Genomic DNA, 57671 nt, shown 5'->3' on the forward strand with positions numbered 1-57671 from the left:
TCAATTAAAAGCGCCTGCCGCTCAATGGGCGCCTCGTGCCACCACCAGCTGCGGTTGTGTTTCCAGTACATGCCCATTTCCTCATTGTTGATGGAAGTCTCGCGAAGTGATTTCAGGATTGCCCTAGCCGTGACTTGGTCCCGGTTCCGGTTTAATGCCAATGCAATAAGCCCCTGCGAATATTTCGATTGGTTAATCCAGGTAGCCTTGGCGCGCTCCATGAAATATTGGTAAGCTTTCCGGGCATTCGCTTCGACCGGCTTATCGAGGAAAAAGCTTCGTAGGTAGATATATTGAATCTGGATCGGTCCGGGTGTATACTTGTTCAGGTCAGCTTTTTGCTTGATAAGATCTTCATAATCTGCCTTGATCTGTTGGTCCAGGTAACTAAGAGCCTTATTTAGCAGCGGTTCAATACTCCGGTTTTCAGCTGCAAAGAAATGGCCGGTTTTTGCCAGGTGCCCGATTCCTGATACAATATACTGGGTAATATACCGATCATCTCGCCCGCCCTTGAACCACGGAAACCCGCCGCTTTCATTCTGCATTTCGTTCAGCTTTGCAATGTTACTTTCCTGCTCACTACTCATTTTCATCAAATCAAAAAGCAAAGCAATGTTCCTTTTCTGCTCCGCTTCGGACTTGGCTGCGAGAACCCAGGGCGTTTCTTCCAGCAACAGCGATTTCAATTCGTGGTTTTTTTCAAAATTACTTGCCAAAGCGGCTGGGTCTTCTGTCTTCCAGGCATTGAACACGTGGGCGATCGCGGGTGTATTTTTCACAATGTTGCTCGCGAGTGCATTCGCGTAATACCGGTTCCACGTCTGCTCCGAGCATTCGTACGGGTATTCCATCAAATAAGGTAGCGACTGCACCGCATACCAGGCAGGGTTGCTGGTATATTCAACAGTGACAGATTCATGCGCCAACGTTTTTGACTTATCTGAATGAAGCAGCTTTTCAAACTTAAACTCCTTCTTGCCAGAGCCGCGCAAAGCAAGCGGCAGACTTTCAGTTACCAGTATGCGATTTGGTAAAACAGGCAATGTATTTTCCTCACCGTCAGACAAGTTTCCAGCTTTCGCCACCACACGCCAGGTCAATGCATTGATGTAATCTTTCGGGATTTTTAAAGAAAAGTCAACGGTTATACTTTGTCCGGTGGTAATCTTAAATGCTTTTTTCTCAGCATTCAGATCAAATATTTTCGAAACGTTTTCATTTGTTTCAGGATCAAATAGCTGCATTGTTGCATTTCCCGTAAGTTCGTGGTCGGAGAGGTTGACGATTTTGACAGGGAACAGAATCCGGTCACCTTCCCGCAAAAACCGGGGTGCATTGGGCTGCACCATTAGTTCTTTTTGCGTGACAATCTCCTTTGTACTGTATCCAAAAGCCAATGCAGGAGTGTGCGCCAAAGCCTGGAATTTCCAGCGGGTAAGTGCTTCGGGTAAAGTAAATGAAAACGTAATCGCACCGTTTTTATCTGTTTTTAGGTCGGGGAGAAAGAATGCCATTTCGTTGAAGTTCTGCCGGATTTTAGCAGGTTCCGGCGTAGGTTCTGGTTTAGTTTGAACACCATAACCAACAATAACTACTTTTTCCATTTCCGCTTTATCCTCCAAAATCATCGGCGGAGCGGGAGCTGCTTTAAGCGACTCTTCCTGTGGAGCTGCGACTTTCTTAGCGTTTGCAACAGTCCCAGATAACTTTATAGCTAGTGGATTACCTCTCCGGTATCGTGCGTTGCCTCCTCTTGGCATTCCAGTTGCAAGGTGATCGTCGAGCAACCTATCGTATGTTTTCTCAAAAGTCTTTCCAATTTCAAATTGAAAGCTGAAAATCGAAGCGTCTTTTGCCCTGAAACTGGCTCCATTACTCCACCTGTTCAGCATCGGTCCGACCGGCCAGTGATCAGGCTTCCTCCATTGGTGCGGATAAAACTGATCGAGCGAGGCGTCGTACATACTTGCCAGCATTCCCGTCGCTACCTGCTCCTTTTTGTAGCCCGAAATCCTGACTTTCCATTGCTCCTCACTTCCCGGCAACGATTTGTCGCGGAACGTTTCATACTCAATTTCCAGCTCCTTATTAGTCCAGGGCACATTCACGAAATTTTGCGCCTGGTGCACACGGTTGTGTTTTACAAAAACATAATCAATCGCATAGCCTCCGCGATCAGCCTCGGTGGGCGTGATTGTAAACTTGCGTTGTTCGTTATTTAAGTCGAAAAATGAAAAGTTGTCGGGATTTTGCTTTTTGCCGGAAGTACTAATCACAAAAACTTTTTCGGCCGAAGTAGCGACTGCAACCTTGGTTTTTTCGCCAGGTTCAATTGCGTCGCTGTTCTCCGCTTCCACGTATGCAGGTTTTACAAGTTTTCCATTTTCAGGATCAGCTATTTCAATGTACTTGATATCGCTGCTTTCTTCTCCATTTTCATCTTTCGAGCCGATTTCTATTTTGTAAAATCCGGTCGTCAGCTTGTGACCGGTTAATGCAAAATCTTTGTTTTCTAGCAGCTTTTCAGTCTTTTCAAATGCAACTCCCTGTTCCGGCCAGTTTGCCATTTCGGTTTCACTATCATATTCGTCGTGCGGGAAATCGGCTACGAATTCAGCTTTTGTCATCACAAACATATCCGGCCTTTCCCAATAGCGGGGCCGGATCAGTCTTTCTTCCGGCAGGAGGCGGATCAGCTTTACGGTTACGGCCGAGTTCACAAACTCTCCATTCAGATTTTCGCTGCGGATTTTCAAACCTCGCAGACTGTCCAGCGCTACTTTTTCAGGAATATCCGCTTTAATAACTGTCGATTTATACCCAACAGAAATAACAGTTTGCGCGCTTCTTGTCTCTCCGTTTGAATCCGTCACATCTGCGTAAACCGTGTACAGGAACACCGGATCCAGGTTTTTGTCAGTCTTTGCATTAGCCGTCGCTTCAAAATTGATATGGAATTGACCGGCTGCATTCGTCTCAGTTTCGCCATGCGCAATTTCTGTTGGCGGCGACGACGGATAATACCGTTTCCAGCGGGTCCAGGAATACATAAATCTCTCGTTGCGGACAACCCTGTACACCACCTTCGCGCCATCGATCTGGTTACCCGCATAGGCAGTTCCAATTCCGGTTACTTTAATGGTATCGCCGAGTTTGTACGCATTCCGCAAAGTGTCGAAACGCACTGCAAACCGCGGTCTTTTGTATTCTTCTACGTGAAATGAAACTGTGTGTTCTGAGTCGGCTACAATGGAAAACCATCCATTCAATCCGGTGCGAGGCAATGTAAAAGTGCCTGAAAAGCTACCAAAGTCGTTAACTGTCTTCGTAATCGTTTCAACAGTCTCGCTGTTTGCATTCCGAAGTTCAATCTTGATTTTTTGAGTCTGGTCTTTCAGTACCGTTTTCCCGGAAGCTGCGATTCCTTTGAAGTAAACGGTCTGACCGGGCCGGTACAGGCTGCGGTCTGTGAAGAGGTAAATGCTCGTTTTGAGATCATTTTTTTCAAACTCATCATAATAATAGGTATTGCTCCCATCCTGAATGTAGAGCTTATCATTGCCTGATGTGATCTCAAAACAATCGCGGTCTGCCTGCTTTTGGCGAACTAAGTGCTCTTTGAAATAGCCGTTTTTATCTGTCACATAGCTGGCGCCAAGCGTTTTCCTATAAGTTCGGGACTGATAATCAAAACTGGAATCCCACCTTTTCACTGTCGCTCCGTCGAGCGGCTGACCAGTATCTCTGTTCAATACAAAATAATCCCTGTTTCGCTGGATATAGCTGATATTACTTACATACATAAGCCGCACGCCGCCGATGGATTCGGTATCCGAGAAGTCAGGACTGGAACTGGCGAGCAGCATATATTCTCCAACAGGCAATGCGTCGGCTTTGATTTGCACGCTATGTTCCTGATAATCTTTGGTATCGGGCAAAACCTGCTCCCAGCTCCGAATCGCCGGTGTTTTTGAAATATTCCGCCAGAATTTATCTCCACTGCGTTCTTCGAAATTGACTTTCAGCGTTTCAGTCGCTTTTACAAGTCTGAGATACAGCTTTTTAATGTTCCGGTATTCAACGAAAAGCAGAAATGGTTTTTTTGGAACAACCACGTGTTCTGCATTGAATTGCAGCGTTTTCTGTCGGATACTATTCAGCAAATTATAGGCATTGATCCCGCCCTCCGTTTTCGGATTTTCCTGGATAATCTTCTTGCAAATCTCCACCGCTTTTACTTTCGCAAACCGGTTCGTGGAGTCTTCGTCCTTTTTGTAAGTATTGCCGCGGCCCACATAATAATCGGCCAATAAATACCAAGCCTGGGCGGCAGCGGGAGTTTGCTGGTATTGCTCGGCAAGGTGGTTGATTGCCATATAATATAGCTCATCCGCATTTTCATGCACAGATTTCTGCTTTACAAACTGAATGCGAAGCAAGTCCGCGTCGATCAATGCGTCGGGCTGCGGATCATTGATATGAAAAGCAACCAGTCGCTGATAGAGCTGCAATGCATAAAATTCAAGGGAAGCGGAATCTTTGGTTTCAAACTTGCGATGGATAAAATTGGCAGCGGGATCAAATGCGGAAGCAGAATTGATTTGGAATACATTCGCTGGTTTCTTCAATTCTCTTTCGTCTGACGAAAAGTACTGTAATGCATTGTGCGCCAATAAGTCAAACAGGGTAGGGCGAAGCTGGCGGGTGTTGCCTTTTATAATAATGGGATCAAATTGTTCCAGATCCGTTTGCTGCAACTCCCTTTCATTTTGCAGGGATGCAAGGTACAGTTCGGTGATCCTTTTGTGGAAATCCTCAGTACCCCAGGTACTTACATCCGTTTTCGCGTAACCCGAAGTAGCAGTTCGCTGGTAAATTTGCCACCTTATATTTTGATAATAACCATAATACTGATCGGCGACCAGACTGCTCAAAATAGACTTCACAACCCCGCTGCTCGCCTCCATTTCGGCTTCCAGCTCCTTAATGGAAGCAATTTCATTGTCTTCCCGCGTTTCCGCTTGCAGGGTTACCATATAAATTGCAGCCTTGATCACCTGCGCCTCCTGCTTTTCGGCTTTGGCGGTTTTGTAGATCTGCTTCACCTCGGTTAATGCAGATTTTGAAAGTCCTTTTGCTTGAAGATCAGCTACTTTTTTCCATTGCGCTTCATATTTTTTTGCCGGTACCTGACCATTTGTGTGCATAGTTGTCAACAAGATTAATAGTGTGAAAAATAAATTGATCAGACATTTGGTCGCTTTCATTTTCGATCGAGGGTAAAATTTTTTGCCGAAATAAATATACTGTAATAAGCAAGCTACTGACCAACGGATTATCCAATGGACATATTTGAACACAAATTGGCAACATAACTTTCGCTTTCCCGGAAAGTATAAAAATTACCAATTGCCGCTTTCTTCATTATGAAGTATCTTTAATTAATGCACTTCAAGGAATATTAACTATCCATAGTCTTTTTGAACGAAATTTATTTTAAGTAAGCTTATGCGTACAATCATGCTGGTCGGGGTGATCATTATCGGCCTGGTTATTGGTAAACTGTTTGTTTTCTCAAAGCCGGGGTCGGATAAAAATCCGGAAGTGAAAAAAGGGTCGGAGGGAAAGAGTGCGAAGTCTTCCGGTGGAGGCGCCGTGCCGGTGAATGTATTCGTGGTGGGTAGGGAATCGATTGAAAATCAGATTTTTGCCTCAGGTACTGTTTTGCCGAATGAGGAAGTAAACCTGATGGCGGAAACTTCGGGAAGGTTGGTGAAACTCAATATTCAGGAAGGTGCGGCGATCACAAAAGGCCAGCTGATCGCAAAGATCAACGATCGAGAGTTACAGGCGCAATTGCAAAAAGTGGCCTACAATCAGGATTTGAGCAAAAAAATAGAGGCGCGGCAGAAGAAGTTGCTGAATGTAGAAGCGATCAATCTGGAAGAATATGATGTTACTTCCAACAATATCAAGCTTTTGGAAGCGGAAAAAGAAGTTATTGAAGCACAGCTGGAAAAAACCGAAATACGCGCTCCATTCAGCGGTCGTATTGGTTTGAAATACATTAGTGAAGGTGCATATCTGGCTCCGGGTACGCCCATCGTAACCATTGTTCAGAGTAATCCCATTAAAATCGACTTTACTGTTCCCGAAAAATATTCACCCAATATCCGCGTGGGAAATATCGTGAAATTCAGTCTCGACGGTGATCCTGCTACTTACTCTGCCAAAATTCTCGCAGTAGATCCGAAAGTGGACGAAAGCCTGCGCACGTTGCGGGTGAGGGCGGTCGCTCAGAACCCACGAAACCGGTTTGTGCCAGGTATGTTTGTAAAAATCCTGGCGAATCTGGATGCCAACAAAGCTGCGATGATGATCCCGACGGAGGCGATTGTGCCTGTTTTAAAGGGTAAGAAGGTTTTTGTGGTAAAAAATGGCAAGGCGCAGGAAGTAATGGTAACTACCGGTTTGCGGACAGACAAAAAGATCCAGATCACTGATGGTTTGCAGGTCGGCGACTCGCTGATCACTTCCGGAATTATTGCGATCAAACCCAACACAGCCGTCAAGGTGAACTGATATCCAACCCATTATGAGTATTTCAACACTCTCCATCAAGCGGCCGGTACTCGCAATTGTGATGAACCTGCTGATTATCCTTTTCGGTTTTTTAGGATACAAATTTTTGGGAATGCGCGAATTCCCTTCTATTGACCCACCCGTAGTATCCATTCGGACAAGCTACACCGGGGCGAATGCAGATATCATTGAATCCCAGATTACTGAGCCGCTCGAAAAGCAGCTGAACAGTATCGAGGGGATCAAGTCGATCAACTCCACGAGTAGCCAGGGTACCAGCCAGATCACCGTCGAGTTTGACATTGGTGTGGATATGGAACGCGCTGCAAACGATGTACGCGACAAAGTAGGCTCCGCTTCCCGGACTTTGCCCCTCGATATCGACGGTCCGCCGGTGGTAAGTAAAGCCGACGCGAACTCCGAACCAATCATTGTACTGACCTTCAAAAGCGACACAAGATCTCACCTGGAAGTGAGTGACTATGCCGAAAACGTGATCGCGCAGCGGCTTCAAACGATCGAAGGAGTGAGCGAGATCCGCATTTTTGGACAGAAGAAATATGCAATGCGTATCTGGATGGACCCGATCAAAATGGCTTCGCTGGGTATCACTACGCAGGATGTGAAGGTTGCATTGGATCAGGAAAACGTGGAGCTGCCGAGTGGAAAGCTGGCGGGAGACAATACTGAGCTTACTGTGAAAACCATCGGCAGGTTCAGGACGGAGGAGGATTTTAATGAAATGATCGTTAAAAATTCGGCTACACAAACCATTCACCTGAAAGATATCGGTTATGCAACATTAGGTCCGGAAAATGAAGAAACGATCCTGCGGCTCGACAATGTACCGATGATTGGACTAGCGATTTCGCCGATGCCGGGAGCCAATTACCTCAATATCGCCGAGGAGGTCAACAAGAGAATGGCTGATATCAAGAAGGAACTTCCCAAGGATTATGAGCTTGATACACTGATAGATAACACGATTTTTGTAGAAAGATCGATTGAGGAAGTAGGTGAAACTTTGCTGATCGCGATCATTCTGGTAGTGATTATCATCTACCTGTTTTTCCGCGACTGGCTGATCGCATTCCGCCCGCTGATCGACATTCCTGTCTCCCTGATCGGCACGTTTTTCATCATGTACATCATGGGTTTCTCGATCAATGTACTTACGCTGCTGGCGATCGTGCTGGCGACCGGGCTTGTAGTTGATGATGGGATTGTGGTCACGGAGAATATTTTCAAGAAGATCGAACAGGGAATGGGGCCGATTGAAGCGGCTATTAAGGGCGCAAACGAGATTATTTTCGCGGTTTTATCTACTTCGGTTACGCTCGCTTCCGTGTTTTTACCTGTGATTTTCATGGAAGGTTTTGTGGGTAAATTGTTTCGTGAATTCGGTATTGTGATATCTGCTGCTGTCTTGATATCTGCATTTGTGTCGCTTACATTAACACCGATGCTGAATGCATATCTTGTTCGCAAAACGCACAAAAAGAGCTGGTTCTACGAAAAGACGGAGCCGTTTTTTGAAAAAATCACGGAGAATTACGGAAGTGCATTGGGTAAGTTTTTGAAAATGCGCTGGGTAGCCGCGCCGCTGGTTTTGGTGACGGTAGGTATGATCTGGTTTTTCGGAAAAGACCTGCAATCGGAGCTCGCGCCGCTGGACGACCGCAACTGGTTCAGGATCACGATGACAGCGCCGGAAGGTTCGTCTTTTGAATTTACGGACCGGTATGTGAAGAGTGTTAGTGACATGTTAATGGATTCAATGCCTGGCAAAAAAGGCTTAATGCTCATCACTTCCCCGGGTAACTCAGGTTTGGGCGCGGCTAATACAGGAAGCGGCCGCATTGCTTTGGTTGACAAGAAATTCAGGGCAGAATCGCAGCAGGAAATTGCGGATTATATCAATCAAAAATTGAAGCAAATGCCTGATGCTAAATCTTTTGTGGTGCAGCAGCAGACTATTTCAGTAGATTCCCGAGGCGGCTTGCCGATCCAATATGTAATCCAGGCACCTGATTTTGAAAAATTGAGAGAGTACTTGCCGAAGTTTATGGAAGAAGCTTCAAACGATCCTACGTTCGCGATTACGGATGTGAACCTTAAATTTAGTAAGCCCGAAATTCAGATCTCCATTGACCGGGAAAAAGCCAAATCACTGGGTGTATCTGTTCAGGATGTGGCCCAAACCATGCAGCTGGCTTTTGCAGGGCAGCGTTTTGGCTATTTTACAATGAATGGAAGGCAGTATCAGGTAATTGGTCAGTATGATCGCGCAAACCGCGACGAGCCGCTGGATTTGAAAAGTATGTTTGTGAAAACGAGCAATGGAACTTTGGTTCAGCTTGATAATATCGTGAAGGCCGAAGAAGAAAGCAGTCCGCCGCAACTTTTCCATTACAACAGGTATATGAGCGCGACTGTACAAGCCGCACTTGCGCCGGGGAAAACCATTGGTGACGGTATCGCAGCAATGGACAGGATCCGCGACAAGTTGAAAGATGAAGCTATTCAAACTTCGCTGAGCGGCTCTTCCCGAGATTATGCCGAAAGTTCGTCCAATACCATGTTCTCGTTTTTCCTTGCATTGATCCTGATCTACTTCATTCTGGCAGCGCAATTCGAAAGTTTTATCGATCCGTTTATCATTATGTTCACAGTTCCGCTGGCAATCGGCGGCGCGGTGTTCTCGCTCTGGTTCTTTGATCAGACTTTGAATATTTTCAGTCAGATCGGAATGATTATGTTGATCGGTCTGGTTACGAAAAATGGTATCCTGATTGTGGAGTTTGCAAATCAGCTGCGCGAGCAGGGGAGAAGTATTCAGGAAGCTGCATTGGAAGCAGCCACACTGCGTTTCAGACCGATTTTGATGACTAGCCTGGCTACAATCCTGGGTGCATTACCAATCGCAATGGCGCTGGGTTCTGCGGGGAAAAGCAGAATGTCAATGGGAATTGTAATCATGGGCGGCCTGCTGTTTTCGCTGGTGCTTACATTATATGTAATCCCAGCCATTTATACCTTTTTCTCGCGACCAAAGAATTACGAAAAAATGCGGATGATCGACAGGGTTGCGCGCGATAGCGAAGTGGAAGAGGAGCCGCATTTGGGGTGATATTTTTGATTTTCGTTAACTTTGTTTTGAAACAATGCGAGTTATGGAATCAACACTAAAAATGCCGTTTACCAATTTGCAGCAGGAATTGTTGCAATTGTATGCGCATCAGGTCAGCGAAGACGATCTGGTAAATATTAAAGAATTGATAGGAAAGTATTTTGCACTGCGACTTTCGTCCATGGCCGACTCAGCCTGGGATCAAAATAACTGGAATCAGCAGAGTATGGAGGATCTTTTAAATGATCCGAATCAATAATGAATGTTGTAATCGACACCAACGTTCTGCTTGTTTCACTTCCTGGTCATTCTAACTATCATCCCATATTCCAAGCATTGCTGAATAAGGATTTCGACATGTTTATATCAAACGAGATACTTGCAGAATATGAGGAACAAATAGGTATGAGACTTGGTGTTTATCGAACAGATCTCCATTTGATTGAGTTGGTAAACCTCAGTAACGTCCATAAAATAGAATCTTACTTTTTATGGCAGTTAATAGAGGTTGACAAAGACGATAACAAGTTTGTGGACTGTGCGATCAGTTGCAACGCAGATTATCTTGTTACCAATGACGGCCATTTCAACATTCTGGCAGAAATCGAATTCCCCAAGGTTAATGTTGTCACCGCACAAAAGTTTTTGCAAATAATAAAAGACACAGCAAAGTCAAATCAGATATAAAGCAAAGAAGGCCAACGAAAATCGCTGGCCTTCTTTGCTTTATAATATTCTATCAATTAGATCGAAAACTTCTCTTTAATTGCATCAACGAAATCCAGTTTCTCCCAGGTGAAAAGCTCTACTTCTACTTCTTTCTCTTCACCATTTGCTCCTTTGAAGTATTTGGTAACGGTTTCATTCTTGCGTCCCATGTGGCCGTAAGCTGCTGTCTCTGAGTACATCGGGTTGCGCAGTTTCAAGCGCTGCTCAATTGCGTATGGACGTAAGTCGAAGATCTCAGCGATTTTTTCTGCAATTACACCATCGTGATCAGCTACTTTGGAAGTACCGTAAGTGTTGATATACAAACCGCAAGGTTTTGCAACTCCGATCGCGTAAGATACCTGAACAAGTACTTCGTCGCAAAGACCGGAAGCTACCATGTTTTTGGCAATGTGACGGGTCGCGTAAGCCGCAGAACGGTCTACTTTGGAAGGATCTTTTCCTGAGAATGCACCACCACCGTGAGCACCTTTTCCACCGTAAGTATCTACGATGATTTTTCTTCCTGTCAATCCGGTATCTCCGTGAGGACCACCGATTACAAATTTCCCTGTCGGGTTGATGTGGTAAGTAATTTCTCCTGTAAACAGTTTTTGCAATTCAGGAGTCAATTTCGACTTCACACGTGGGATTACGATGCTGATTATGTCGTGCTTAATTTTCGCAAGCATTGCTTCTTCTGAATCGAAATCGTCGTGCTGCGTAGAAACTACAATTGTATCAATGCGCTGAGGTGCATTATCGTCGCTGTATTCAATAGTAACCTGCGATTTCGCATCCGGACGCAGGTAAGGGATCAGGCTCGATTCGTTGTTACGAATAGCCGACATTTCCTGAAGTATTTTATGAGCCAGGTCAAGTGCAAGCGGCATGTAGTTTTCAGTTTCACGCGTCGCGTAACCGAACATCATACCCTGGTCACCAGCACCCTGTGCATTGGCCTTATCTTCAAAGCTTGATGATGATACCGCGCGATCTACACCCTGGTTGATATCAGCGCTCTGATCATGGATTGCAGACAAAATCCCGCAGGAATTCGCTTCAAACATGTACTCGCTTTTGGTATAACCTATTTTTCTGATTACTTCTCTCGTAATTTTCTGAACATCGAGATAAGTATTGGTCTTAACTTCTCCTGCCAGTACCACCTGACCAGTTGTTACCAGCGTTTCGCAAGCTACCTTACTGTCAGTATCCCAGGCTAAAAAATTATCAATGAGCGCATCTGATATTTGATCTGCTACCTTATCGGGGTGTCCTTCAGATACGGACTCCGAGGTGAATAAGTACGGCATAAACTAAATAAGTTGAAAAGTTAATCAGTCGATATTGCGACGTAGTGTATAGACTAAAAAACAAAATTGACTTTTTTTAAGACATTAACCAAATAAAAAACCTGGAAAAAAGACCTGTCCGTCATCGCGGACTGAAACCCGTTTTTGTAGTTACAAAATAAAAAAGCCCGCTCCGGTTAATCCAGAACAGGCTTTTTCAAGAATTTACTATTCAAATAGGAACATTCACGTGTCTCTCAGCATGATAGCTCGACCTTACAAGCGGCCCAGACTCAACATATTTCAATCCGCGTCTCAAACCCTCTTCTTTGTAGTTTTCGAACATTTCCGGCGTAATCCACTCGATTACTTCATGGTGCATTTTAGTAGGTTGCAGGTATTGTCCTAAAGTCAGGATATCCAGTCCGTGCTCAACAAGATCATCTATTGCTTTGTACACTTCATCCTGCGTCTCGCCCAGCCCCAGCATAATACCCGATTTAGTTCTCTGGCCAAAATCCTTCGTTCTCCTGATCTGCTCCAAACTGCGGGCATACTTAGCCTGCGGCCTTACCGAACGGTATAAACGTTCAACCGTTTCCATATTGTGAGAAACCACTTCCTGACCAGCTTCGATCATGTGGATCAGAGCATCCCAGTTATTTTTCACATCGGGGATCAGCGTTTCTATAGTCGTTTCAGGGGTATTTTCTTTCACCTGGCGTACTGTCTGGTACCATATTTCGGCGCCTTTATCTTTCAGCTCGTCCCGGTTTACGGAAGTAATTACCGCGTGTTTTACCTGCATTAGTTTGATCGCCTCCGCCACGCGCCTCGGCTCGTCGGTATCATATTCATTCGGGCGGCCGGTAGCTACTGCGCAGAAGCTGCAACTCCGGGTACAAACATTGCCCAAAATCATAAATGTGGCTGTACCTGCACCCCAGCATTCGCCCATATTCGGGCAGCTGCCGCTTTCGCAGATCGTGTGAAGTTTGTAATTGTCAACGAGTTGCCGCACTTTGCGAAATTCGGGGCCGGCGGGAAGCTTCACTCTCAACCAGTCGGGGCGTCGTTTGCGTTCCGATGGAATAACTGGTAATTCAATCATATAAATCGTAATCTCTGACAGCAAACCTTTCGGCTACCTGTCAATTTTGTAATAGGAACTAGCGTTTTTTGCTGCCGAAATACAAGGTCAGATAGCCGGATGTGAAGAAGCTTCTGTTTTCGGCAAATGCCATAATGCGGGTTTTCCGGCTGAATGCTTCTGCTATAAAACCAATTTCAAGGCCAGTTACGTTCTCTCTGAATGCACTTAATTCAAAACTCAATGCGGTTTTAACATGCACACCCGGTACAATTTTCATTTGACCAAAACCCTGAAAGAAACTTCCTGCACCTACAATGCCCTGAGTTTGAGTACTGCCGGCATGTTTTACAGGATCAAAAGGCTCGGTCACCACTCTTCCGTCGGATTCGAATTGTACCATATACGGTTTTTCCAGACCAAGTGACGGACCGGCAGCAAGAATCCCGCTGATGGAAATACCTTCGTCTTCGTGCCGGTTGAACAATGTCAGCTCCCGGCCGTATTCCGGACGAACCACAAAAAAATAGTTTTCTTTCCCGTAAACCAGCCTGGCGCCAGTGACGAAATCCTGTGTAGAAAGCTCTTTCGGGTGTTTTACATTCACCACCTCAACTGCCAGGTAGCGGTATTGATTTTTACCGAAAAGCTTGGATGAAAGTGCGGAAGACTGGCGAAACACAGCACCGCCGAGGATCCCGGAATTGGTGTTGGTGGTAATACCTACGGAGGTGAACGTTTTATAGCTCTCTTCACTATCCTCAATCTTTGCAGCACGGCGCTGGGCGTATATATCTGTTGATTGTGCAAACAGGATAGATACTAAAAGTAAAAGTTTTACACGCATCATTTTGTCAAATAAGTTCTCCGTGAACAGGTATCTCTCGTCTAAAAAGTGAAAATACGAAATAATAGTATAAGCACTTATATGCCGGTTCCACTTTAACGGAATTTCGTACTTTTATGTTCTTTAAACGAAAAAAGAAAGAAAAAAGCCTGCCACAGGCAATTGGTTAAAGCAAATTTTAACACTTTCTTTCTCTCTAATATCCTTCAAATCAGCGCCATTGGGTCCGGGAATATATCAGCTAGCAATCAATCTCTTCGCGTCAGTAGTCAAGGTTGCTGCGCCTTTTAATAAAAAAATACAATTAGGCGTCGATGGTCGCCGGGACGTTTTTGACGATCTAACAAAAACACTTTCCGCCAATGCAGAGCGTCGCCCGGTAGCCTGGTTTCATGCAGCTTCACTAGGTGAATTTGAGCAGGGCAGACCGGTTATGGAAGCGTATAGAGCGGTTTATCCCGATCACTTCCTGCTGCTGACTTTCTTCTCGCCTTCTGGCTATGAAGTTCGAAAAAATTACGCCGGGGCCGATTTTGTGTGCTATCTTCCAATTGATACACAGGCTAATTCAACTCGGTTCGTTGAGCTGGTCAGACCTGAAATCGCTTTCTTCATCAAATACGAATTTTGGTTCAACTACTTGCGGGCGCTGAGGAAAAACGGTACTTACATCGTTTCTTTCTCATCAATTTTCCGCCCGAGCCAGATTTATTTCAAACCGCATGGATTCCTTCACCGGCAAATGCTGGCTTGCGTCGATCACCTTTTTGTCCAAAATCAGGAGTCAATATCCATGCTGCATCAAATCGGCATAACAGCTTGCAGTATTGCGGGTGATACACGATTTGACAGGGTCAGAGAAATTGCGACTAAGGCGCGGGACTTGCCAGAAATGACGGCATTCAAGAGCGGGAAAACCTGTTTGATTGCGGGGTCGGTGTGGGAAGCGGATATGGAGGTTTTGATCCCGGTTTTAAATCATTTTGAAAAGCAGCTGAAAGCGATCATAGCGCCGCACGAAATCAAAAAAGAAGAAATAGAAATCTGGCGAAAACAGCTGAAAGGAAAGTCTGTTCTGTATTCTGAACTACATTCTAAAACTGACACGAATGCTTACGATTTCCTCATCATCGACAATGTAGGAATGCTTTCGTCCCTCTATAAATATGGTGAAATGGCGTGGATAGGAGGCTCTTTCGGCGTCGGGCTGCACAATATTCTGGAAGCTGCGACTTTCGGGTTACCGGTGATTTTTGGGGATAAGAGCTATCACCGTTTTCAGGAAGCGGTGGATCTTGTTAAGTTGGGCGGTGCATTTCCTGTGTCCGATTCGGCGGGTGCTGAACAATTAGTAGGACAGTTTTTAGGAGATCATCAGGACAGGGAAAAAGCGGGCCGGATTTCTGAAAACTACGTCGCCTCCGGGACCGGCGCCACGGACATTATCATGAGCAAGGTGAAACAGATTATTGGCTGAATCACCTTGCCGAAAGATTTTAAGGGAATTCCTTTACAATAAGATGCTCGAATAAATGCGCCTGAGTGCCCAGAAGCCGCGCTTTCGGGCCAAGCTTAGATATATGTGTCGTCAGTGAATTCTTGAAATCAGACAGGCAGTATTTATTGATCGCCTGCTCGATAGGGTTTGAAATAAATGGTCCAGCCTCGGCAAGTAACCCCCCTACTATAATTACTTCGGGGTTAAAAAGGTGCACCGCCGTCGCCAGTCCCTTACCCAGTTCCGTACCAACTGTGCTCAGCAGGTCGATCGAAAATTCATCACCTGCATGTACTGCTTCAATAATATGAGAAGTTTCCAGCAGGTCAAGATCATTGTTCACGATCTGGGTCAGAATAGTGGCTCTACCAGCGGCAATCCCCTCTTTCGCCTGGCGGATCAGCGCCATGGCAGAGGTGATCGTATCGAGGCAGCCGATCTTGCCGCAGTGGCAAAGCATACCGTCCGGTTTCACCTGAATATGCCCCAATTCGCCTGCAAAGCCGGAAGCGCCATTGAAAACTTCTCCATTAATAATAATCCCAAGACCAACGCCCCAGTCAATATTAATGGTCAGCACCTGTGATTTCTGGACAGCCAGACCAAACCGGTGCTCGCCGATCGTGGTGGCTTTGGTATCATTAAAAAGGCAGATCGGCAGGCGGAAATGATTTCTTAGGTGTGTAACCAGCGGTACGCCGGGAGGTGTCAGGTTCAGGTAAGTCAGGTTAATGCCCTGTGAAGAATTGATAAGTCCCGGCATCGAAACGCCTATTCCCCAAAGTTTGCTGGTATTAATATCGTTGGAAGCCAGAAAATCATCGGCGAATTCAAAAAGGCTTTGCAAAAAAGTAGCCGAATCGTCGAGGCGGATATCTATTTTTTTTCTGACTATTAGCTGGTTATGCAGATCGAAAACCACCAGTTGCGTATCATGCCTGTTGATGTCCATGATCAGCGTGAGATACTTTTTCGCATTCAGTCCATAAAGCACCGGCGGGCGGCCTGCTCTGGCGGGACCCGTGCCAGTTTCGGTAATCCATCCTTCGCGGATCAGGTCGTTGACTATGCCGGTGGCAGAAGGGATACTGGCGTGAAAAAGCCGCGCCATTTTGTTGATAGAAGTGTCACCGTTTTGATACAAATGGAGCAACAGGTTGCTCTTAACACGGTTTTTTCGAATATCAATAACCGAATTCGGTTCTTCGGCAACTAGGTCCATTGGGATCAAAACTCTTTTTGAGGTGTATTTTTAAGATTCTTTACAAGAAAGGCCAACTAATGTATGAAAAAAGACACGAACACTTCATTTTTTTAAAAAATATTATTTAATGAAATGAACATTCTGACAATACTATAAGCATCGTTTTTGAGTTACATAAGGTTGGCGTATTTGTACTGGCTGTGCGGGCTTGGCAAATTTGATGAGTAAAGCACTTATCCCGTCAAAAACTACTGGACTTGAAGTGACTCAAATGTCTTCACCGGGAACAATTTTGATGGAATTTTGAAAATCTCCTTTTAATTTTCTGTACTTAGACAAAAAATATTTACGAATGGGTTTGAACAAAGGCTTGGTGCTGCGCTCGACCGGTTCATGGTACGAGGTACGTGACGATACGGACGGCCATATCTGGCAATGCAGACTAAAAGGAAAATTTAAGACGCTGGGGTTAAAAGTTACCAATCCTATTGCAGTTGGCGATTTTGTTAAATTTGAAATAGAAGATGAGGGCGAGAATTTCGGCATTATACACGAAATTCTGCCGAGGGAAAATTACGTAATCCGCCGATCGGTACATAAAACTGCCCACGCCCATTTGCTCGCGGCCAATGTTGATCAGGCTATATTGATCGCAACGCTGGTGTTTCCACGAACTTCACTCGGTTTCATCGACCGTTTTCTGGTCGCGATTGAATCTTTCCGCATTCCGGGCGTACTCGTTTTTAATAAGCAAGACCTGCTCAATGACGAGATGAAGGAGTTTCAGTCGGAGTTAATGGAGCTGTATGAAAGTCTGGGATACCGGTGTCTGGCTGTTACTGCGCTCGCCGAGATCGGGCTGGAAAATTTTGCTGAATTATTAAATGGCAAGGTTTCGCTGCTTTCCGGTCACTCGGGTGTGGGTAAGTCGACGCTGGTCAATGCGATTGCGCCGGGACTTTCCATTAAAACGCAGGAAGTTTCCACATTTGCTAACAAGGGTGTGCATACTACTACCTTTGCTGAAATGTTCGAACTAAGTGAAGGAACCTATATTATTGACTCTCCCGGAATTAAAGAACTCGGTCTTGCAGATACCAAGCCCGAGGAAATCAGCCACTACTTTCCCGAAATGCGCGACTTATTAAACCAATGCCGCTTTAATAATTGTCAGCATATTAATGAGCCGGGTTGCGCGGTGAAAACTGCTGTGACCGAGGGTACCATTGCATTCAGCCGGTATGAGAGCTATCTGAGTATGGTTGGGGGAGGAGATAACAGGAAGTAGTTTTATAAGTTCATGAGTTTGGAGTTTGGAGTTTAGAGTTTAGAGTTTTGGTTTTTATGAAAAACGTAGAGCATATTGGGATTGCGGTGAAGGAGCTGGCGGCGGCTGAAAAGTTGTTTTCCACCCTGTTCAATGCGGTACCTTACAAGCGCGAAACAGTTGAATCGGAACACGTTTCTACCTCATTTTTTCAAATTAATCAAACCAAAATAGAACTCCTCGAAGCGACCAGCGAGGAAAGTGCTATTGCTAAATTCATTGAAAAAAAGGGAGAGGGATTTCATCATATTGCATTTGAGGTAGGAAATATCCACGTCGAAATGCAGCGGCTTCAAAATGAAGGTTTTACACTTTTAAATGCCGAACCCAAAATCGGCGCAGACAACAAGCTTGTCTGTTTTCTCCACCCCAAAAGTACGAACGGAATACTGGTAGAGTTGTGCCAGGAGATTAGATAGCCGTTTGATCCGGTTTGCAGGTAGCTCCACAGGAGCTCTTAAAGAAAAAGGGAAATCGATTTCTAGAAACAGGCTGCCCCTCTGGGGCATTTTTTGTGCGAACGGCTCCGGCAGGAGCTACCTGTTTCTAGCAGACCGATTGTTATGACTATCGCGGCTCCGGCAGGAGCCTCCTGTTTCTAGAAATCATTTGTTATGACCACCACAACTCTGGCAGGAGCCTCCTGTTTCTAGAAACCATTCAGGATTTTGGTAGAGCTGTGTCAGGAAATTGCCCGGTCTTCTTTAGACTGCCTTTAATCCACAAAAATGCAGCCTAAGAGCATATTCAAAACGGCAAACCAACCGCGATATTCAATATCAAATTCTCCCGCCGCCAGGCTTTGCTTCTAAAATTAATTTCATTGAAGACCCACGGGCTTTTACTTAGGTAGGGGCCGTCTGGATTTTCGGGATTTTTATATTGGGTATACCAGGGTTTCCTGAATGGCGTCGCCACGTCAAGTCTGAAAACCAGGAAGGAGAAATCAAGTCGCAAGCCAATCCCACCTCCGACAGCAACTTGTTTCATGAAATTATTGCTGATTATTGCTCTTGTGTCATCAAGGATCCGTGTGGTGTCACCAAATGACCAGATATTTCCTGCATCCATAAACACAGCACCATTAATGATATTGGTAAACTTGACCCTGAATTCGGTATTGAATTCTAATCGGATATCACCAAATTGCTGATAACCTAAAAGAGCGAAGCTTGCTGTGTCTGGCTCGACTGCGCCGGGTCCTAGTGATCGTGCACGGAAAGCTCGAATACCAGTGCTACCTCCACCGAAATATTGTTTAAATTGAGGGGTAGGCATTGTTCTTGCATTTCCATAAGGCTTAATAAACCCAACCAATAAGCGGTTAGCCCATTTGATCGAAGGCGTTAAAGTGCGATAATATCGGATATCACCATCTACTTTAACATATTGAAAAACGGGCACTTTCAGAAATTCTTTTGGCAAGGTATCCTCAGGTGACAATGGTCTCTTCGCAAATAAACTGAGCAGGTTACCACCATAGTCAAGACCGCCAGTCAGCGCAAACTGGTTTTTGCTGAAAGGTCGTGGAGTAGGGCGATAGGAAATAGTATAATTAGATCCGGCGATGAAATACTTCGAATCAATTATTCGAAGTATACGAAACAAGTCAAGCGGATTGGTGTTCGGGCTCTCGGCAATTTTACCAATATTTTCAGTATTAACGCCTCCGGTTTGTACGTAGTTAATCGAAAACGGTGTAAGCGTATGCACTACTTCGGATTTTTTGCTCCAAACATAAGACCAGTCGGCCCTGATGGAAGTTGTAGTGTAAAGTCCGCGTTGAACCCGGTTTTCATAGTTAAGTGACAAGATAGTCTTTGGCAGCGCCTGGCTTTTTTCTGGTCGGATTCTTGAAAAAGGAATGATAAACCGGGGGAAAGACAAATCTGCCCTCGCACCATACCGAATATATTCATTGCCGATTCTTCTAAAAGTGCTGGTAGCTTCAGCTCGATTGCCTCCTAACTGCACGTCAAATCCAAAATAAGCATTGATCGACAACATCTCGGCTCCCTTAAATGTATTCCGGTTCCGCCAGGTTACGTCCAGCTGCGAACCACCCAGGTTATTGGATTTGGTACTTGCGCTGAGGGTCGTTTGCAGTGACTTTTTCTTCATCGGCGCCAGATCGTAATACACATCCAGCAATGCAGAGTCCGAGCGGGGAACCAGATCAAAACGATTTTTTACAAAACGGAAATTTTGAAGGTTAACGAGCCGCGAAAGCGACACTTCGTGCATGGTGTTCGTGTACATATTCCCACGGCGAAAACCAATTGCGTCGTAGAAAATCCGTCTCTTATAGAGCTTTCCGGGGTCGGTTACCTGAATCCCTCGGCGCAACCGGCCGCGGGAAGTGACCACCGTATCGGCACTCTGGTTTTCCTCTGTTCCGGTATTGACAAAAATGTTGTTGATAAAATACTGTTTCAGCGAAGTTTGCGCGGTTTCTTTTTTTACTTCCAAAAATACATTAACCTGCTGCGGGCCCAACGTAGAATCCGCTCTTCCAATCGTCGAGTCAATTTTTACGATCAGATAGTCGGGATTAAAAAAGTAATATCCTTTGCCTTTCAATTCCTGATCGATACGCGTTCTCTCCGCAGTAACTACATCCAGGCGGATCGGGTCTCCTTTGCGGAAAACGGTTTTTTCTTTCGCTTTCACCAGATCTCTGTTGAACAAAGAGCTGTCCGGCACCGTATAACTGATTTCATTGATCACATAGCGCGGCATTACGTACGCATCAAATTCCATGGTCGCAGTGCGGCGCTTTTGTTTTTTGCTATTTACAATTTTACCCTGCACAGAAGAGCGATAATAGCCTTCATTGTCCAAAAACGAAACCATATTTGCCGCATTGATATCCGCCACGCGCTCTGTTGCAAAGCGCGGTTCTTCCCCCAGTTTATCACGAAACCAGCTACGTAACCCGCCTTCATCCTTGGGTTCGCCGATCCAGTAATAAAACCAAACTTTCCATGCAAATCCAAAAAGCGTAGCGTTCGGTGGCGGCTTCACTAATCCTTCGAGCTGATCTGCTACTCCCGATACATTGGGTTTGGAAATAGTGTCCGGCTGCACATTTACCTTGCTTCCTACATACAAACTTTGTCCGGCAGGGACATACTTATTCACCGAGCATCCGCCTAGAAATAAACACGTTACCAGTATGACAAATAAACTATTCTTCATTTCGCTTGTTAAAAAATTCACGGAACAGATCGTAATCGGCGGTTATGATGAAACTCACGCCGGTTTCTATAATAAAACCTTCCAGGATTGACTGATATTGATTTTTACGATAGCCCCTGAAAAGATACCTGCCATCCTTAGTGATTGAATAGTCAAGTGCGATGTTGTCAAAAACTTCAGACGAACTAGCGGAGTTGTTTTGGCTTTCCAGCTCGAAGTTTTTACCTACTGAAACTTTCAAACGGTCGTTCAGAAACGCTTTGCTTAATCCAAGGTTCAAATCTGTACGCGCACCAGTAGTCTGGTCTGCGGTAGAATTTACGCCTATGTCCAGGTCCACTCCCTTAATCAGATCGGAAGCCAGGTTATTCAACTGGTCACTCAGCAACTGGCTCACGCTTTGGCGGGCTACCGCTTCTGCGCTGGAACCAAGGTTGAAGCCGGGCGAAGATTGATCTGTAATGAATTTGTTGGTGATCAACAAGGCAAATGCCTGTTTGTTCATTTCCGACGGGTTATTCTGCATATCATTCCAGAAGGTCTGGTTGGAAATGTCACTCCTGATCTGTTCGTCGATCTGTGTTTTGGGAAGAACGATATTGAAGGTAATATTCGGAGTAGTCAGATTTCCGGTAATGACGATTTGAACTTCAATAGGGATTTTGCCCGCTCCCTGGAATTTGGAAGAAATTGATCCCGGGTCGACCATTACCGGATATGCTGCTGTGATATTTAAATCAGCTTTCATCGGGTCGCCTGTCCAGAGCAGTGTACTTCCTTCCTTAATCTCAAACTGCCTTTTCAGGATTTGCAGGGTCAGGTCGTAAGAACCTTCTGTCAGATCGTATGAGCCTAACAGGAATAGCTGACCGTTTGGAGCGATACCCGTATTTAGCTGCGCATTTCCTTTTAGTCTGATATTGTCGCCATTCAATTCATCGATCACTACTTTAAACTCAGACTTATCATCCACCGTTACATCAAGCGAAATCTGGGAAGCGAAATCGACAACGATATTTTCTGATTTCTCAGCCGAATCGGCCAAAGCGACTTGCGTAGAGTCGCTCATATCCACGAATTCAATAACCCCTTTTGTGGCGTCGCCAGCTTCGGTCGCATCGTTGGGCATTACAAAAGTGATATTGCTTCCTGGGTCGACTTTAACACTTCCGTCGATCACAGACTTGCTACCCACACCTTTTACAGTCAGGTTAGCATCGATATTTGCTTTGCCAAAAAACAGTTCGTTTTCCTTTTGTGTCGAGTTCAGTACATTGAAATTCTTACCCTGGATCGTCAGATCATAACCTACATTCGGGATATTCGCGATATTGACATTCCCATTGATCTTCATCTGCTGATTCACTGAATCGGCGATCGTGAAATTGTTGAAATTGATCGTCTGACCGTTGAACTGAATTTTCTGATTTGCAAGAGAGTACCGTGATCCGAGTTGAGTCGCATTGAAGGCAACATTATCAAAATTAACAGCTCCATTCAGTCGCGGACTGTCGGTAGCACCGGTAATCGCAATATCGCCGGTCAGATTTCCTTCTGCCCTTTTCAGTTCACCAAAACTAAATGCCTCGATCGTCTGCGCACTCAGCTTTTTAAGTGCCATTTTGAAGTCCATCGGAGATTCCGATTTCAGGTTGTAGCTACCGTCAATCGCAATATCGTTCTGGGCGCTCACCAGTGACATCGCAACTTTGATCAGGTCTTCGGTTTCGTTGGTAGATTTCAGTGACAGATTACCCACCGGAATTTTAGTAACCGCCAAACTATCGATTGTCAGGTCGCCCGTGTACACCGGCGCCGTCATGTAGTTGCTCAAAAGTACTTTTCCATTCAATATCCCCGTCGCCATCGTGGAGTCGCGGGTAGCGATCTCGATCAGTTTTCCAATTGAAATATTGGACATCGCAATATCCAGCGGACTATTCGGCTCGGGTGTAGTAGAGTTGATCACCAGCGACTGCTCGCCATTTTTGATCAGGAAATCCTTTACATAAACACTATCCGTAGCATATTGAATATAGCCCGAAGTGTCAGTCGCCCATTCGCTGTAATTCAAAAGCAGGTTTTCTCTCAGGTTGAGGCGGTACCGGTTATCGGCAATCATCAGGTCACCTTTCACCATATGCTGCTCGGTATTCACCGAATCCCTTACTATGAAGTCAAACTTGACATCGTTATTCACAATTTTGCTGGCCAGCGAAGCTTTTTGTATCCTGAAACTGCCGGTATTGACAGAACCCACATTCGCATTCAGCGCCGCATTTTCTTCCACCGTACTCAGGTCAACCGACACGCGCTCGATCCGGATACTGTCGTAATCCACCATTGGAATACTCAGCCGCGCCACGATCGAAGAATCTTTTTGGTTGTCCATTTCAGCATGGAACTGTATCGGGTTCATTTCGCGAAGCTGCGGAACGAACATCGTGATGATCGGGTGGTTGGTGACCGTCGCGTCCATCGTGAAGTTTACAGGCTTGGTCACTTCCGTATATGTCAGTTCAGGTGCTTTGAAATGCTTTCCTACCTCCGTCAGCAATGCATCGCCCAGTTCGGTATAAGAATAATCGCCTTCCATTTTTACCTTCAAAAAAGGCGAATCTATATTGGCCTGCCGCTTTCCGCTTGAATCCGTCAGCGCCATATTGATATTCTCAATAGTGGTCGGCCGGCGGTGGTGGGTAAGTACCAGATCATTGATATTGACCGTTCCAAGTGGATTTTCAGGATTAGTGGAAGGCATATCTACCTTAATATCTCCTTTGATTTGCAAAGAATCTGCATACAAATTGAGCGCGGTCAGATCGAGGTGATCGATGGAAACATCGGCTTTTACAGTAGGATATTCTTTGGAAAGGTCAGCCTGGGCAGTGAGGTTCACGTCAATATTGCGATCCTGCATATCGGCAGTTACATTCGCTAGTCCGTGGTCAACATCGCCTCTCAGCCTCAGATTTTGGTATACATAACCTTTAATATCCGCACTCGCCACAGTTCCGTCCAGGCGCGCTTTCATCGTAGTAGGCGCATACCCAATACCTTCCAGATCTGTTCGTAATGTCAGCTTGCCCATTTCTGCCGGCGGCTGTTTGGTCAGTTTCCCGAGATCAAAATCCTGAAAAGCCAGCGTCCCGTTGTACTGCGCTTTCAGACTATCTGTAATGTTTTTCAGATTTCCGGAGAATGTGCCTGTGCCGAATGAAGTATTGATCGTGGTGGTCATCGTCAGGTTTTCCATCGATCCTTTGACCTTACCCGTAATTTTAATATCCTCCGGCAGCTCGATCGACGCAGGTACCGCGCTGTCCGGCAGCATTTTCATCAAGTCTTGTTTTGTAGATGATATCTCGCTGATATTGAGATCCATCGCCAGCTTTTCTGCGTCCGGTAATCCTTGTACGCGGCCATTCACATTCAATACCGTTCCATCCAGCATCCGGAAATCGGCTTTCGAAATGAGCATATCGTTTACAGAACCGGTGATATTCGCCGAGCCTTGCACTACTCCATTCGGTTCTTTATCAAACGGCGGCGTCTTCGCCATATCCGGCATGATCAGCAACACGTCGGCGAACGAAACGCGGCTGTTGGTCAGTTTCAGTTTGAGTTTTACTTTGGCAATATCATTGGTAAGCTGGTCCAGATTCGCATATCGCAGACTTAGCTCGTCACGCAGGGTTGTGTTGGGGGTTTTTACTAATAAATTCCTTAAATACGTTTCCTGCGCGCCATAGGCGAAATCGGTGTGGAATTCCTGTAATTTAAATCCGCTCTTTTCATTGAATGAGCCCGATTTCAAGGCGCCAGCGATCAGGTCGGGGTTGAATATAAAATCCTGCAAATCGATATTCAGGTCCTTTACATTCAAATGCGCAAAATCTAGACCTTTCGGCTGTTTCGGTGCATTATTATCGTCGTAACGAATATCGTTATTCACCAATCTGATCTGCCCGACCTTCACATTCCAGCCCGGCGTTTCAGGTGCGGCAGTAGTAGTATCCTTCTTTTCAGCAGTTTTCGCCTTTTTTGCAAATTCCGCAAACAAGGTCATATTTTCCAGGTTGACGTTCTTCACATCCACCTGCTGACTTTCCAGAAAAAGCTTGTTAATATGTCCCTGTAACTTGCCTACTTCAATGCCGTTTTTCAAACCGGAAACCTCGTCGTCGAACTGGAATTTGAACTGACTGATATCGATATCCCCAAGTTTCAAATCAAGTGTATCGCCGGGTTCAGCATCGACCGGCGGCGGGCCGGCGGCAACGGCGGTTTTCAGCGGGGCGTACATTCTGAGTTTCGCCTCGCTGTTCACCAATGCGACCATTGTAGGATGGTATTGCGAAAGGGTCGGATTGAATTTATCAAACTTAACCTGAGCCGAATCGATCACCGCAATTGCGTCCATTCCGGTAACTGCGTCGCGATAAGATAGGCGAACTTGTTTAAGCGAAATCTGATCAAGCCGCATTTCCAGGGGAGCAGAAGTCGTATCCTCAACGGTTGTGGTGTCAGTACTTGCAAATGCATCGACGATGAATTGAAAGTTGAAAACGGTGTCAGGAAGTACGCGGTTGATATTCGCATTGATTCCTTCCAGCTCAACCTTATTTATCCCGATATTTCCCTTGATCAGACTGAACATGTCAAGATCGACATACAATCTTTTACCCGCTACCAGCGTGTCGCCGTGGGTATCTTCAAAGTAAACGCCTTCCAGCAATATCCAGTCAGGAATGTCAAAACGGACTTTCTCGATCGTGACATTCGTTTTGAGTTTTTTGCGTAAAAATGAATTAGCCTGAGATGTTAAAACATTCTGTCCGTATGGTGTGGTTATTCCCCAGATCAGCACGCCGACCAGAATCAATACTGTTAAAACTATAATCGCCAGTACTTTTAGTGCTTTCTTCATCCGTAGCTTAAAATTCCGTTTGCTCTTCCTCCTTCAACAGGCGATTAGGTTAGTTGTGCCGCCTTATAAAAAATCTGGACAGTCGGCGCTATGTCCGGCTATCCAGTATTAATATTTTGTATTTCAATTAATTATCTTTTAAACAACTCTACATTAACAGGTGCATTCACCGTCACTGCCGACTTGATCGTCACCGGTTTTTTGTCCACTGAATTGATCTCTACCAACTTCGATGGAAACGAAATTCCGTATGCTGATTTTACATAATCCGACATATCGGTAGTGGTTTCAACGCCCGCCTGAGTTTCTCTCTGACGAACCAGCAAGCCCGATTTTGCATCAAAATAAAGGTTGTATTTCGCACCTTTTCCCTGCAATTCCACGTGATTTACCTGCACACCATTTAACGTTTCAGTACCAACCGTGGTGGCAATCAGACCCCTGTTTTTGTAATTGATGAAAGGCGCCAGGATATCATACATTTCCAGACGCATGTTTTGTTGCTCCGCCTGGCTCAGGTCCTTCACATCCATCCGCTGCCCGATCGGCACTTTGATCCAGCCTTCGTTACCCTTTACGGTGTACACGAAGCTGCGTTTCATGATGGTTTTAGATTTATGTATGGATTGATCAGGAAGGGAAACGGTGATATTAGCGTCGTATGGGGCCGCCGCGGCAGCTGAATAGCTTCTTTTCAGGCTGTAAGATTTAACCCCGTCCCAAAGTGCTTTTCCACCAGTCGCCTTGTAAAAATTGGCAAAAATGGAATCAGCGGGTATTTTCTGGGCAAACGATGCGGTATTGATCAGCAATAGTGCGGCTAAAATTCTCAATGTATTTTTCATGTGGATCAAATGTTTTTGGTTAAAATGTTGTCTGTGAACATACTTGTATCTCACGACTATTTACAACATTTTAGATCAGTATACTTACCTGAGGTTTAATTACGCCGAATTCCAACTGCTGATAACCTGCGTTTCTTGGGAATTGCAAAAACCATTCCATCGGAGGCGGAAACCGTATATTGTCCATTAGAATAGCAATAAAACCAAAAAAGGAAGAGCAATCGGCGCTCTTCCTTTCCATTATATTTCCTTGTTAACGTTTGTTAAGCATCGTCGCCGCTCGCCGAGATCTTGCCGAAACGGTATTGAAAGGTAAGGTTGATCTGGCGATTTGTCTGCTGCCAATGCGAAGCCTGCGAATAGGTAGCCGTATTCAGCTGACTTTTATATGCTCTCGACAAAAAGATATCCTGCACATTAAAAGAAATAGTCGCCTTCTTTTCCAGCAAGTCCTTTCTGATGCCCATATTGGCGATAAATACACCCTCGCGTGTTCCCTGCGCAATCGCGCGCGGACCTTCATAATTCACATAAGCCGAAGCCCGAAAATCGGCAGGTAGGGTGATAAATGCGTTCAAATTACCTGAGTAACTCCATGTACGGTTGTCGATCTGTGCTAGCTGTGAAACCACCTCACTGCGGAATACGCGGCCGCTGCCGTTCAGTTTAAGAACTTCTCCTATTTTTTGTGAAAAATCTGTTTCAAAACCGTAAGAAAGCTCGCGGCCCACATTGTCGTACCGAGTAAGGGAAACGCCGCTTTCATCGATGGTCCTGATCTGCGTGATCGCGTTGTTTGAATAGTCCATAAAAAGCGACGGGCCGAAACCTCCTGATTCCTCATAGTTTGAATAGCCCATTTCTGCTTTGTGCGTAAACTCAGGACGCAGGTTCGGGTTACCAGATTTGATATTTCGCGGATCAGAAACGTCTGTAAACGGATTCAACCAATCGGCCTCCGGGCGTTGCACGCGACGGCTGTAATTCAGTTTTATCTGAGAAGATTCGCCTAGTTTTCTAGTCAATGCGAGGGAGGGTACCAACGTCAGAAAGTGCACGGTAAACTCCCGATTGGCACTGATCTGGTCAATTTCCTGGTTGTAGTCCGTCACACGCAGTCCGGCCCGCATTCCCCAGAAATCGGTTTTTTGGGAAAATGTCATGAAACCTGTGTAGGTCGCATCGCGGTACCCGAATATATTACTGATGTTTTCGTCAAATTCATAAGCGCCCGTTTCCTTGTCCATATTATAAAAGGAATTGGTATTATTGTTCGAGCTCATACGCGTTCTTAACCCTGCTTCAAGCGTAGCTTTGGGCGTAATAGGCCAGGTATAGTCGGTATTGATAAAGAGCGAGTTCCGGTTGTTGTCTCGGAGGTTTTGCTGATTTCGCATCAAACTGTCGATCGCGCTTTCCTGAACGAAATAGGATTCCCCGTCCGACTCTCCGAGCGAGTAACTGGTCGTGAAGGTAAACTGGTGATCTTTATCGTCGAACTTTTTGCGGTAGTCGAGATTGAAATTCATATTATTTCCACCCCCGGTGCTATTGTTGAGGCGGCGGAAACTTTCGTATACAAAACCGGTGGCATCACTGGTCTCATTGAGCAGATTGCTATTATTCTTGCTGTTGTTGCCGGAATAGTTCATACCCACTTCCAGCGTGTTTTTTTCATTAAAATCATAATTTACCCCAACGCGGCCGAACACGTTTTTGCCGGAGTTGTCACCGTTACCGGTTTGTTCAAGAAGGGAGGTATTTTCGGAAATGAAATTTTCACGCGTCAAAGTTCTTTTCCACGTCATTCCGCGACTTTGCCCGCTCAGTGAAGCATTAACACCCAGCTTACCTGCGCGGTAGCTGATGTTCCCCGAAGCATTGTGGTTGTTTTTATTTCCCAACCCAATGCGAATTCCACCATTTGTACCGCGGATCTTTGATTTTTTGGTAATGATATCAATCACACCCGAAGCTCCCTCTCCTTCATATTTCGCCGAGGGCGTCGTCATCACGTCAATCCGCTCGATCAGGTTGGCGGGGAAGGATTGTAATATAGTAGGCAGGTCGCTTCCGTACAGATTCGAAGGTTTTCCATCGATCAAAACCACCACATTTCCCTTTCCGCGCACCTGTGGATTTCCGTTTTCATCTAGGGAAACAGCCGGCACTTTTTCCAGCAGGTCACTCACATTATTACTCGTCGCAAGCATATCCTTTCCGATGTTGACGATCTTTTTATCAATATCATCAACGATCATACTTTTTTCACCTCTAACCAAAACTTCCGCCAGTTTCTGAGCCTCGGGTATCAGTGTAATGGAACCGAGATCGATCAGGTTTGCTTCGGGAGAAACGCGGATATTCGGGACGAAAAGCGTCTGATAACCCATATTGGTGATGCGCAGCAAATAGCTTCCTGCGGCTACATTGGACATTGCGAAAACACCATTTTCATCCGTCACGACCCCGTCTGTAATAGAAGAATCCTTCGCAGCCAGCAGTGCAACCGTCGCAAAGCTCACCGCAGCACCCGCCGGCGACTCCACAACCTTACCTACCAGCTTACCTCCATCCAAAACCGGTGACGTTACCGGAGCGGAATCTGAAAAACTGGAAATGCTGGTTGCTGAAAGGCTTACTGGAATTGCAAAAACTAATAGAAGATTCAGGAAAGTAAATTTGATCACGGGTATAGGATTTTAATTTTTATCAGGAGTAAAGTTGTCAGAATTCGGAACGAATAGTGTGGGGAGGCTAAAAAAGCACCAGAAATGGAGCGGAAATGCAAAGTTACCTGAATAATCGTAACGCCCGATCCGTGGAAAGAATTACATAAAATTATAAAAAAATAAAGATCAGGAAATATTGTAGTACAATACCGCCATGGAACTTACAGAAGATTTTCCGGAAGGTTAATGTGATCGTTATATTTGTAAAGTGGCATTCAATGTAAGATTATGGGGAAGAAAATTAAGGTTTACGAATCTTTCGAAGCACTCGACGCCGACCAGCTCCGTCAAAACATCGAATCTACATTGGAAGAACGTTGGGAGAAATTTTGGCAACTTCGGAAATTCCACAAAGAGTTGTTTCCTGAAAGTGTAAAAAGCAATCTGTCGTTGAACGGTAAAAAGAAAATCATTATCAGCAAACCGGAGTGGATCTAGAAAATAGCGAATTCCTGAATTTCGTAAAGGCAGCAACTGAATGCGAACTTGACTACCTGCTTGTAGGAGGGCTTGCGCTTGCTATGCACGGAATTCCAAGATTTACTCAGGATGCAGATGTATGGATAAGGCCCTCAATTGACAACAAGACAAAACTGCTCCTAACACTGGAAAGTTTGGAGTATGAATCGGAGGAGCTTGTCAGAATTGAAGAGCTGGATTTTGGTGTGCCGCAAGTACTTCGCCTGGAAGGGCCTATTGACATTCTGACGTCTATTCATTTTAGAATGGAATATGATGTCTGTCGCAAAAGAGCGCGGGCTTTTACTACCTCAGCCGGAGAAATCCTTTTTATTCATATCAATGACCTGAGGGAAGCTAAGTTACTTTCACGGCGGCCAAAAGATCTTAGTGACGTTGTGATGATTGATCAAATGCTGGAAGAGCTGGCAAAACGAAAGGAGTAGTTAGGATCTGTATTGATTTAGAAAATAAATTCCCTTTGCTTCGACCCCTTGCTGTGAAACACCCTATTTTTGCAGCATGTATAAAATTCTCATCTCCCCTATACTTTTCCTGTTTGACGCTGAGCGGATTCACTACTTCGTTGTGGAAGTATTGCATGTTGCCTTCAAGATTCCGTTTGTGCCGCAGTTGCTTCGGTGGCTGTATACTTTCGAGCATCCTGATCTGGTGACGGAAGTGGCTGGCCTGCGTTTTAGAAATCCAGTAGGACTTGCCGCTGGTTTTGACAAAAACGCAGAAATGGTCGATCAGCTCGAAGCATTAGGGTTTGGGTATATTGAAATCGGAACCGTCACCCCGCGGCCTCAGCCCGGGAATGATAAACCCAGATTGTTCAGATTAAAGAAAGATAAGGCGCTGATCAACAGGATGGGATTTAATAATAAGGGAGCGGCAGTAGCTTCGGCGAAGCTGGCGACACGTAAATCCAGGATCATGGTAGGAGGGAATATCGGCAAGAATAAGGATACCCCGAATGAGGAGGCATTGAAAGATTACCTGATCTGTTTTCGCGAGTTGTTCGATGTGGTGGATTATTTTGTAGTCAATGTGAGTTCGCCCAACACGCCGGGCCTGCGCGATTTGCAGGAAAAAGGACCGCTTACTGCTTTGCTAAAAGAACTCCAGACAAAGAATCGTGAGAAATTTCATCCAAAACCTATATTTTTAAAGATTGCTCCGGATCTGACGAACAGCCAGCTGGACGATATCATTGATATCGTGAAAGAAACCGGGATCGCCGGAGTGATTGCAACCAATACTACAATCGAGCGGAAAAACCTTCGCACCGACAAGAGCGAAGTGGAAAAAATCGGGGCGGGCGGGCTAAGCGGCGCGCCGCTTACACATCGGTCAACGGAAGTAATTCGTTACCTTTGCGACAAATCGAATCATGCATTTCCTGTAATTGGCGTCGGTGGAATAGCCTCGCCGGGAGAAGCTTTGGAGAAAACAAATGCAGGAGCCGCATTGATTCAACTTTACACCGGATTCATCTACGAAGGCCCGGGGCTCGTTAAAAGGATTTGCAAGGCGATGGTCAGGCAATAAGAGTTACAAAATAAGCATTCACGCATCCCAGAGTTGAAATAAATGTCTGTCAATAAGCCGAGAGGAAACACACAACGTCCGAAAGCAGAGGAAACTGCGGAGTCCCGCATTCGCTTTTCTTTTGACTGGGAGCAAATTTTTTCGAGTCCCAAAGGCACATTGGCCTGGGGTACATTCTTTATATTACTTGGGATATTTCTTGAAATCGCATTCATTTCCTACCTCGTCACCGGTATTTCAGACCAGAGTGTGATCGACGGCCTGGGCCAGCAGTCGGTCCGCGATGCGGGCAGGCAAACGCGCAATTTTTTCGGTGTGCTCGGTGCGGTGATCTCCCATTTCTTTGTTTACAGGTGGTTCGGCGTAGGCGCACTGCTATTGCCGCTGGTCCCTATTATCGCCGGCTGGAAAATGGCTTTCGACAAAGAGATCATCCCGCTGAACAGAACTACCAAGGAAGTAATCTTTTTTACATTGTGGATCAGTGCGCTGATGGGTTACATTATCCTGATGAGCAACTCCGAAAGTACCATGAGCTTCGTTTCGGGCGGTATTGGTTACATTATCAATGTCACGCTTTTTGACTGGCTCAAATGGGGAAGTATCATTCCGATCATATTCGCGCTGTTCGTTTTTGCTGTATTCTTCTACGACGCCAGGTCAGCTTATGATGCGTGGCAGGCCAAAAATGCGAAGCCGGAAGTTGCTCCCGAACTCAATGGAACTGCGGCTGCCGAAGTGCCCCAGCCAAAAGTTGCAGAGCCGGTCAGTACTTACGCATCGGTTTTGAATGATACCTATGATGATGAACTTCCTGCAACCAACGGTCAGGAAAAACCAGAAAAGGCTGGTTTGATATTGGAGGTGGAGGAAGAAACGCCGGTAGCTGCTCCTGTCCTGCCCGTTATTCCGATAGCTCCCGTGGTTCCTGTTATTACAGCCCCGGTCGACGCGAAACTGGAACTGGAAGTGGAAGATACCACGCACGTAGCTGTTCAGGAAACGGAGGAATTTGAGGATGAGGATGTAAATGCTTCGATCCTGCGCGAGTTCGGGCAATACGACCCTATGCTGGATCTGCCTTCCTATCAATTTCCAAGGGTTGATTTATTAAATGAAGTATTTGAGAACCACCACGAAAAAGTAAGTCAGGAAGAACTTGAAAGTAACAAAACCAAGATTGTCGACACACTTGGAAGTTATGGGATCAATATTTCCAAGATCAAGGCCACGATCGGGCCGACTGTTACTTTATATGAAATTATACCGGAAGCGGGTGTCAGGATTTCCAAGATCAAAAACCTGGAAGGAGATATTGCATTAAGTCTTGCGGCGCTGGGGATCAGGATCATCGCGCCGATGCCCGGGCGTGGTACCATTGGTATTGAGGTACCAAATAAGAATAGGGAAACCGTTTTTGCTCGCTCCGTTCTATCTAATGAGCGTTTCCTGAAATCAAATTATGACCTGCCTATTGTTCTTGGAAAAACCATTTCCAACGAAATCCATATTGTAGACCTTGCCAAAATGCCCCACTTGCTTATGGCAGGAGCTACCGGCCAGGGTAAGTCAGTAGGATTGAATGTGATCCTGGCCTCGCTGATCTATAAAAAGCACCCAGCTGAGCTGAAATTTGTATTGGTAGACCCGAAGAAGGTGGAACTTACGCTTTTCAACAAACTGGAAAGACACTTCCTGGCCAAGCTTCCCAATGCGGAAGAGGCGATCATTACCGATACCAAAAAGGTGATTTTTACATTGAATTCCCTTTGTATCGAAATGGATTCCCGCTACGATCTTTTGAAGGAAGCTGCGGTGCGGAACCTGAAAGAATACAATGCAAAATTTGCCCAGAGAAGACTTAATCCCGAAAAAGGCCACCGCTTTCTTCCATATATTGTACTGGTAATCGATGAGTTGGCAGATTTGATGATGACAGCCGGCAAGGAAGTCGAAACGCCGATCGCACGTTTGGCGCAGCTCGCACGGGCTGTTGGTATTCACTTAGTTGTGGCTACGCAGCGGCCTTCCGTGAAAGTGATTACCGGTTTGATCAAAGCCAACTTCCCAGCCCGTTTATCTTTCCGCGTTACTTCCAGTATTGATTCACGTACCATTCTGGATATGGGCGGCGCGGAGCAGCTCGTCGGGCAGGGAGATATGCTGCTGGCGATCAACTCGGAGGTGATCCGCCTGCAATGCCCGTTTATTGATACCCGTGAAATCGAGGATGTATGCGAATTTATCGGCAGTCAGCGCGGCTATGATGAAGCGTATGCATTGCCGGAATATGAAGGGGAAGACGCCGCAGAAGGAAAAGCAGACCTTAATCCAGACGATTTTGACGCATTGCTCCCCGACGCAGCCCGCCTGATCGTAACCCACCAGCAGGGAAGTACTTCGCTGATCCAGCGCAAAATGAAGCTGGGATACAACCGCGCCGGTCGTATTATGGACCAGCTGGAAGTGCTCGGTGTAGTGGGGCCTTTCACAGGAAGCAAAGCGAGGGACGTGATGTTCCACGACCTGAGCGGCCTGGAAGAACACCTTCGGGTAATGGGCGTCCATTAGCATTCATCTCTTGCAAAGCACAATCTGTTGACATACCGGATCTCGCGTTAAACCATCCTTTTCGGCGATGGTCTAAATTTTGTAATATCTCCTAATTAAGCATTTTAATTTTTACTCACTAGAAACCTCGTTATGAAAAATCTGAAAATGAATGCATTCCTGCTTGCTGTACTCTTTGTTTTTCTCGGCGGCAGTGCATTTGCTCAGGGCGACAAAAAGTCATCGGCGATCCTGGAAGCGATGAGCAATAAGTACCAGAAGATCAAATCCTTCAAAGCAGCATTTACTTATCTCCCGGAAGGCGGCAAACCGCTGAAAGGTGAGGCTACTGTAAAAGGAACGAAGTTCAGGCTGAAAATGGCGGGTCAGGAGATCTTCAATGACGGTAAATTAATGGCCACTTATATTAAGGAAACAAACGAAGTCAACTTGCAGGATTTCGATCCGACTGCCGGCGGCGACCTTGACCCGACAAGAATTTATTCAGCCTATAAAAAAGGTTTTAAATACGCATTCCTGAAAGAGAAAAAGGAAGGCGCCAAAGTACTGGAAGTGGTGGAGCTTACTTCTACCAACAAAAGCAGTCAGGTAGATAAGGTGCAAATTGAGGTTAATAAGGCTGATAAGTCTATCAATAGCTGGAAAATATTTCAGAAAAACGGACAGGAAGTACTGTACAAAGTGGATCAGTTTCAGCCTGACGTAACAGTAGCAGACACTTATTTCACATTTAATGCGAAGCAATATCCGGGAGTTGAAGTAGTTGATCTTCGGTAAAACTCAGGGTACTTGAAAAGCCAAAAAGGCGGGATCGATCAGATCCCGCCTTTTTTATTTAGCGTGTATGCGCGTGACTTGTAATAGCCAACACTGGATCTGACAGTTAAGTTTTTTTAGGAATTACTCAAAAAATGAATTTGAGAAGGGGCCGGGAAATTCTCAGCCCCTTTTTGATTTCCGTCGACCTGGTTATTCCTGGCGAGCGGTCCGCAGCGCGGTTGCTCTCCAGCAGAGCTCGTTTCCGCTTTACCAGGCAATTTTAAGTTATCACTTTTGTCGAAAAGCTCATTGACGTTTTTGCTTTTGGCAATTGCTTTACTATCTGAGAAAGTCTGCAATGGAGTTTTGCCGTAGCAATATCTGCCGCTGTGCGTCCGCTCTGAATTGTAATAATGGATCCATTTGTCGATATCAGCCTGCAATGTATCCGAGCTATTATAGATTTTCTTCCGGAAGGCTATGGCATAAAATTCCTCGGCACCGGCCGCCCGGCTGCATTGTCCGGTGGAACCGCTCGCAAATGCCATTGGTCTGAGGACTTTTTGCCTTCGTTCTGGTATGATCGATGTCCTCGATATTCAGGTACAGCTGATATTCATGTTGCTCTTTGGCTCCGCAATATCGCCGGGCGACCCCGTCGGTTCCTCGGTCAGTGAGTATACGCAGAAGATTATTTTCACACATGTTCGGCGGCTACATCCTCGCACAGAAGGATTTGGGTTACACGCCGGAGCTGAGCAATACTTTTTGGTCTTTTAAGGAATTGGTGGAGTTTTTTGAGGTGTTGGAGCGAGTTCGGGATGGAGAAATGGTGGGGTAACTGGTTGTGATTTGGAGTTGGTTTTGAGAGTCTTCCGTCGACTGAAGTCGGTGGAATGGATTGGGTTGGTTATCTATGGCCGTCGGCTCCAACCCCCAGCATCTATAGCCGTCGGTTTCAACCGACGGAAAAAGATTTTAATAATTTTGATTATATAGCATTCAAAATCAATGTGTTTAGCCATATTTTAATAAATGTGTATGAAAAAGTATTTTACGATTTTGGCAGCGGCGCTTGTTAGCCTTTCATTTTCCGCAGAAGCCCAGAAAGTGGCAGGTTGGGAAATCGGCATCCAGGGTGAGTTTGGGCGCGATTGGTATCATAAAAGTTATGCGCCGGAAGTAATTTATGGAGAACAAATCCTGAACTTTTCTTCAAGCCGCTCATGGGGCGCTGGTTTCTATTTTGAAAAGCCGCTGAATACACGCTGGTCTGTGCTGGGTCAGGCAGGCTATGCGCAAAAGAAAATTCGCCCGCAGCTTTTTTATTATCCCAGCCAAACAGCGTCGCAATCCTATACGAGAGAATTGCATCACAGGGTTGAGGCGGATGCGGGCATGCGGCTTTATCTGAATCCTGAATCTCGGTTGAAGTTTTTTGTGGAAGGCAAACTAGGCGGAAATATCTTCCTCTCGATCGTTCAGCACGAAGCCACCTATGGTGAGATAGTGGTCAAAGATGTTTTTGGCTTTCAGCGCGTTGCGCCGGTTGCATCGGGTTCTGTCGGTCTCAAATGGTCACGACTTACGATTTCTGCAGAGTATAGAGACGATTTGATGGTTTCGCGACGGAGTGATCAAAGGAGCGGGATTTCTGGGAAAGGGTTGTTTGGGAAAGTTGGGTTTGCTTTGTTGAAGGGTGGTAGGTAGAAGTTGTATCACATAGTCGAATATACACGTCTAGTAATTGGGCAAGTGAGGCGATTTGGTTTTCTATATGCGCTGCCCACGATGAAGAATTCGAGATAAAGGCAATAGCTATTTGGGATTTGACGAGTGGCAAGAGGAAGAAAGAAATAGTACTTGCTCTTGAAAACGATTGTCTAAACCTTTCTAGTAGACGTTTTTCCATGATAAATTCATAGAAAAAGCGATCAGCACCAAGGCACCACTCGCTTTTCCCTTTGTCATGCTGAGCGGAGTCGAAGCAAAAGGCACAACGCTATTACGTAAGAGTTGCGTTGTGCTAGTGCTTCGACTCCGCTCAGCATGACAAAAAAATGTCAGTAAATCAGAGAAAATCAGCATGACAAAGAAATATTAGCTAAAAAAACCCAAAAAATTCAATACCCGTTGGCTTCAGCCAACGGAATGATAACGCCGGGGCCTACTTCTTCGCGCTCTTCAGCGCCTCCGTTGTCAGCCAATACTTCGCAATCATATTCGGCACTTCCCATTCTGGCAGCTTGCCTGCTTTCAGGTACTCCATATATTTATTTGCAACCTGCGCAAAATGCGCTTCGTGGCCGTTATCGTATTTTTGCGGGATTGTTACTTCCCAGCCGGCTGCATTCTTTTTCAACTCAATGCCGGGATATTTGTCCTGCGCAGCTTTGAAACCTGCTGTAACTGCGTCTTCGTAAGCTTTACTTTTGTCTTTGGATTCAATGTAAAGCACCGGCTTGTATTTCTGGTCTTTACCCTGACGAACGATCAGGTTCGCCTTCGAACCTTTCATGATAGAATAATGCGTATCGCCCGTTCCTTCCGGCGCCTGGAAATTCCATAGTACCGAAACTTTCGCGTGCACACCTTTCAAAGTGTAAGTCATTTCTCCATTCGAATACACATTCAAAAGGCTGTCTTTCACATCTTTGTCCAAAAAGGCGGGATACTTTTCACTCTTGGTAACCAGCTTGAACTGCGATGGCGTAAGCTGTGTCGCAGTCCGTTTTGCGTTCAGCAGCTTCATATCTTTTTGATAATCCAGAGTCACATCCGGGAAAGCGCTCCATTGAACCAGGTCCACCAAATGCGTCGTCACGTCCACCATTCCTTCACCTTGCTGGTTTACGTCAAAAAACCACGTCGGACGAACAAGCGGCTCACCGGAAATGTATTTGAAAAAATGGTGCACACTTTCCTTCATCACAGCCGGGTCGGACGCAGTTCCTTTTTGTAACTCCCCAAAAATTTCAGGAACCGCAGCCAGCTCGCGCTGTAATGCATTGGTGATCTCATAACGCTCGGTCATGATATCATAAAGCAACACCTTATTTTTATCCGCACTTGCAAAAGCTTCTTTCAGCTTGTCAAAACCTGCCGCGTCGATCGCCATTGGTTTATCGGCCAAAACGTTCAGACCTGCGTCGACAGACTTCTTGATATAATCGGTTTTCTTCTGGTTATTTCCAGCCAAAACCACCACATTACCCTTTTTCTCAGACAGCATTTTGTCCATAAAATCGGTCCCCGTATACACTTCCTCTTTCCATCGCGTAGGATCTTCGGCGCGGGTGTTGTACTTCTCAACCTTGTCCAGGTAAGCTTTCACGTCCGGACCTTCGGACGCATACACGTGCACCACGGAGTCCACATCGTCATACATAGATTTCTGAACAAGCGCCGCGTGGAAGTGACCCGGCTCCACCACGATCAGGCTCAGCGGTTTTTTCGATCCCTCATCATTTGCTTCTTCTTTCTTCGTATTACATGCCTGATTTAATGCCATTGCGCTTAATAAAGCGGTAGTCAAGAGTTGTTTTCTCATTTGAATGGGTTGATGTAACAGGTGCAAGATAGTCCCAAAACGAAACTATGCCTGACTGTAAGACGAAATTTCTTTGAGCATCCCTGAACTGGCTTTATCGATAAAAAGAATTGCATTCGGGTGGGTGCGCAGGATTGTCGACGGGTATAATTCCTGAACATCTTCCTCAACGGTATGGGCGATCGCCTCCGCCTTTTTCTCTCCCGGAACAATGCAAAACGCATAAGTCGCCTTCATCAAAGTCGGGATCGTGAGAGTCAATGCATTGGCTGGTACCTCGTCGAAAGTATCAAAACATACATCATTCACCTGTTGCTGGCGGCAAGCATCGTCGAGCTCAACCTGCTTGACGATCAAAGGATCATCAAAAAACGCAACGTGCGGATCGTTAAATGCCAAATGTCCGTTTTCACCAATTCCCAGACAAACAATATCAGTCGGATTATCAAGCAATAACTGCGTGTAGCGCGCACATTCCGCATCCAGATCAGCCGCATTTCCGTCAAGGTAATTGACAGAATTTAATGGTTTAAAATCAAACAGCCGCACTTTCAGAAAATTGCCGAAATTCTGTGACGCATCGGCCGGTATACCCACATATTCGTCCATGTGAAATGCATTGATCTTCTCCCAGGCTATTCCTTTTTCTTCTTTTAATACTTCCAAAAACTCGTTTTGAGAAGGCGCAGACGCAAAAATGATATTGATAAACTCTTTTGAATCCTGCAACTCACGGATCTTGTCGGCCACAGCCTGCGCCGCACTTGCGCCCATTTCCTGTCTTGTATTGAAGATCTGTATTTCCAAATTGTCGACTTTCATCTTTCGTGTTTTTAATACTTATATAGCGTTATTGTAAATTACTTTTCCTTTCACGATGGTTTTTTGTACTGATATATTTTGGTCAAAAATCACAATATCAGCATCTTTCCCAGCCACTAGGGAGCCTTTTCGCTGGTCAACTCCCATGATTCTTGCAGGTGTCAAACTCGCCATTCTCACCGCGTCGAGCAGCGAAACATCTGCGATTTGTACCATTGTCCGCACCAGTCTGTCGGCGGTTGAAACGCTTCCAGCAAACGAAGTACGATCGGGTAGCTTGGCCACACCGTCTTCCACGATTACTTTCAACCCGTTTTTGAGCGAGCCCAGCGTACTTTCTCCCTCAGGCATTCCGGCGGCGCGCATTGCGTCGGTAATCAATGCAATGCGATCGGCTCCTTTTATTTTATAGATCAGCTTCAAAAGCGGCGCAGGCAAATGCACCCCGTCGGCGATAATCTCCACATCCATATCCAGCAAAAAAGCACTTTCAATGGTCCCCGCATACCTGAATGCATTTCGCCGCGTCACGCCCGACATCGCTGAATATAAATGGGTAGCGAGGGTATACCCATTTTCAAATGCATCCAAAACCTCCTCATAAATAGCGTCAGTGTGTGCTACTGCCGCCAGTATCCCTTTTTGTCTCAGTCTTTTACCAAAATCAATAGCCCCAGGCAACTCCGGCGCGGCACTCCACCGCGTGATCGACGAAGAGTAAGCGAGTACTTCCTCGTACTCCGCCGGATCAGGGTTCCGGATATAACGCGGGTCCTGGGCACCCCGCTGGCTCAATGCGAAATAGGGACCTTCCAAATGCATCCCGAGAAATTGCGCACCGTTTGCATTCAATCCATTTGCTTTTTCGTACAGATCCAAAGTTTCAAGCAAATCCGCCTTTTCACTCGTCAAAGTGGTCGGTACCAAAGCAGTAGTACCATATTTCGCATGCGTCTCCGCAATCCCCAAAAACGCCTCAACACTCCCATCCATAAAATCATATCCGCCACCACCGTGAATGTGAATGTCAATGAAGCCGGGGGCGATGTAATGTCCACCAGCGTCGATGACGTCAGCATCAGGAAAGTCCACGTCCCGAGCCTCAATCCCAACAATAATTCCATCCTCAATCAATACAGTTCCGTTTCGGATGTATCGATAAGGAGTGATTAGTGTGCCGTTTATGATTTTAAGTTTCATTTGTTTTTAGCTGTTTGTCTTACTGCTTCTTGTCTTGTCATGCTGAGCGGAGTCGAAGCACGTTACTGCTCGTGAGTAGCGCCCTTCGACTCCGCTCAGGGTGACAAAGCATGTTACCCCCCAACCCCCCACCTCCTAAACCGATGCCCCTTCACCGCATAAAACACCAGATACAAATAACAAGGGATCAAAACCCAATACGCCTGCCGCACGTCAAACTGATCGGCGAAATAGCCGTAGAAAAGTGGCATGATCGCGTTTCCGCAAAGTCCCATGATCATAATCGAGGCGCCTAGTTTGGTGAAGCGGCCGAGGTCGTCGAGTGCCAGCGGCCATATTCCGGCCCAAACGAGCGAGTTGGCCAAACCGAGCAAAACCACAAACCAGATCGATATGTCAGCTTCGTGACCGAGGAAGTTAACCTGGCCTTTTGTGAAAATAATGAGTAGTGAAAAGACAGTTCCGAGAACCGTGCAAACGCGCAATGCATTCACCTGACTGATAAATTTCGGAATCAATGTAATCCCGATCAGGTACCCGCAAATCGTGCAAAACAAAGTATAAGAAGGAAAAACCTTCGCTTCCAGCAGATCAATGCCCATTGAATTGGCATAACCAATAATGGTATCGATCGCAATCACCTGCGTTCCAACGTGCAGGAAAATTGCCAGCGCGCCGAGGATCAGATGCGGGAATTGGAAAATGCTCGTTTTACCCGCATTGGCAGTAGCAATTTCCTGACTTTCATGCTCGGTATCAATCTCCGGCAAAGGCGATTTGAAAACCAGAATTCCGAGCACAAACAGAAAAGTACCCAGCGCAATATAAGGGTTGATCACCCGGCGAATCAGTTCGTCCAAAGCCGCGCTTCTTTCAATATCAGTCATTGAACTGAGCTGCGCGAAAAGGTCGGTATCAGTAGGTTTCAGGATAACCGCAGCAAAAACAATGGGAGAAAGTATGCCCGCCGCTTTATTGCAAATCCCCATCATACTGATCCGCTGGGCCGCTCTTTCTTTGGCTCCCAGAATGGTAATGTACGGATTAGCAGCAGTTTGCAGGATCGCTAGTCCAATACCAATCGTAAACAAACCGAGCAGGAATATCTCGTAAGTCCGCGTCATCGCGGCCGGTACAAAAATGAATGCACCCAGCGCCATCGCCCAGAAACCAAACATCATCCCTTTTTTGAAACCAACCTTTTTCAACAAAAAGGATGAAGGTACCGACATCACGAAATAGGCAATGTAAAATGCGAATGCGACCAGATAAGCCTGAAAGCTGGTGAGCTCGCAGGCGATTTTGAAATAAGGAATAAGGATGGAATTCACCCAGGAAATGAATCCAAAAATGAAAAACATCACCCCGATCAGGAAAATCGAGATAGTTGTCTCTCTCCTGGAAAGATCTTCCACTTTAATTGCCATTGCTCCTGTTTTCATATCTTTTGTTCCGGCGACTGAAGTCGCCGGCAATTGATTTTTTTGTTTGGCTTTTGCCTGCGGCTTAGCCTTTTTTATCGTTACTTATTGTGATCTAATGATTGATTAGTTGATTTTAGTAATGAATTAGAATTAACAGAAACTCACTCACTCACTCATTCAGTCATTCAATCATTCAATCATTCAATCATTCTAAACCGTCGGCTCCCAGCCTTTCTGATATTCCCGTTTCCAGAATTTCTCAGCAGCCTTATTCCCTTTAATATGCCCGTTCGCAGGATCAATATTCAATGTATCCCCCGAGCGTATCGCGATATTCCCCAGCTGCGCAAGCAATGTACTCTGGTGTCCGCCTACGATCTCTGCATTTAATGCTGTTCCTTTTTTAATGCCGTCAAAAAAGTTCTGGATATGCAGCGCGTCGAGTCCCTGCGATGGGTTCATTTTGTTGAGCGGGTCGATTACGAAATCGTTTTTCGCTTCTTTTACCAGCTTGTTTTTCAGGTCGAAAATCTGGTAAGTGTTGCCTTCGCCTATTTGCAGCGAACCATTATCTCCATAAAACACAACTCCCACACTGGCGCCTTCGATCGTGCGACCGTTGCAACTCCTGCCTTCCCAGGTCATCGCGGTATTATTAGCAAATTCGAGGTTGATAATCTGTGTGTCCGGCGTTTCCCAATCGTCTTTGTAGCGGTAGCGGCCGCCTGAGGAAGTTACCCGCGTCGGATAGTCAACCTGCAAGCCCCAGCGCATTAAATCGAGCATGTGGGTACCATTGTTGAGTGCCTCGCCCGTGCCCCAGTTCCAGAACCAGTGCCAGTTGTAATGCACCACATTGTCTTTGTAAGCCTTGCGCGGCGCGGGTCCCTGCCACAAATCGTAGTCAAGCCACGAAGGCACAGCCACTTCTTTACCGATTCCGATCGACGCGCGGTTGTTGGTATACCAGCCTTTTGCGAAGTAAACCCGGCCGATCACACCCTCGTGAATTGCCTTTATCGCGCCAGCCACATTCGGCCACGAGCGGCGCTGGTTGCCCATTTGAATGATATTCTTGTATTTCTTCGCAGCCGCGATCAGCAGCTCGCCTTCGTGCGGGTTGTGGCTGCAAGGTTTTTCGAGGTACACGTGCTTGCCAGCTTTCGAAGCCAGTATCGCTGCGGGCGCATGCCAGTGATCGGGAGCCGCAACTACCAGCGCGTCCATATCCTTGTTTTCCAGTGCCTTTCTGAAATCGGGTACATTCGCGGGCTTGCTTTTTGAGATTTCTGAAACGGTACTGATCGCCTTTTCAGCAGCGCGAGAATCTACATCAGAAATGGAAACTACCTCGCAATTAGGCTGTAACGCGTAATTGGAAGACAAGGCAAGTCCACGGCTGTTTACGCCCATCATACCCACGCGTACTTTCTCATTTGCGCCGATAATCTTCGCGTAACTCTTGGGAGAAAAGCCAGGTAAAACACCGCCGAATGCCAGCAAGGCGCTTCCTGTGATTGATTTCTTTATAAAATCCCGTCTGTTCTCATCGCCGCCCGACAGGCCAGCAGATGCATTGGTGTTGCTATCTTTTGAATTGGTTGACATAATGGTCAGGTTTAATAGTATCAGTTAAAAAAAGCATTGAAACACGATTCATACTGGTAATCAGCAGCAATGCGCGTTTCAGTTTTTGGTAAATGGATTAGGTATTTTGACAAGATCCTGGATCGTTTTTCCATTGTGTTCAAAACGGGCAAGCGTGTAAACATCGCCATTCGCGCCCACTGCAATCGAATTGACATAAGTGGGCCGCTCGCCGTCTTCGTAAAAGACAGGACCGTGGTCAATGTAAGTTTGGGACGGAATGTGGAAGGTGATCAAATGCAGGTTTTCCAAACCTTTCGCCGCGCCCTTCGCAATCTGGCTTTCGCCTTTAAGCCGTTTTCCATCGACGTAAATCGGCCCGCCAGTGAGGTAATAAATCGTTTCCTGATCGGGGCCGAGCTGAAAACCGAGGTACCCATAGCTGAACTGATCGAACATCCCGCTTCTTTTTGAAGGAGTGGAAGTAATGCGCTCCACGATCTCGATCTGCTCTTTTCTTGGGTCAAAACGAAAGAGATAACCCGAGTTACCGTGTACGCCGTAAGCTACTTTTTCTTCCGGGTGCCAAAATATCTTCCGCCAGTTGTACGACATACTGCCTGGCCGGGTAGGGTCATATTTGCCAAAATAATCAAGACGCAAGTCCAGATTCTGCAACTTCCTGACAGCTCCTACCTCTGGATTATAAGTAAAAATATCGCCCTCAGCCACCGAAAAATACACATCGCCCAACTCTGCATCCACAAAAAGCGACCGGCAAAGTGAGCGGAAATCGTCGCCCGGCGTACCTGCTTCTCCGTCACCCGAAATCGGGCCCAGACTTTTCAGCCGGTTTTGATCCAGATCATAATGAATGAAATTGCCGTGCGGCCACGTAATTCCGTACAAATGCCCGCGCTCGCGATCCATTGTCATGGAAACCATTCCTTCTCCATTCGGCACAATCGCCAGGTCTTCAAATGCACCCGTTTTCAGATCATAAGAAAGAAAATGTCCGCCGGGATAAAGTCCGTAACCTGCCGGAGGCGTTTCGGGCAGCCGGTCCATTCCGTCAATTAACTGGTAAAAACCGACGTGGGTGGAAAAGTACAATTTTCCATTTCTTTCATAAAACCGCACGTGACTTTTGCCTTGCGGAATTGCATTCAGGTTTTTTTCTCCGCAAACTTCCGTCAGATCGGCAATGAAAGAAACCTGGTCAGTCTCGGGATCAAATGCAAACATTTGTCCGCCGATCTCGTGGTTATCAGAAGAAAGTATATAGTAAATCTTCCCGTCGCTTGCCGCGGAAATTGCGTTGTAAGTATCGTGCGCCCGCTCAAAACCGGAGTAATACCGTTTTGCGGTCAGCGTAGTTGTATCGGTCAAGGCTTCAAAAGCCATATAATGATCGTTATTGGTCACTTTTTGTCAGATTTAATAACCCTGGATTCAGGTTTGGTTACGCCCGCTTCTTTGGCCAGCTGCACCAATCCGTTCAGAATTTGAATTTCAACATCGGAAGCCCAAGTCGCGGGCAAACCGTACACAATCGCCGCCGCCTCGCCTTCATACCCGCCTTCGCGCAAAATAGTAGCACTCGGAATGTAGGTCATCACGTCATTGGAATACCCCATCACGAAAGTTTCCTGCCCGAATATCTTTTTAAGATTGATGGCATAATCCACCACCAGCTCGCCGCCGAGTGTCATAATCGCCTGGTTGCCTAACTTCCAAACTTGCAGTGGAAAAGGGTAGGAGGTAGCAAAAGACTCCTTCTTTTCGATTTTTTCGAGCATCCTGTTCGCCCACTTTTGCTGATAACCCTTCGTATTCTTGGCTAATGCAGTGAATTGTTCTTTGGTAGGGGCAGTAGTAAGCGATAGCTCCACTTCCGAATAGGCAGTCGATAATGTCGGTTCCAAAGTCTTCATATCTTCACTCAAAACGCGCTCCACGGCAGCTGCAAGCGTTTTTCCGTACTGAATAGCAAGTGGTACCGTGTGGCGGGGCAATGGATTCTGGTCTGCGCCGGCGCCCTGGAAAAACAATGCAGTAGTACCGGGATACAGTTTTTCAAGCTCGATCTGCGCGTAGCCCGGATAATCGCCCGACCATTTGTACAAGTCCAAAACAGTGGGGTGACAAGCGTAGCCGAATGCAACCGCCAGCATTTTCCCTTTTGCGTCAGACACTTTCAATACCGGTACCGCCGCGTCGCCGGGACCCGTAATCTCGGTTAGCCTTTCTAGAGTAGCTGCATTGTTATTTCTCCGGTTCACCTGAAATCGCGCCACGCCATTTTGCGATTGCAAAGTTGCAGGCTGCAAAGCTTTCAACGCATTGCCCGCCAGCGTCACGATCTGGGTTACGAGCGACGAAGAATACGCGTCAATTTTCTTCTGGTCTGCGGCTTGCAGTGGATAGATATCGGACAATGCATTTCCCAAAACCGGACCTGAATGCGTATGCGAGCTGTTGAGGATAATCTGCGCTTTGGAGAGTTTATATTTTGCCAAAAGCTGGTTCCTGATCTCGTCTGACATACTTTTCGGAAAACCGAGCAGATCCGTCGTGATCAGAATAGCCTGCTTTCCTTCGGCATCTTCGAGCGCCAAAGCTTTCGCCCACAAATCGTGCAGCTTGCCTTCGGAAGGGTGCGTACGAATTGCAAATCCCGCCATCCAAAGCGGACCCTCGGGCGTGATCGCCACTTTGGCCACGCCAGCTTTCCAGCCTTTTTTTTGCGCAAAAGTCAGCGAATGCAGCATTACCAGCGAAATCAGCAGAAATACTCTCATTTCTTCGCAGCAGTTTTGATCTGATCCGCGTGGGCGTACACTTTTTCAATCGCCGTCGCAATGGATTTCATGTCTTCCCTGGTTCCCAAAAGCATGTTCTGAGTAAACCAGACAGCTTCTTCATTACAGATTTTATCATTCACCGGACATTTATTCCGCTCGTTGTATTGATTGATATCGAGCATTTCCTTCGGGTACATTTTCTTGTAGTTCTTCGACTCAAATGTATCTTTCAGGTAAGGCTGCGTATTCAAAGTCGCATAGCCGCTCGCGCAGGGTACACCTTCCGATTGCAATGCTTTGAGAAATAAATCGCGTGACAGGTTCTTGAAACCCGCCTTTTGAAACCGAAATGGAAAAAGGTGGAATGCGCCTTTGGTTACATTGTCGTACAGTTTGTAAGGTACAATTCCGGGAATATCCTTGATCTGGGATTTCAGATATTCTGCATTCTCGTGGCGGGTAGTAGTCTGTGCGTCAAGCCGTTTCAGCTGCGCCAGCCCGATAGCAGCCTGGTATTCGGTGAAACGCAGCTTGGTACCCTGCATTATACTCCCGGTACCCACCGAGCCCACAGCTGTTCCGTACGGGTTTCCAAAGTTGGTATAAGAAAAACAACGGTCCATAAATTGGTCATTGTTACTAACAATCGCGCCGCCTTCACCGATAGGAAGGTTTTTTGAATTTTGAAAACTAAAACAGCCCGCGTCGCCGATCGTACCGACTTTCTGTTTGTTATACTCCGCCAAATGCGCCTGACACGCATCTTCGATCACCAGGAGCTTATGCTTTTTGGCAATCGCCATAATCCGGTCCATATCAGCGGGTAATCCCAGAATATGTACCGCGATGATCGCCTTCGTACGCGGCGTTATTTTCGCTTCAATTTTAGCCGGGTCAATCTGAAAAGTTTCCGGATCAATATCCACAAAAACGGGCATCGCGCCATTTGACAAAACCGCGGAAACGGTGGCTATAAACGTATATGGCGGCACAAGCACCTCATCGCCGCCTTTGATGTCCATTTGATTGATCGTAGCGACCAATGCATTGGTACCATTTACAACAGCCAATGCTCTTTTCGCCCCCAGCGCAGCAGCCCATTCTTTTTCAAACTGAGTTACCACCTGCGCCCGCGACCAAACGCCGCTTCTTAATACTTCCAAAACCTGCTTCTCGTCTGTCTCCGGGTTCCATTGCGGCCAGGTGGGCCACTTTGTGGCGCTCCAAGCTGAGGGACCACCGAGTATTGCGGGTTTTTGAGCCGCGCTGTTGTAAATGGAAAATGCACTGGAAGCGCCTGCTGAGGCAAGTACGAGCCCCGCGCCAGCCAGCGAATTCTGTTTGATAAAGCTCCTTCTTGAAAGCTTATTCAGAAATTGTTTCATGAGATTTCCGGGTTTAGGTGACGGAACAAAAGCTTATTTTTTGCGGGCCTTTGCCAGCACTGTTTCTAGCAATACACTCTTGCCGCCCTGCCTTTTACTCTCGTCGGCGGCTTCCATGAAGGCAAATATCTCGATCGTTTCTTCGGGTGTTACCGGTACTTCGCCGGTTTGGAAGTATTTGATAATATCCTTTAACAAAGGTTCATAGCCGCCGTACGGGCCGAGTACTTTGTTGCCGTCCTGCGTAAAAACAGTCCCGCCGTAATCGTGTTTTCCCGAGCGCGTGCCGCGGAATGTACCCGTGCGTCCATCTTCCCAAATCCCCACTACAATATCCGTATTCGGCGTATTCACGCGGGTTACGCTTTTGCAGCCCGTTCCCATTACGGTATATAAAGTTTCTACGCCGTGTATGCCGTACCAGTAAAAATCAGGGTGCGTTTTTTCAAGAACGGCCGGACTGAATGTATCTGCGCCCAATACTTTGGCTTTATCAATTGCCTCAATGCCTTTGATATACCTCAGCGAAGAGGCTGAAAATATCGGCATTTTATACTTTTTGGAAGCTTCGTAAATAGCCAGTGTATCACTTAGGGAACCTGCTACCGGCTTGTCGATAAACATCCTTTTTCCCGACTTAAAAACTTCCAGCGCCTGCGGCAAATGCAGCCTGCCATCGTTCGTTTCCAGCAGGATTACGTCCGTTTTGCTCAGAAGGTCTTTGATAGAATCCACGATCTCCACGCCCAATTTTTTCACTTCTTCAATATAACCGGGAATGCGTTTCGCGCTGGATTCGATGTCTTTACTACCGTAAGGATAGGCAGCCGTGACTTTGTAACCGTCAAAAACAGGATCTGGCTGGGCGGCGTTCAGTGCTTTGGTGAAAGCAATGCTGTGGGAGGTGTCAAGACCAATAATGCCTACCCGCTTTCCGTCCGCCGGTTTGGCTGATAAAGATTGAAAATCGAGCAAACTAAGCCCGGCGCCTGCTACGGCTGATTGTAAAATGAATGTTCTTCTGCTAAGCGAATGCATAGAGATGTCAGGAAAAGTGTTTGGGAATAGTAAGTACGTAACGAGCTCGGGTACGTACCCGTAAATATACTAACATATTTGAATTTGCAAAAAATCAGTTCTGATAAAATGCCTGGTTCTCCCTGGTAATGATGTCAATAGGCATAAAATGCACCTTTTCGACGGGAGCGCCCAGCACCAGTTTCTGATAAAGCGCCATTAACCCGCGATAACCCTGTTCTTCGGGTTTGTGGCAGATCAGGAAATCGATCAAACCTTCGTTCAGGTAATTGATATTTTCCTTTAAAAAGTCAAAACCGATCAGCGAAATATCAGTCCGCTTGCTTTTCTTCAAAAACGAGGCAACTGCAAAAACCCTTGAATTGGTCACGAAAATCGCTTCCAGATCTTTATGTTCGTGTAAAACGCGCGTCAATGCATTGGTAACCGATAAGTTATCGGTATCCGCAATGTCAATCCGCACGATTTCGCAGGGTTGATTATGATCTGTAAAATAGGAGCGAAACCCTTTTTCGATTTGCTGATAATTATAGTCGATCTCTTTGGAAATATTGACAACCAGCACTTTGTGGTTTTCCTTCAAACGGTAAGTCAGCAATTTGGCACTTACATAACCGCTGTGAAACAAATGCGGCCCAATGTAGCAAAGGTTATCCTGGCCGGGTAAGTCAGAATCTATGAATGCAAGCGGGATCTTTTTGGTGTGACAAGCCTGTACAAATTCCTTTGACTCTTCAATAAATGAAGGGGACAACAGCACACCTTGTACATCTTCCTTCAAAAGTTTACGCGCCTGCTCTTCAAATGAATTTTTATCATTCAAATCAAAAAAATAATGCAGCACTTCAATACCGTACTTTTTTATCTCTGATTCAGCCCGCTTGATACCCCGCAAAGGCGCTTCCCAGAAATCTGTTTCTTCCGAAACCCGTGGGATCAGGACAGCCAGCGTAATAATTTTTCTGGAAGCGAGCCTGCTGGCTAGTATATTGGGTTGATAGTCAAGCTCTTTAATAATATCGTTGATCTTCCGCTTGGTCTTTTCCGAAACGCCCGTCCGGTTGTGAATGACCCTGTCGACCGTGGCGATAGAAACATTGGCCCGTCGCGCAATCTCCTTCACGCCGTAGTAAGTGGTATCTTTTTTCATCCGGTATTATCTGAAAGGCATTGAATGCCCAATATAAAGAGCGTTTTCCCAAAAATAGTAAAGCACTGCCAGCATATTTGCTATTTGTAAAAGGCTGCATCCAAGTTGCTTTTACTTTGATGCAGCCTCATAACAGCGGCTATTCGATGGTTTCCAGCGGCGCAATGTTTCGTTCCGAACCTTCGTAACCTGTATTCTGATTGATCACCGCGAGGGTATTGGCTGTGATTACAATGGAAGGAATAGGCCAGAGAACGTGGAAAGGCGCTATTGCGGCTACGTTTCCAATATACGACACCTTTTTTTCGTAAAAGTTATTGCGTGAATAAACGCGGTCATAGTAGTAATTTTTGGTACTGAAATTAGGCAGATCATAACCTCCTTTGTTCAGTTTTGCTGTGATATACGAAGCACGTACGAGCTCCGAGTGGCGCGGTTCTTCGGCAAAAAGCTCGCGTGCGCGCTCATCGAATATGAAATCGAGCGTCACTTGTCCCGCAGCAACCGGCAATGCCTTCGCCCGCTCGCGTACTACATTCAGGTCGGCAGCGGCGGCAGCAAGGTTATTTTTCCAGAAATGCGCCTCAGCACGCAGTAAGTAAGTTTCAGCCAGCCGGAAAATATACCAGTCGCCGTTTCCGCCCATCGGGGCAGCTTTCGGATCGTCCTGCGGCACGAATGTAATGTAATGCGGCATCGCGTAAAGTGAGTAGAAAGTGTCCGCAAGTACCGCCATATTCTGCGGTTTGATCGGTTTTCCAAAGTCGACAGAAGCCGGGTTATTGTAAAGCAGCTCGTCGAGATCGACCCAGTTGATGTTGCTTCTCCTCAGATCCGTCGTGTTTTTCCAGTTTGCATTACCGAATTTCCAGAGATCATATTGGTAAAATGGCGTGAGCCGCACATTCCCATTTCCGCGACCAAGTGAATCGTACATCGGCCCCGAAGCGAGCGTGCCCGCCTTACCCTGACTATCCCGCACCACTGCATTCCACCACGCACTGTTATAATGCCGCATGGTGTAAAGACCAACTGATTTTGCCCCCGGAGGCGCTTCGAACCGGTCTACAACCGCCAGGATCGTCTCCGTATTCTGAGTTGTATTGAAATTTTTCGGGCGGTGTAAATCCCAGATCACATTGCGTTTCGCATCTGCGGCAGATACACCAAACCGCGTTTTCATCAATGCATACGGTCCATTGATCACAGCGGTCGCTGCTTCGATCGCTTTGTCAAATTGCAGGTTTGCCAGACATATCTTCGCCAGCAAATGGTTACCCGCGCCTTTCGAGATCGCCCCGGCCGGAGCAGTAGCCGGCAGCCATTGAACCGCGAATTCCATATCTGCCTGGATCTTGTTCAAAATAGTCCAGCGGCTGTGCGTTTGGAAATCCAGCTTGGCGCCTATTAGTTCTTTTCCGATAAATGGCACATCGCCATAAGTGTTCACGAGCCGGTAATACCAATATGCGCGGTGCCAGTAAGCTTCGCCCAGAAGCCGGTTACGATCTTCTTCACTGCTCCATTTGATATTATCGATTCTGGAAATCAGCACATTGGCGTTTTTAATTGCGCTATATGCTGAATTGAACATCGCCAGAAACTTGTAGTATCTGTCGGTATTCGGGGTGAGCTTGTAAAAGTCAAGCTGCACGCTGGCCGCGCCCAGGTCGGAGGCGGCGAATTCGTTGATCATAAAGCTGATATTGCCCGTATTCTCATTTTTCAGGTCTTTCCGCATCGTGATCAGCAGCGATTCAAAGCCTGCTTTATCCGTGTACACATTTTCAGGCGTGAAAAAGGAAAGGGGTTTTGGTTCAAGCCACTTTTCTGTACAGGAAAGCGCGACGGCCGCCAATATGGTAATCGTAAATAATATGTTCGGTATCCTTTTCATGATTTCAGAATTTTGGATTGCAATGCATTAAAGTGAGACGGAAACGCCGAAAGTATAAGTACGCGGCATCGGGCTGTAACCCGACTCAGGATCCCAGCCCGGCCATTTATCGAAAGTGTACAGGTTGCGCACGGAGGCAAAAAGGCGCGCATTGTTCAGCCTGATCTTTTCGGAAATGCTCGAAGGCAGGTTGTAACCCAGCGAAAGATCCTGGATCCGCACAAATGAGCGTGGCTTGTAGATCATCACGCCGCCGCCGAATGCATTTTCATTCACATTCAACCGCGCATAATCGTTGATCGGATTATCAGGCGTCCAGTAGGGGATAGCCCAGGTATTCCGGCGATCGTACGTTTCAGAGCCGCGGTGTAAAGCTTCGGCAAACGAACCAATATGCCCCAGATCGGCGCGTACGAATATAGAAGCAGTGAAATATTTCAGGAAATTAACATCGTTGCGAAGCCCCAAACGGAATCTCGGACGCTCCCAGCCGATGAATTTTTTATCTGATAATGCCTCGTAAACCCCATTGTTGTTTACATCTTCCGCTTTAAAATCGCCCGGCTCCATTCGGTACACTGCGGCGGCGTCTTTCTCGGCAGTTTGCCACACGCCCGTCATATTGTAATTCCAAACCCGGTCGATCGCCTGGCCCGGGAACCACTCGTTGGAATAGTCGGGCAGCTCGCGGGTTACCTGTCTTCCGTCTACCTCAACAGTCTCATAATCACCAAATAGCTCTTTAATTTTGTTTCGGTTCAATGAAAAAACAAAGCTCGACCGCCAGCTCAGTTTCGACCGGTTCATATTCACAGTATTGACCGTCATTTCAAAACCCCGGTTTCCTAACCTGCCCAAATTCGAAGTCACACTCTGAAAGCCTGTCAGCTGCGGAAGTAGCCGGTTCATGAGCAGATTTGTCGTCGTCATATCGTAGTATTCCGCGCTGAAATCGATCTTATTTTTGAATAAACTGAGATCAGTACCAATATTGATAGACTGCGTACGCTCCCAAACCAGGTCGTGGTTCGCTAACGTACTGTTGTATACGCCTACTTGCACATTAGTACCATCGTAATACAAATTCTGCTGCATTTGCGCGAGCGCCGAATATGCGCCGATCTCCCGGTTTCCATTTATTCCCCATGATACACGCAGCTTCATCTGGCTCACCCAGTCGAGGTCGAAAAATTCCTCTTCCGAAATGCGCCACGCCAGTGCGGCCGCCGGGAAAACTGCCCTTGGGTTTTTAATCCCAAAAGCTGAGTAACCATCGCGGCGCACCGAGCCCGTAAACAGGTATTTATCATTAAAAGTATAATTCAACCGCGCCATCACCGCATCGCCGGTAATGATCGAATCCGCATTCATTAATGCCGGATTGGTACCGTATTGCAGCCCGTTAAAGCCCAGGTTCTGGTTCGGGACAAATATTTCGTTGCTGATCTGCGTGTACCATTTCCGGTTTCTCTCGGTGCTGTAAAGCAGGGTTACGTCAAAGCTGTGTTTCCCGAATTGTTTGTTCCAATGCAAAAGGTTATCTAAAATAAACTCATAATTGGAAGATTCCTGGCGCGTTCCGTATCCATTTGAATGGTCATTTCCGCCGACGATCGTTTGCGACGACCAGAAGTTGTAGTCTTTCAAAAACTGAAAACGCGGCTGGTAGGAGAGCTTGTAATCAATACCAAAAGGAAGTTTTATTTTGGCAAACATACTGGCAAACAAACTGTTGATCTTCCGGTATTTATCCTGACCATAATAATTGATCAGAGGATTGATACCTCCGGGATAATCGTGCGGGTACCAGTTCACATTTCCCTGCGCATCAAATTCGGAACCGTACGGACTGGTATTGAACATACCCGAAAGATTGGCAGGCACCGCACTTTCATCCCGGTCGGAGAACTGCGTGTTTACACCCACATTCAGCCAATCCGTTACAGTAAAATCCACGTTCAGGCGCGTTCTCAATGCAGAAAACTTGTCGCCGATCACCACACCTTCATTGTTGGTGTAACCCAGTGAATAGTAGTAATTAAACTTATCAGAGCCGCCCGCGACGCTCAGATCATAATTCTGGCGGAGGCCCGGCTGCATTACCTTATTGTACCAATCTACCGACTTGCCGGCCTTGTAATTTTCAAGTTCGGTAGGGAAAAGTCTCAATCTGCCCAGCCACTCGTCGGTGTTGTCGGGCTGTGGATTATTGCTGGCTTTTCTCCATTGGTCCACGGTTACGCCGGCAGGGAGGTTTTGTGGGTTAAAATAATAGTAGCCGGGATTTCCTGAGTTGGTCACGCGCAATATGTCCCTTCTGAAATCAAGGTAATTGTCGGCTCCGAAAGGCCTGAAATCGTTGGCCACTTCGGTAATCCCCAGTTCACTCGAAAAGTTGATTGTCGTCTTGCCTTTGGTTCCCTTTTTAGTAGTGATCATCAAAACCCCGGCCGCCGCCCGCGCTCCAAAAACGGCTGTGGAACTGGCATCTTTCAAAATGTCAATCGTCTCAATATCAGATGGATTAATGTCCCGGATACTGCCATTGAAAATCACCCCGTCGAGCACGATCATCGGCTCGGTGGATGCATTCAGCGATTTAGGCCCGCGTATTTCGAGCGACCCGCCACCAGCTGCGGTGGTAGATTGATTGGCATAAAAACCTGCGACCGTTCCAGTGAGCATATCAGTCAACTGCGTCATCGACTGGTTTTGATAAGCTTCCTTATTGACCCGCATTACCGCGCCGGTCAGGTCACTTTTCTTCATCGTACCATAACCCACCACTACCAGCTCTTCCAGGTTGGTCAGGGAAGGTTGCAAAATTACATCGATCGAAGATTGGCTGCCGACGGTAACTTCCTGTTTATCATACCCAATAAATGAAAATACCAGAACAGATTCTTTGGCGGCATTGATGGTGAAATTGCCTTCCGCATCCGTGCTTACCCCTTTGTCTGTCCCTTTCACGACCACATTTACACCAGGGAGGCCGATTTGAGCCTGTTTGTCTATCACTTTTCCTTTGACAGGAATCTCCGTTTGCGCCTGCACAATAGCTGGTGACGCTTGTACGAGAATTAGTAAACACGCGAATACCTTAAAATAGTAAAGTTTGATCTTGTTCATTTTGAAATGGGTTAAAGGCTGGAACAGTGAGCGGGTACGTACCCGTAATTTTCGAAAACGTTTAGGCCATATAGATTTTTTAGTTTAAAAAAATAAGAATTGGATAGCCCAATGCGCCGCGCGGAGACGCATTGATAAGATATGTATCGGGTACGTACCCGCAAGATATAAATGTGAATTTAATTTTCCAAAAGCATTATTTAAATTTTGTAAAAAATATAAATGAAAGAATATAATAGTGACAAAGCTGCTAAACATAATTTACAGCCTTGTGGACGAAGGAGGCAGAATATTCAACAAAATGATACTTAGGAGCTCAAAACAAAGATTATTTGATAAATTCCCTTTCCGTCATAATCTGCCTATCCTTATGTTCCGAATCGTTTTAGCTTCTGCTGCTTTTTTTAGTATCTGTTTAATGGTTGGATTTCAGTCCACGAAGCCGGTTGCAAAGTCGCCGAATATCGTACTCTTTTTCATCGACGACCTCGGATATGGCGACCTGTCTGTGACCGGGGCGCTGGGTTATCAAACGCCAAACCTTGATAAGCTGGCAGCGGAGGGTACACGTTTTACCAATTTCATGGCAGCTCAGGCGGTTTGCAGTGCGTCAAGGGCTGCATTGATGACGGGTTGCTATCCGAACAGGATCGGTATTTCAGGCGCATTCGGCCCCGGCTCAAAAGTAGGACTCAATCCAAAAGAGGAGACAATTGCGGAGTTGGTGAAGGCGCGGGGATATGCGACGGGGATTTTTGGTAAATGGCATTTGGGCAGCGAGCAGGAATTTTTGCCGTTGCAGCAAGGGTTTGATGAATATTTCGGGGTACCCTATTCGCACGATATGTGGCCGCTCCATCCGTGGCAGGAACGCGCGAAATATCCTCCATTGCATTGGATCGAGGGTAATAAGCCAGGAAAAGAGATCAAGAACCTGGAAGACGCCAGTGAGCTGACACCGAAAATTACCGAGCGCGCTGTCTCATTTATACGTAAAAATAAAAACAAGCCGTTCTTTTTATATATCCCGCATCCGCTCCCGCACGTTCCCCTTGCTGCCTCACAGCGATTTCGGGGGAAGAGTGAAAGAGGGATTTTCGGAGATGTTTTAATGGAGCTTGACTGGTCGGTGGGAGAGGTGATGAAAGAGTTAAAAAGTCAGGGTATTGATGAAAACACACTGGTCATTTTTACCAGCGATAATGGTCCCTGGCTCAATTACGGCGATCACGCAGGTTCGTCCGGAGGGTTTCGCGAGGGAAAAGGAACTTCGTTTGAAGGCGGCCAACGCGAGCCTTGCATTATCCGCTGGCCCGGCGTGGTACCTGCCGGCAAAGTTTCCAACAAGCTGCTTTCCACCCTCGATGTGTTGCCGACTATTGCCCGCCTGACCGGAGCCAGCCTGCCGAAGGAGAAAATCGACGGTATCGACTTTACAGATTTGCTGAAAGGTGACGAGACCAAAACTCCCCGCAAGCAGTTGCTGTATTATTACCGGAAAAATAACCTCGAAGCAGTTAGAAAGCATAATTGGAAGCTGGTCTTCGCACATCCCGGCAGAACTTATGAAGGTTCAGCTCCCGGAACAAATGGCCAGCCCGGCCCGAGTCCCGAAGACCACGCATTTCCCAAAGCACTCTATGATCTCACCCGCGACCCCGGTGAACGGTATAATGTACTCGACCAGTATCCGGCTATTGTGGCCGATCTGGAAAAGATCGCGGAAAATGCGCGCGAAGATCTGGGTGACGATCTACAACAGCGGACGGGGAAAAATGTGAGACCGGCAGGTCAGGTAACGCGTTGAGATTGTTAATCAAGTATTACTGCGGTCACAATGTCTTTTTATATGAATTAAGTGCTTTTTGAGATCCTATGAAGGTTACCTTCTTTAAGTTATGTTTTGCTTTCAGCTTGCTGTCACCTGCATTATGGGCACAGTCAGGCAAACCAGCGCGTCCGAATATTGTTTTCATACTTGCCGACGACCTGGGTTACGGCGATGTGGGTTTTAATGGTCAGAAATTAATTAAAACACCGAATATCGACCGGCTGGCGAGTGAGGGGATGATATTTACCCAGTTTTATGCAGGTACTTCCGTCTGCGCGCCGTCACGGTCTTCCCTATTGACCGGGCAGCATACCGGCCACACCTATATCCGCGGAAACAAGGCGGTACAGCCCGAGGGCCAGCATCCTATCCCAGATTCAGTGACGACAGTTGCGGAAATATTGAAGAAGTCGGGGTATAAAACGGCGGCTTTCGGTAAATGGGGACTGGGGCCGGTGGGTTCGGAGGGTGAGCCTGGTAAGCAGGGTTTTGATAAATTTTACGGATATAATTGTCAGAGTCTGGCCCACCGCTACTATCCCAACCACCTCTGGGACAACGATCGGAAAATTGTGCTGGAAGCAAACCAGAACCTGATGTATCAGAAGGAATATGCACCTGACCTGATCCAGAAGCAGGCACTCCAATTTGTAGACGAGCAGTATTCCCATCAACCGTTTTTTCTCTTTTTACCATATATATTGCCGCACGCCGAGCTGCTGGTCCCTGATGATAGTCTGTTTCAACAATACAAAGGCAAGTTTGAAGAGAAATTTCACCGGGGTGCAGATTATGGCGCGAACGCTACAAACGGCGGCTATACTTCACAGGAATATCCCAGGGCTACTTTTGCGGCAATGGTCGCTCGGCTGGATATGTATGTGGGGCAGGTGGTCAATAAGTTGAAAGAGAAGGGTTTGGATAAAAATACGCTGATCATTTTCACCAGCGACAACGGTCCGCATGTGGAAGGTGGCGCTGATCCGAAGTTTTTCAACAGCAGCGGCGGTTTCAGGGGTGTGAAGCGCGATTTGTACGAAGGTGGCATTCGCGAACCTTTTGCAGCACGCTGGCCGGGTACGATCAAACCGGGTTCGAAAAGTGATTACATAGGCGCTTTCT

38 protein-coding genes and 1 pseudogene (2 of these 39 cut by a window edge) are annotated in these 57671 nt (G+C 46.4%); 16 read left to right on the plus strand and 23 right to left on the minus strand.

Annotation, left to right across the window (positions count from 1 at the left end):
- Window positions 1-5210, minus strand: partial view of an alpha-2-macroglobulin gene (locus tag LZG94_RS00265; RefSeq protein WP_233789844.1) — the 5' portion only. It extends 805 nt beyond the left edge of the window; only the first 5210 of its 6015 coding nucleotides appear in the window; its start codon is at window positions 5208-5210; its stop codon lies beyond the left edge, outside the window.
- A 301-nt stretch (window positions 5211-5511) separates the two neighbouring features.
- Here LZG94_RS00265 and LZG94_RS00270 point away from each other — a divergent pair, with 301 nt between their 5' ends.
- The 4 genes from LZG94_RS00270 to LZG94_RS00285 are packed head-to-tail and all read left to right on the plus strand — an operon-like array spanning window position 5512 to window position 10402.
- On the plus strand, window positions 5512-6585 hold the full coding sequence (locus tag LZG94_RS00270) for an efflux RND transporter periplasmic adaptor subunit (protein ID WP_233789846.1): 1074 nt from the start codon (window positions 5512-5514) through the stop codon (window positions 6583-6585).
- 13 nt (window positions 6586-6598) lie between these two features.
- Window positions 6599-9715, plus strand: coding sequence for an efflux RND transporter permease subunit (locus tag LZG94_RS00275; RefSeq protein ID WP_233789848.1), 3117 nt, complete (start codon window positions 6599-6601; stop codon window positions 9713-9715).
- 43 nt (window positions 9716-9758) lie between these two features.
- Window positions 9759-9974 carry a hypothetical protein gene (locus LZG94_RS00280; RefSeq protein WP_233789849.1) on the plus strand — a complete coding sequence of 72 codons (216 nt, stop codon included), beginning with the start codon at window positions 9759-9761 and terminating at the stop codon, window positions 9972-9974.
- A complete protein-coding gene (locus LZG94_RS00285) occupies window positions 9974-10402 on the plus strand; it encodes a putative toxin-antitoxin system toxin component, PIN family (protein WP_233789850.1) in 429 nt (142 codons plus the stop codon). The genes LZG94_RS00280 and LZG94_RS00285 overlap by 1 nt, the downstream gene beginning before the upstream one ends.
- Before the next feature lie 56 nt (window positions 10403-10458).
- Here the strand turns inward: LZG94_RS00285 and metK are convergent, their stop codons facing one another.
- The 3 genes from metK to LZG94_RS00300 form a co-directional block, all read right to left on the minus strand.
- Entirely contained in the window at window positions 10459-11739 is a 1281-nt protein-coding gene (metK, locus tag LZG94_RS00290; RefSeq protein WP_233789852.1) for a methionine adenosyltransferase, read from the minus strand.
- Window positions 11740-11950: 211 nt separating this feature from the next.
- On the minus strand, window positions 11951-12829 hold the full coding sequence (lipA, locus tag LZG94_RS00295) for a lipoyl synthase (protein WP_233789853.1): 879 nt from the start codon (window positions 12827-12829) through the stop codon (window positions 11951-11953).
- Window positions 12830-12887: 58 nt separating this feature from the next.
- Window positions 12888-13658, minus strand: a complete 771-nt coding sequence (locus tag LZG94_RS00300) for a hypothetical protein (RefSeq protein WP_215234371.1) — start codon at window positions 13656-13658, stop codon at window positions 12888-12890.
- A gap of 217 nt (window positions 13659-13875) precedes the next feature.
- On the opposite strand from LZG94_RS00300, the gene LZG94_RS00305 reads away from it, so the two are divergent.
- Complete coding sequence (locus LZG94_RS00305) at window positions 13876-15132, plus strand: 3-deoxy-D-manno-octulosonic acid transferase (protein WP_233789855.1); 1257 nt, start codon at window positions 13876-13878, stop codon at window positions 15130-15132.
- Window positions 15133-15151: 19 nt separating this feature from the next.
- Here LZG94_RS00305 and LZG94_RS00310 read toward each other — a convergent pair whose 3' ends face one another.
- The gene (locus tag LZG94_RS00310) at window positions 15152-16375 is read right to left on the minus strand and encodes an ROK family protein (protein WP_233789857.1); all 1224 of its coding nucleotides are present in this window, start codon (window positions 16373-16375) and stop codon (window positions 15152-15154) included.
- Between the two features lie 334 nt (window positions 16376-16709).
- Here LZG94_RS00310 and rsgA point away from each other — a divergent pair, with 334 nt between their 5' ends.
- Both rsgA and mce read left to right on the plus strand, forming a co-directional pair.
- Window positions 16710-17645: a ribosome small subunit-dependent GTPase A gene (rsgA, locus tag LZG94_RS00315; protein WP_233789858.1), complete on the plus strand. Its 936-nt coding sequence runs from the start codon at window positions 16710-16712 to the stop codon at window positions 17643-17645.
- 56 nt (window positions 17646-17701) lie between these two features.
- Window positions 17702-18103, plus strand: a complete 402-nt coding sequence (gene mce, locus LZG94_RS00320; RefSeq protein ID WP_233789860.1) for a methylmalonyl-CoA epimerase — start codon at window positions 17702-17704, stop codon at window positions 18101-18103.
- 328 nt (window positions 18104-18431) lie between these two features.
- Here mce and LZG94_RS00325 read toward each other — a convergent pair whose 3' ends face one another.
- From LZG94_RS00325 to LZG94_RS00345, 5 genes are all read right to left on the minus strand, one after another.
- A complete protein-coding gene (locus LZG94_RS00325; RefSeq protein WP_233789862.1) occupies window positions 18432-20882 on the minus strand; it encodes a BamA/TamA family outer membrane protein in 2451 nt (816 codons plus the stop codon).
- Entirely contained in the window at window positions 20872-25812 is a 4941-nt protein-coding gene (locus LZG94_RS00330) for a translocation/assembly module TamB domain-containing protein (protein ID WP_233789864.1), read from the minus strand. Before LZG94_RS00330 ends, LZG94_RS00325 begins: the two co-directional genes overlap by 11 nt.
- A 131-nt stretch (window positions 25813-25943) precedes the next feature.
- A complete protein-coding gene (locus LZG94_RS00335; RefSeq protein ID WP_233789866.1) occupies window positions 25944-26657 on the minus strand; it encodes a hypothetical protein in 714 nt (237 codons plus the stop codon).
- A gap of 70 nt (window positions 26658-26727) precedes the next feature.
- On the minus strand, window positions 26728-26898 hold the full coding sequence (locus tag LZG94_RS00340) for a hypothetical protein (protein WP_233789868.1): 171 nt from the start codon (window positions 26896-26898) through the stop codon (window positions 26728-26730).
- 22 nt (window positions 26899-26920) lie between these two features.
- Entirely contained in the window at window positions 26921-29347 is a 2427-nt protein-coding gene (locus tag LZG94_RS00345) for a TonB-dependent receptor domain-containing protein (protein WP_233789870.1), read from the minus strand.
- A gap of 270 nt (window positions 29348-29617) precedes the next feature.
- Between LZG94_RS00345 and LZG94_RS00350 the strand changes: the two genes are divergently transcribed.
- The 5 genes from LZG94_RS00350 to LZG94_RS00370 all read left to right on the plus strand — a co-directional run bounded on the left by LZG94_RS00350 (window position 29618) and on the right by LZG94_RS00370 (window position 34750).
- Window positions 29618-29827 carry a hypothetical protein gene (locus LZG94_RS00350; RefSeq protein ID WP_233789872.1) on the plus strand — a complete coding sequence of 70 codons (210 nt, stop codon included), beginning with the start codon at window positions 29618-29620 and terminating at the stop codon, window positions 29825-29827.
- Window positions 29818-30294, plus strand: a complete 477-nt coding sequence (locus tag LZG94_RS00355) for a hypothetical protein (protein ID WP_215234380.1) — start codon at window positions 29818-29820, stop codon at window positions 30292-30294. The genes LZG94_RS00350 and LZG94_RS00355 overlap by 10 nt, the downstream gene beginning before the upstream one ends.
- Before the next feature lie 76 nt (window positions 30295-30370).
- Window positions 30371-31402, plus strand: a complete 1032-nt coding sequence (locus LZG94_RS00360) for a quinone-dependent dihydroorotate dehydrogenase (RefSeq protein ID WP_215234381.1) — start codon at window positions 30371-30373, stop codon at window positions 31400-31402.
- 42 nt (window positions 31403-31444) lie between these two features.
- Window positions 31445-33973: a DNA translocase FtsK gene (locus LZG94_RS00365; protein ID WP_233789873.1), complete on the plus strand. Its 2529-nt coding sequence runs from the start codon at window positions 31445-31447 to the stop codon at window positions 33971-33973.
- Between the two features lie 132 nt (window positions 33974-34105).
- On the plus strand, window positions 34106-34750 hold the full coding sequence (locus LZG94_RS00370) for an outer membrane lipoprotein carrier protein LolA (RefSeq protein WP_229254683.1): 645 nt from the start codon (window positions 34106-34108) through the stop codon (window positions 34748-34750).
- A 269-nt stretch (window positions 34751-35019) separates the two neighbouring features.
- Here LZG94_RS00370 and LZG94_RS00375 read toward each other — a convergent pair.
- Window positions 35020-35422 (minus strand): annotated as a pseudogene (locus LZG94_RS00375) (integrase core domain-containing protein); the annotation flags it as partial.
- Window positions 35423-35435: 13 nt separating this feature from the next.
- On the opposite strand from LZG94_RS00375, the gene LZG94_RS00380 reads away from it, so the two are divergent.
- Together LZG94_RS00380 and LZG94_RS00385 are read left to right on the plus strand one after the other, a co-directional pair.
- The gene (locus tag LZG94_RS00380; protein ID WP_233789875.1) at window positions 35436-35573 is read left to right on the plus strand and encodes a hypothetical protein; all 138 of its coding nucleotides are present in this window, start codon (window positions 35436-35438) and stop codon (window positions 35571-35573) included.
- 200 nt (window positions 35574-35773) lie between these two features.
- Window positions 35774-36442: a hypothetical protein gene (locus tag LZG94_RS00385; protein ID WP_233789877.1), complete on the plus strand. Its 669-nt coding sequence runs from the start codon at window positions 35774-35776 to the stop codon at window positions 36440-36442.
- Window positions 36443-36899: 457 nt separating this feature from the next.
- On the opposite strand, the gene LZG94_RS00390 is transcribed toward LZG94_RS00385, so the two are convergent.
- From LZG94_RS00390 to LZG94_RS00445, 12 genes are all read right to left on the minus strand, one after another.
- Complete coding sequence (locus LZG94_RS00390; protein WP_233789879.1) at window positions 36900-38282, minus strand: putative oxidoreductase C-terminal domain-containing protein; 1383 nt, start codon at window positions 38280-38282, stop codon at window positions 36900-36902.
- A 45-nt stretch (window positions 38283-38327) separates the two neighbouring features.
- Window positions 38328-39104, minus strand: a complete 777-nt coding sequence (locus LZG94_RS00395) for a glucosamine-6-phosphate deaminase (RefSeq protein WP_233789880.1) — start codon at window positions 39102-39104, stop codon at window positions 38328-38330.
- Window positions 39105-39122: 18 nt separating this feature from the next.
- Window positions 39123-40304: an N-acetylglucosamine-6-phosphate deacetylase gene (gene nagA, locus LZG94_RS00400; protein WP_233789881.1), complete on the minus strand. Its 1182-nt coding sequence runs from the start codon at window positions 40302-40304 to the stop codon at window positions 39123-39125.
- Between the two features lie 113 nt (window positions 40305-40417).
- On the minus strand, window positions 40418-41746 hold the full coding sequence (locus LZG94_RS00405; protein WP_233789882.1) for a sugar MFS transporter: 1329 nt from the start codon (window positions 41744-41746) through the stop codon (window positions 40418-40420).
- Between the two features lie 192 nt (window positions 41747-41938).
- Complete coding sequence (locus LZG94_RS00410; RefSeq protein WP_233789883.1) at window positions 41939-43336, minus strand: Gfo/Idh/MocA family protein; 1398 nt, start codon at window positions 43334-43336, stop codon at window positions 41939-41941.
- Between the two features lie 78 nt (window positions 43337-43414).
- Window positions 43415-44719: a hypothetical protein gene (locus tag LZG94_RS00415; RefSeq protein ID WP_233789884.1), complete on the minus strand. Its 1305-nt coding sequence runs from the start codon at window positions 44717-44719 to the stop codon at window positions 43415-43417.
- Window positions 44720-44736: 17 nt separating this feature from the next.
- A complete protein-coding gene (locus tag LZG94_RS00420) occupies window positions 44737-46116 on the minus strand; it encodes a neutral/alkaline non-lysosomal ceramidase N-terminal domain-containing protein (RefSeq protein WP_233789885.1) in 1380 nt (459 codons plus the stop codon).
- Window positions 46113-47504 carry a DegT/DnrJ/EryC1/StrS aminotransferase family protein gene (locus LZG94_RS00425; protein WP_233789886.1) on the minus strand — a complete coding sequence of 464 codons (1392 nt, stop codon included), beginning with the start codon at window positions 47502-47504 and terminating at the stop codon, window positions 46113-46115. Before LZG94_RS00425 ends, LZG94_RS00420 begins: the two co-directional genes overlap by 4 nt.
- Window positions 47505-47537: 33 nt before the next feature.
- Window positions 47538-48542 (minus strand): Gfo/Idh/MocA family protein, encoded by a 1005-nt coding sequence (locus tag LZG94_RS00430; RefSeq protein ID WP_233789887.1) that lies wholly within the window; start codon window positions 48540-48542, stop codon window positions 47538-47540.
- A 94-nt stretch (window positions 48543-48636) separates the two neighbouring features.
- Window positions 48637-49692 carry a substrate-binding domain-containing protein gene (locus LZG94_RS00435; RefSeq protein ID WP_233789888.1) on the minus strand — a complete coding sequence of 352 codons (1056 nt, stop codon included), beginning with the start codon at window positions 49690-49692 and terminating at the stop codon, window positions 48637-48639.
- A gap of 139 nt (window positions 49693-49831) precedes the next feature.
- Complete coding sequence (locus LZG94_RS00440) at window positions 49832-51589, minus strand: RagB/SusD family nutrient uptake outer membrane protein (RefSeq protein ID WP_233789889.1); 1758 nt, start codon at window positions 51587-51589, stop codon at window positions 49832-49834.
- 27 nt (window positions 51590-51616) lie between these two features.
- A complete protein-coding gene (locus LZG94_RS00445) occupies window positions 51617-54718 on the minus strand; it encodes a SusC/RagA family TonB-linked outer membrane protein (RefSeq protein ID WP_233789890.1) in 3102 nt (1033 codons plus the stop codon).
- Between the two features lie 418 nt (window positions 54719-55136).
- On the opposite strand from LZG94_RS00445, the gene LZG94_RS00450 reads away from it, so the two are divergent.
- Together LZG94_RS00450 and LZG94_RS00455 are read left to right on the plus strand one after the other, a co-directional pair.
- Window positions 55137-56525, plus strand: a complete 1389-nt coding sequence (locus LZG94_RS00450; protein WP_233791106.1) for a sulfatase — start codon at window positions 55137-55139, stop codon at window positions 56523-56525.
- A 68-nt stretch (window positions 56526-56593) separates the two neighbouring features.
- Window positions 56594-57671 carry the 5' portion of an arylsulfatase gene (locus LZG94_RS00455; RefSeq protein WP_233789891.1) on the plus strand. The gene runs 365 nt beyond the window's last position, so the window shows 1078 of its 1443 coding nt (coding positions 1-1078); the start codon lies at window positions 56594-56596; the stop codon falls past the right edge of the window.

The organism is Dyadobacter sp. CY343, assembly GCF_021390335.1.
In the GTDB taxonomy this organism is placed as follows: domain Bacteria; phylum Bacteroidota; class Bacteroidia; order Cytophagales; family Spirosomataceae; genus Dyadobacter.

Bases quoted from the DNA above. Each gene is read 5' to 3' on its own strand.
- LZG94_RS00270 (WP_233789846.1), top strand. From the start codon at position 5,512: ATGCGTACAATCATGCTGGTCGGGGTGATCATTATCGGCCTGGTTATT.
- LZG94_RS00275 (WP_233789848.1), top strand. From the start codon at position 6,599: ATGAGTATTTCAACACTCTCCATCAAGCGGCCGGTACTCGCAATTGTG.
- LZG94_RS00280 (WP_233789849.1), top strand. From the start codon at position 9,759: ATGGAATCAACACTAAAAATGCCGTTTACCAATTTGCAGCAGGAATTG.
- LZG94_RS00285 (WP_233789850.1), top strand. From the start codon at position 9,974: ATGAATGTTGTAATCGACACCAACGTTCTGCTTGTTTCACTTCCTGGT.
- metK (WP_233789852.1), bottom strand. From the start codon at position 11,739: ATGCCGTACTTATTCACCTCGGAGTCCGTATCTGAAGGACACCCCGAT.
- lipA (WP_233789853.1), bottom strand. From the start codon at position 12,829: ATGATTGAATTACCAGTTATTCCATCGGAACGCAAACGACGCCCCGAC.
- LZG94_RS00300 (WP_215234371.1), bottom strand. From the start codon at position 13,658: ATGATGCGTGTAAAACTTTTACTTTTAGTATCTATCCTGTTTGCACAA.
- LZG94_RS00310 (WP_233789857.1), bottom strand. From the start codon at position 16,375: ATGGACCTAGTTGCCGAAGAACCGAATTCGGTTATTGATATTCGAAAA.
- rsgA (WP_233789858.1), top strand. From the start codon at position 16,710: ATGGGTTTGAACAAAGGCTTGGTGCTGCGCTCGACCGGTTCATGGTAC.
- mce (WP_233789860.1), top strand. From the start codon at position 17,702: ATGAAAAACGTAGAGCATATTGGGATTGCGGTGAAGGAGCTGGCGGCG.
- LZG94_RS00325 (WP_233789862.1), bottom strand. From the start codon at position 20,882: ATGAAGAATAGTTTATTTGTCATACTGGTAACGTGTTTATTTCTAGGC.
- LZG94_RS00330 (WP_233789864.1), bottom strand. From the start codon at position 25,812: ATGAAGAAAGCACTAAAAGTACTGGCGATTATAGTTTTAACAGTATTG.
- LZG94_RS00335 (WP_233789866.1), bottom strand. From the start codon at position 26,657: ATGAAAAATACATTGAGAATTTTAGCCGCACTATTGCTGATCAATACC.
- LZG94_RS00340 (WP_233789868.1), bottom strand. From the start codon at position 26,898: ATGGAAAGGAAGAGCGCCGATTGCTCTTCCTTTTTTGGTTTTATTGCT.
- LZG94_RS00350 (WP_233789872.1), top strand. From the start codon at position 29,618: ATGGGGAAGAAAATTAAGGTTTACGAATCTTTCGAAGCACTCGACGCC.
- LZG94_RS00360 (WP_215234381.1), top strand. From the start codon at position 30,371: ATGTATAAAATTCTCATCTCCCCTATACTTTTCCTGTTTGACGCTGAG.
- LZG94_RS00365 (WP_233789873.1), top strand. From the start codon at position 31,445: ATGTCTGTCAATAAGCCGAGAGGAAACACACAACGTCCGAAAGCAGAG.
- LZG94_RS00370 (WP_229254683.1), top strand. From the start codon at position 34,106: ATGAAAAATCTGAAAATGAATGCATTCCTGCTTGCTGTACTCTTTGTT.
- LZG94_RS00380 (WP_233789875.1), top strand. From the start codon at position 35,436: ATGTTCGGCGGCTACATCCTCGCACAGAAGGATTTGGGTTACACGCCG.
- LZG94_RS00385 (WP_233789877.1), top strand. From the start codon at position 35,774: ATGAAAAAGTATTTTACGATTTTGGCAGCGGCGCTTGTTAGCCTTTCA.
- LZG94_RS00390 (WP_233789879.1), bottom strand. From the start codon at position 38,282: ATGAGAAAACAACTCTTGACTACCGCTTTATTAAGCGCAATGGCATTA.
- LZG94_RS00395 (WP_233789880.1), bottom strand. From the start codon at position 39,104: ATGAAAGTCGACAATTTGGAAATACAGATCTTCAATACAAGACAGGAA.
- nagA (WP_233789881.1), bottom strand. From the start codon at position 40,304: ATGAAACTTAAAATCATAAACGGCACACTAATCACTCCTTATCGATAC.
- LZG94_RS00405 (WP_233789882.1), bottom strand. From the start codon at position 41,746: ATGAAAACAGGAGCAATGGCAATTAAAGTGGAAGATCTTTCCAGGAGA.
- LZG94_RS00410 (WP_233789883.1), bottom strand. From the start codon at position 43,336: ATGTCAACCAATTCAAAAGATAGCAACACCAATGCATCTGCTGGCCTG.
- LZG94_RS00415 (WP_233789884.1), bottom strand. From the start codon at position 44,719: ATGGCTTTTGAAGCCTTGACCGATACAACTACGCTGACCGCAAAACGG.
- LZG94_RS00420 (WP_233789885.1), bottom strand. From the start codon at position 46,116: ATGAGAGTATTTCTGCTGATTTCGCTGGTAATGCTGCATTCGCTGACT.
- LZG94_RS00425 (WP_233789886.1), bottom strand. From the start codon at position 47,504: ATGAAACAATTTCTGAATAAGCTTTCAAGAAGGAGCTTTATCAAACAG.
- LZG94_RS00430 (WP_233789887.1), bottom strand. From the start codon at position 48,542: ATGCATTCGCTTAGCAGAAGAACATTCATTTTACAATCAGCCGTAGCA.
- LZG94_RS00435 (WP_233789888.1), bottom strand. From the start codon at position 49,692: ATGAAAAAAGATACCACTTACTACGGCGTGAAGGAGATTGCGCGACGG.
- LZG94_RS00440 (WP_233789889.1), bottom strand. From the start codon at position 51,589: ATGAAAAGGATACCGAACATATTATTTACGATTACCATATTGGCGGCC.
- LZG94_RS00445 (WP_233789890.1), bottom strand. From the start codon at position 54,718: ATGAACAAGATCAAACTTTACTATTTTAAGGTATTCGCGTGTTTACTA.
- LZG94_RS00450 (WP_233791106.1), top strand. From the start codon at position 55,137: ATGGTTGGATTTCAGTCCACGAAGCCGGTTGCAAAGTCGCCGAATATC.